55 protein-coding genes and 2 tRNA genes (2 of these 57 only partly in view) are annotated in these 55,969 nt (G+C 72.4%); 21 read left to right on the top strand and 36 right to left on the bottom strand.

Translation table 11 applies throughout. The annotated features are described in order from the left end of the window. The 6 genes from pheT to infC form a co-directional block, all read right to left on the bottom strand. Positions 1–1,920, bottom strand: the 5' portion of a protein-coding gene (gene pheT / locus JOD95_RS13740; protein ID WP_209685488.1) for a phenylalanine--tRNA ligase subunit beta. Its footprint begins 573 nt before the window's first position; only the first 1,920 of its 2,493 coding nucleotides appear in the window; its start codon is at positions 1,918–1,920; its stop codon lies beyond the left edge, outside the window. Continuing rightward, a complete protein-coding gene (gene pheS, locus JOD95_RS13735) occupies positions 1,920–2,960 on the bottom strand; it encodes a phenylalanine--tRNA ligase subunit alpha (protein ID WP_066658706.1) in 1,041 nt (346 codons plus the stop codon). Before pheS ends, pheT begins: the two co-directional genes overlap by 1 nt. Positions 2,961–3,031: 71 nt before the next feature. Beyond that, positions 3,032–3,895 carry an RNA methyltransferase gene (locus JOD95_RS13730; protein ID WP_209685486.1) on the bottom strand — a complete coding sequence of 288 codons (864 nt, stop codon included), beginning with the start codon at positions 3,893–3,895 and terminating at the stop codon, positions 3,032–3,034. 71 nt (positions 3,896–3,966) lie between these two features. Further along, positions 3,967–4,350, bottom strand: coding sequence for a 50S ribosomal protein L20 (rplT, locus tag JOD95_RS13725; protein WP_066656427.1), 384 nt, complete (start codon positions 4,348–4,350; stop codon positions 3,967–3,969). A 27-nt stretch (positions 4,351–4,377) separates the two neighbouring features. Then, positions 4,378–4,572 carry a 50S ribosomal protein L35 gene (gene rpmI, locus JOD95_RS13720; protein WP_022903519.1) on the bottom strand — a complete coding sequence of 65 codons (195 nt, stop codon included), beginning with the start codon at positions 4,570–4,572 and terminating at the stop codon, positions 4,378–4,380. Positions 4,573–4,634: 62 nt separating this feature from the next. Further along, positions 4,635–5,294, bottom strand: a complete 660-nt coding sequence (gene infC / locus JOD95_RS13715) for a translation initiation factor IF-3 (RefSeq protein ID WP_081985092.1) — start codon at positions 5,292–5,294, stop codon at positions 4,635–4,637. Between the two features lie 387 nt (positions 5,295–5,681). On the opposite strand from infC, the gene JOD95_RS13710 reads away from it, so the two are divergent. Next, positions 5,682–5,984 (top strand): DUF1844 domain-containing protein, encoded by a 303-nt coding sequence (locus JOD95_RS13710; protein ID WP_066658711.1) that lies wholly within the window; start codon positions 5,682–5,684, stop codon positions 5,982–5,984. A 98-nt stretch (positions 5,985–6,082) separates the two neighbouring features. Here the strand turns inward: JOD95_RS13710 and JOD95_RS13705 are convergent, their stop codons facing one another. Then, on the bottom strand, positions 6,083–7,351 hold the full coding sequence (locus JOD95_RS13705) for a phosphotransferase (RefSeq protein ID WP_209685484.1): 1,269 nt from the start codon (positions 7,349–7,351) through the stop codon (positions 6,083–6,085). A 117-nt stretch (positions 7,352–7,468) separates the two neighbouring features. Between JOD95_RS13705 and JOD95_RS13700 the strand changes: the two genes are divergently transcribed. Further along, positions 7,469–9,319, top strand: a complete 1,851-nt coding sequence (locus tag JOD95_RS13700; RefSeq protein ID WP_209685482.1) for a glycoside hydrolase family 2 protein — start codon at positions 7,469–7,471, stop codon at positions 9,317–9,319. Between the two features lie 115 nt (positions 9,320–9,434). Here JOD95_RS13700 and JOD95_RS13695 read toward each other — a convergent pair whose 3' ends face one another. Continuing rightward, positions 9,435–10,286, bottom strand: a complete 852-nt coding sequence (locus JOD95_RS13695) for an alpha/beta fold hydrolase (RefSeq protein ID WP_209685480.1) — start codon at positions 10,284–10,286, stop codon at positions 9,435–9,437. 121 nt (positions 10,287–10,407) lie between these two features. On the opposite strand from JOD95_RS13695, the gene JOD95_RS13690 reads away from it, so the two are divergent. Beyond that, positions 10,408–11,643 (top strand): glycosyltransferase family 39 protein, encoded by a 1,236-nt coding sequence (locus JOD95_RS13690; protein WP_209685478.1) that lies wholly within the window; start codon positions 10,408–10,410, stop codon positions 11,641–11,643. Between the two features lie 365 nt (positions 11,644–12,008). Here JOD95_RS13690 and JOD95_RS13685 read toward each other — a convergent pair whose 3' ends face one another. Then, positions 12,009–13,070, bottom strand: coding sequence for an amidase domain-containing protein (locus JOD95_RS13685; RefSeq protein ID WP_209685476.1), 1,062 nt, complete (start codon positions 13,068–13,070; stop codon positions 12,009–12,011). 74 nt (positions 13,071–13,144) lie between these two features. Here JOD95_RS13685 and JOD95_RS13680 point away from each other — a divergent pair, with 74 nt between their 5' ends. Continuing rightward, the gene (locus tag JOD95_RS13680; RefSeq protein ID WP_209685475.1) at positions 13,145–13,528 is read left to right on the top strand and encodes a hypothetical protein; all 384 of its coding nucleotides are present in this window, start codon (positions 13,145–13,147) and stop codon (positions 13,526–13,528) included. 57 nt (positions 13,529–13,585) lie between these two features. On the opposite strand, the gene JOD95_RS13675 is transcribed toward JOD95_RS13680, so the two are convergent. The 4 genes from JOD95_RS13675 to galU all read right to left on the bottom strand — a co-directional run bounded on the left by JOD95_RS13675 (position 13,586) and on the right by galU (position 16,660). After that, a tRNA-Ala gene (locus JOD95_RS13675) sits at positions 13,586–13,661 on the bottom strand. Between the two features lie 82 nt (positions 13,662–13,743). After that, a complete protein-coding gene (locus JOD95_RS13670) occupies positions 13,744–14,892 on the bottom strand; it encodes a hypothetical protein (protein ID WP_209685473.1) in 1,149 nt (382 codons plus the stop codon). Positions 14,893–15,020: 128 nt separating this feature from the next. Then, a complete protein-coding gene (locus JOD95_RS13665; RefSeq protein WP_066656446.1) occupies positions 15,021–15,680 on the bottom strand; it encodes a GNAT family N-acetyltransferase in 660 nt (219 codons plus the stop codon). Positions 15,681–15,769: 89 nt separating this feature from the next. Beyond that, positions 15,770–16,660, bottom strand: coding sequence for a UTP--glucose-1-phosphate uridylyltransferase GalU (gene galU / locus JOD95_RS13660; protein WP_066656448.1), 891 nt, complete (start codon positions 16,658–16,660; stop codon positions 15,770–15,772). A 113-nt stretch (positions 16,661–16,773) separates the two neighbouring features. Here galU and JOD95_RS13655 point away from each other — a divergent pair, with 113 nt between their 5' ends. The 3 genes from JOD95_RS13655 to mscL are packed head-to-tail and all read left to right on the top strand — an operon-like array spanning position 16,774 to position 18,204. Next, on the top strand, positions 16,774–17,358 hold the full coding sequence (locus JOD95_RS13655) for a 5-formyltetrahydrofolate cyclo-ligase (protein WP_066656450.1): 585 nt from the start codon (positions 16,774–16,776) through the stop codon (positions 17,356–17,358). 1 nt (position 17,359) lies between these two features. Continuing rightward, the gene (locus JOD95_RS13650) at positions 17,360–17,647 is read left to right on the top strand and encodes an FmdB family zinc ribbon protein (RefSeq protein ID WP_066656452.1); all 288 of its coding nucleotides are present in this window, start codon (positions 17,360–17,362) and stop codon (positions 17,645–17,647) included. Positions 17,648–17,703: 56 nt separating this feature from the next. After that, positions 17,704–18,204, top strand: a complete 501-nt coding sequence (gene mscL / locus JOD95_RS13645; protein ID WP_066656454.1) for a large conductance mechanosensitive channel protein MscL — start codon at positions 17,704–17,706, stop codon at positions 18,202–18,204. Positions 18,205–18,327: 123 nt separating this feature from the next. Here mscL and JOD95_RS13640 read toward each other — a convergent pair whose 3' ends face one another. Both JOD95_RS13640 and JOD95_RS13635 read right to left on the bottom strand, forming a co-directional pair. Then, positions 18,328–18,912, bottom strand: a complete 585-nt coding sequence (locus tag JOD95_RS13640) for a CDP-alcohol phosphatidyltransferase family protein (protein ID WP_066656458.1) — start codon at positions 18,910–18,912, stop codon at positions 18,328–18,330. A gap of 372 nt (positions 18,913–19,284) precedes the next feature. After that, positions 19,285–23,112 (bottom strand): AAA family ATPase, encoded by a 3,828-nt coding sequence (locus JOD95_RS13635; RefSeq protein ID WP_251160893.1) that lies wholly within the window; start codon positions 23,110–23,112, stop codon positions 19,285–19,287. 112 nt (positions 23,113–23,224) lie between these two features. Between JOD95_RS13635 and JOD95_RS13630 the strand changes: the two genes are divergently transcribed. The 3 genes from JOD95_RS13630 to JOD95_RS13620 all read left to right on the top strand — a co-directional run bounded on the left by JOD95_RS13630 (position 23,225) and on the right by JOD95_RS13620 (position 25,615). Further along, on the top strand, positions 23,225–24,112 hold the full coding sequence (locus JOD95_RS13630; RefSeq protein WP_200884115.1) for a CoA ester lyase: 888 nt from the start codon (positions 23,225–23,227) through the stop codon (positions 24,110–24,112). Positions 24,113–24,121: 9 nt separating this feature from the next. Then, positions 24,122–24,613: a DUF6264 family protein gene (locus JOD95_RS13625; protein ID WP_209685471.1), complete on the top strand. Its 492-nt coding sequence runs from the start codon at positions 24,122–24,124 to the stop codon at positions 24,611–24,613. A gap of 126 nt (positions 24,614–24,739) precedes the next feature. Then, complete coding sequence (locus JOD95_RS13620) at positions 24,740–25,615, top strand: aldo/keto reductase (RefSeq protein ID WP_066656468.1); 876 nt, start codon at positions 24,740–24,742, stop codon at positions 25,613–25,615. 71 nt (positions 25,616–25,686) lie between these two features. Here JOD95_RS13620 and JOD95_RS13615 read toward each other — a convergent pair whose 3' ends face one another. Further along, positions 25,687–26,175 carry a hypothetical protein gene (locus tag JOD95_RS13615; protein WP_209685469.1) on the bottom strand — a complete coding sequence of 163 codons (489 nt, stop codon included), beginning with the start codon at positions 26,173–26,175 and terminating at the stop codon, positions 25,687–25,689. Positions 26,176–26,306: 131 nt separating this feature from the next. Here JOD95_RS13615 and JOD95_RS13610 point away from each other — a divergent pair, with 131 nt between their 5' ends. Further along, positions 26,307–27,272: an NAD(P)H-quinone oxidoreductase gene (locus tag JOD95_RS13610; RefSeq protein WP_209685467.1), complete on the top strand. Its 966-nt coding sequence runs from the start codon at positions 26,307–26,309 to the stop codon at positions 27,270–27,272. Between the two features lie 6 nt (positions 27,273–27,278). Here JOD95_RS13610 and JOD95_RS13605 read toward each other — a convergent pair whose 3' ends face one another. The 6 genes from JOD95_RS13605 to JOD95_RS13580 form a co-directional block, all read right to left on the bottom strand. Further along, positions 27,279–28,019 (bottom strand): amino acid ABC transporter ATP-binding protein, encoded by a 741-nt coding sequence (locus tag JOD95_RS13605; protein WP_066656477.1) that lies wholly within the window; start codon positions 28,017–28,019, stop codon positions 27,279–27,281. Beyond that, entirely contained in the window at positions 28,016–28,894 is an 879-nt protein-coding gene (locus JOD95_RS13600; protein WP_209685465.1) for an amino acid ABC transporter permease, read from the bottom strand. The genes JOD95_RS13605 and JOD95_RS13600 overlap by 4 nt, the downstream gene beginning before the upstream one ends. Before the next feature lie 4 nt (positions 28,895–28,898). Then, positions 28,899–29,723, bottom strand: a complete 825-nt coding sequence (locus JOD95_RS13595; protein ID WP_209685464.1) for an ABC transporter substrate-binding protein — start codon at positions 29,721–29,723, stop codon at positions 28,899–28,901. A gap of 95 nt (positions 29,724–29,818) precedes the next feature. Beyond that, positions 29,819–30,343 carry a cupin domain-containing protein gene (locus JOD95_RS13590; protein WP_245172346.1) on the bottom strand — a complete coding sequence of 175 codons (525 nt, stop codon included), beginning with the start codon at positions 30,341–30,343 and terminating at the stop codon, positions 29,819–29,821. Further along, positions 30,340–31,761 (bottom strand): amidohydrolase family protein, encoded by a 1,422-nt coding sequence (locus tag JOD95_RS13585; protein ID WP_307810453.1) that lies wholly within the window; start codon positions 31,759–31,761, stop codon positions 30,340–30,342. The genes JOD95_RS13590 and JOD95_RS13585 overlap by 4 nt, the downstream gene beginning before the upstream one ends. Beyond that, positions 31,758–33,473: an adenosylhomocysteinase gene (locus JOD95_RS13580; protein ID WP_209685462.1), complete on the bottom strand. Its 1,716-nt coding sequence runs from the start codon at positions 33,471–33,473 to the stop codon at positions 31,758–31,760. The genes JOD95_RS13585 and JOD95_RS13580 overlap by 4 nt, the downstream gene beginning before the upstream one ends. 142 nt (positions 33,474–33,615) lie before the next feature. On the opposite strand from JOD95_RS13580, the gene JOD95_RS13575 reads away from it, so the two are divergent. From JOD95_RS13575 to JOD95_RS13565, 3 genes are all read left to right on the top strand, one after another. Further along, positions 33,616–33,879, top strand: coding sequence for a glutaredoxin family protein (locus JOD95_RS13575; RefSeq protein ID WP_066656489.1), 264 nt, complete (start codon positions 33,616–33,618; stop codon positions 33,877–33,879). 125 nt (positions 33,880–34,004) lie between these two features. Next, positions 34,005–34,280, top strand: coding sequence for a GlsB/YeaQ/YmgE family stress response membrane protein (locus tag JOD95_RS13570; protein WP_066656492.1), 276 nt, complete (start codon positions 34,005–34,007; stop codon positions 34,278–34,280). A 169-nt stretch (positions 34,281–34,449) separates the two neighbouring features. After that, on the top strand, positions 34,450–34,950 hold the full coding sequence (locus JOD95_RS13565; protein WP_066656496.1) for a hypothetical protein: 501 nt from the start codon (positions 34,450–34,452) through the stop codon (positions 34,948–34,950). A gap of 32 nt (positions 34,951–34,982) precedes the next feature. Here the strand turns inward: JOD95_RS13565 and JOD95_RS13560 are convergent, their stop codons facing one another. From JOD95_RS13560 to JOD95_RS16745, 4 genes are all read right to left on the bottom strand, one after another. Then, positions 34,983–36,431 carry a flotillin family protein gene (locus JOD95_RS13560; RefSeq protein ID WP_209685460.1) on the bottom strand — a complete coding sequence of 483 codons (1,449 nt, stop codon included), beginning with the start codon at positions 36,429–36,431 and terminating at the stop codon, positions 34,983–34,985. 235 nt (positions 36,432–36,666) lie between these two features. After that, the gene (nadE, locus tag JOD95_RS13555; protein ID WP_209685458.1) at positions 36,667–37,494 is read right to left on the bottom strand and encodes an ammonia-dependent NAD(+) synthetase; all 828 of its coding nucleotides are present in this window, start codon (positions 37,492–37,494) and stop codon (positions 36,667–36,669) included. A gap of 76 nt (positions 37,495–37,570) precedes the next feature. Further along, positions 37,571–37,738: a hypothetical protein gene (locus JOD95_RS13550; protein ID WP_209685457.1), complete on the bottom strand. Its 168-nt coding sequence runs from the start codon at positions 37,736–37,738 to the stop codon at positions 37,571–37,573. A gap of 114 nt (positions 37,739–37,852) precedes the next feature. Next, the gene (locus JOD95_RS16745) at positions 37,853–37,981 is read right to left on the bottom strand and encodes a hypothetical protein (protein WP_268746754.1); all 129 of its coding nucleotides are present in this window, start codon (positions 37,979–37,981) and stop codon (positions 37,853–37,855) included. A 454-nt stretch (positions 37,982–38,435) separates the two neighbouring features. Between JOD95_RS16745 and JOD95_RS13545 the strand changes: the two genes are divergently transcribed. Continuing rightward, the gene (locus JOD95_RS13545; RefSeq protein ID WP_209685455.1) at positions 38,436–39,572 is read left to right on the top strand and encodes an AI-2E family transporter; all 1,137 of its coding nucleotides are present in this window, start codon (positions 38,436–38,438) and stop codon (positions 39,570–39,572) included. A 480-nt stretch (positions 39,573–40,052) separates the two neighbouring features. Here JOD95_RS13545 and argG read toward each other — a convergent pair whose 3' ends face one another. The 7 genes from argG to JOD95_RS13510 all read right to left on the bottom strand — a co-directional run bounded on the left by argG (position 40,053) and on the right by JOD95_RS13510 (position 46,683). Then, complete coding sequence (argG, locus tag JOD95_RS13540) at positions 40,053–41,492, bottom strand: argininosuccinate synthase (protein WP_209685453.1); 1,440 nt, start codon at positions 41,490–41,492, stop codon at positions 40,053–40,055. Between the two features lie 130 nt (positions 41,493–41,622). Beyond that, a tRNA-Arg gene (locus tag JOD95_RS13535) sits at positions 41,623–41,697 on the bottom strand. Between the two features lie 13 nt (positions 41,698–41,710). Continuing rightward, positions 41,711–42,814, bottom strand: coding sequence for an epoxide hydrolase family protein (locus JOD95_RS13530; RefSeq protein ID WP_209685452.1), 1,104 nt, complete (start codon positions 42,812–42,814; stop codon positions 41,711–41,713). A 10-nt stretch (positions 42,815–42,824) separates the two neighbouring features. After that, positions 42,825–43,661: a pentapeptide repeat-containing protein gene (locus JOD95_RS13525; RefSeq protein WP_209685450.1), complete on the bottom strand. Its 837-nt coding sequence runs from the start codon at positions 43,659–43,661 to the stop codon at positions 42,825–42,827. Positions 43,662–43,877: 216 nt separating this feature from the next. Next, the gene (locus JOD95_RS13520; protein ID WP_066656516.1) at positions 43,878–44,372 is read right to left on the bottom strand and encodes an HNH endonuclease; all 495 of its coding nucleotides are present in this window, start codon (positions 44,370–44,372) and stop codon (positions 43,878–43,880) included. A gap of 377 nt (positions 44,373–44,749) precedes the next feature. Beyond that, positions 44,750–45,697, bottom strand: coding sequence for a C40 family peptidase (locus JOD95_RS13515; protein ID WP_066656519.1), 948 nt, complete (start codon positions 45,695–45,697; stop codon positions 44,750–44,752). A 290-nt stretch (positions 45,698–45,987) separates the two neighbouring features. Next, entirely contained in the window at positions 45,988–46,683 is a 696-nt protein-coding gene (locus tag JOD95_RS13510) for a metal-dependent transcriptional regulator (RefSeq protein WP_066656523.1), read from the bottom strand. Positions 46,684–46,848: 165 nt separating this feature from the next. Here JOD95_RS13510 and serC point away from each other — a divergent pair, with 165 nt between their 5' ends. Next, positions 46,849–47,967: a phosphoserine transaminase gene (gene serC / locus JOD95_RS13505; RefSeq protein WP_209685448.1), complete on the top strand. Its 1,119-nt coding sequence runs from the start codon at positions 46,849–46,851 to the stop codon at positions 47,965–47,967. A 69-nt stretch (positions 47,968–48,036) separates the two neighbouring features. Here the strand turns inward: serC and JOD95_RS13500 are convergent, their stop codons facing one another. Further along, positions 48,037–48,726, bottom strand: coding sequence for a DUF3027 domain-containing protein (locus JOD95_RS13500; protein WP_209685447.1), 690 nt, complete (start codon positions 48,724–48,726; stop codon positions 48,037–48,039). Then, positions 48,726–49,103: a cold-shock protein gene (locus JOD95_RS13495; RefSeq protein ID WP_066656529.1), complete on the bottom strand. Its 378-nt coding sequence runs from the start codon at positions 49,101–49,103 to the stop codon at positions 48,726–48,728. The genes JOD95_RS13500 and JOD95_RS13495 overlap by 1 nt, the downstream gene beginning before the upstream one ends. 55 nt (positions 49,104–49,158) lie before the next feature. Between JOD95_RS13495 and JOD95_RS13490 the strand changes: the two genes are divergently transcribed. The 5 genes from JOD95_RS13490 (at position 49,159) to JOD95_RS13470 (ending at position 55,559) form a co-directional block, all read left to right on the top strand. Next, a complete protein-coding gene (locus tag JOD95_RS13490; protein ID WP_066656531.1) occupies positions 49,159–49,458 on the top strand; it encodes a hypothetical protein in 300 nt (99 codons plus the stop codon). Between the two features lie 28 nt (positions 49,459–49,486). Further along, positions 49,487–51,253, top strand: a complete 1,767-nt coding sequence (locus JOD95_RS13485) for a helicase-associated domain-containing protein (RefSeq protein ID WP_209685445.1) — start codon at positions 49,487–49,489, stop codon at positions 51,251–51,253. A 98-nt stretch (positions 51,254–51,351) separates the two neighbouring features. After that, on the top strand, positions 51,352–53,046 hold the full coding sequence (locus tag JOD95_RS13480; RefSeq protein WP_066656535.1) for a DNA repair helicase XPB: 1,695 nt from the start codon (positions 51,352–51,354) through the stop codon (positions 53,044–53,046). 55 nt (positions 53,047–53,101) lie between these two features. After that, positions 53,102–53,797, top strand: a complete 696-nt coding sequence (locus JOD95_RS13475; protein ID WP_056120555.1) for a response regulator transcription factor — start codon at positions 53,102–53,104, stop codon at positions 53,795–53,797. Positions 53,798–53,858: 61 nt separating this feature from the next. After that, complete coding sequence (locus JOD95_RS13470) at positions 53,859–55,559, top strand: cell wall metabolism sensor histidine kinase WalK (RefSeq protein WP_209685443.1); 1,701 nt, start codon at positions 53,859–53,861, stop codon at positions 55,557–55,559. Between the two features lie 188 nt (positions 55,560–55,747). Here the strand turns inward: JOD95_RS13470 and JOD95_RS13465 are convergent, their stop codons facing one another. Beyond that, positions 55,748–55,969, bottom strand: the 3' end of a protein-coding gene (locus JOD95_RS13465; RefSeq protein WP_209685441.1) for a hypothetical protein. Its footprint extends 654 nt past the window's final position; 222 of the gene's 876 nt are visible here — the last part of the coding sequence; its start codon lies beyond the right edge, outside the window; it ends in the stop codon at positions 55,748–55,750.

Raw genomic sequence — 55,969 nt, 5'->3', positions numbered from 1 at the left:
GGGCTGCTTCACGACGCGGTTGCCGGTCAGCAACGCCGAGACGTGGAACGGCTGCGGCGGGAGCGACGCGTCGAGCACACCGAGGGTGTCGGGGTCGGGCCGCTCGGCGCCGGCGGGCACGGCGTCGGTGCCGAGCTGCACGTCCGTCGTCGGCAGGAACACGCGCGAGGTCTCGTACAGGGCGACGTCGACGAGGCCGCGGGACACGTTGCGGCGGGCGGCGTCGACGAGCGCGGGGAGCCCGCTGCGACGGAGCAGCGACTGCTCGCTGTCCAGCGCGTTCGCGAGCACGACGCTCGGACCACCGTCGCCGTCGATGCCCGGGTAGGCGTCCTGCGTGGTCTGCGAGACGAACGGCGCGGTGACGACCTCGACGAGGCCGTCCGCTGCGAGGGCGGCGGACACGCGCCGACGGGCCTGCTGGTGCCGGGTCAGACCGCGTCCGGGCGGGGCGATCGGCAGCACGCTCGGGATGCGGTCGTAGCCGACGATGCGGGCCACTTCCTCGACCAGGGTGGTGTCGTCGGTCAGGTCCGGTCGCCAGGACGGCGGCGTGACGACGAGCACCTCGCCGTCGACGTCCACCGTCGCACCGATGGCGCGCAGCGTGTCGATGACCTCGGCGTCGGTGTACTCGACACCGACGAGGTCGGCCGGCCGCGACGCCCGCATCGTGATCGTCGGGCGGGGCTCGGCGTCGACGAGCGTGGAGCCGAGGGTGTCCGCCGTGCCGCCCGCGAGCTCGACGAGGAGCTCGACGGCACGGTTCGCAGCGGCCTCGGCCACGAGCGGGTCGACCCCGCGTTCGAAGCGCTTCGAGGCCTCGCTCGGCAGCTTGTGCCGGCGGGCCGTCCGGGCGATCGAGACCTGGTCGAAGCCGGCGGCCTCGATCAGCACGTCGGTCGTCGTGTCCGAGATCTCGGTGCGTGCACCGCCCATCACACCGGCGAGGCCGACGGGGCCGTCGTCGTCGGTGATGACGAGGTCCTCGGGGTCGAGCGCGCGGGTCGTGTCGTCGAGGGTGACGAGGGTCTCCCCCACCGCCGCGCGACGCACGCCGAGGCCACCGCGGACCTTCGCCAGGTCGTAGCCGTGCAGGGGCTGGCCGAGCTCGAACATGACGTAGTTCGTGATGTCGACGGGCAGCGAGATCGAGCGGACGCCGGTCAGCGCCAGGCGGGAGACCATCCACGCCGGGGTCGTCCGGGTCGGGTCGATGCCACGGACGACGCGGGTGACGAAGGTGTGCGCACCGACACGACCGCGGACCGGGGCCTGGTCGTCGATCGTGACGCGGAACCCCTCGCCCGAGCGGGGCGTCACGCGCGCCGCCGGGTCGCGGAAGCCGGCACCGGTGGCGTGCGCGTACTCGCGGGCGACGCCGCGCATGCTCATCACGTACCCGCGGTCCGGCGTCACGTTGATCTCGACCGCGGCGTCGTCGAGGCCGAGCAGCGCGATCGCGTCGGCCCCGACCTCGGGGTCCATGCCGAGGTCGGCGAAGCGCAGGATGCCGTCGTGCTCGTCGCCGAGGCCGAGCTCACGGGCCGAGGCGATCATGCCGTCGGACACGTGGCCGTACGTCTTGCGCGCGGCGATCGGGAACGGCCCGGGCAGCACGGCGCCGGGCAGCGTCACGACGACGAGGTCGCCCACGTCGAAGTTGTGCGCACCGCAGACGATGCCGCGGGGCTCGGACTCGCCCACGTCGACCTGGCACCAGTTGATCGTCTTGCCGTTCTTCTGCGGCTCGGGCTCGCGCTCGAGCACGCGGCCGACGACGATCGGGCCGGTGAGGTCGTAGGTGTGGACGTCCTCTTCCTCGAAGCCCACCGACACGAGGGCCGCATGGACGTGCTCGAGGGAGACGTCGTCGGGCAGGTCGACGGACTCGCCGAGCCAACGGAGTGGGACGCGCATCAGACCACCGTTCCGAACTGCTGCGAGAAGCGGATGTCGCCCTCGAGGAAGTCACGCATGTCGTTCAGGCCGTTGCGGAACTGCAGGGTCCGCTCGATGCCCATCCCGAACGCGAAGCCCTGGTACTCGTCCGGGTCGATGCCGGCCGCACGCAGGACGTTGGGGTTCACCATGCCGCAGCCGCCCCACTCGACCCACCGCGCGCCGCCCTTGGCGTTCGGCTGCCAGACGTCCATCTCGGCGCTGGGCTCGGTGAACGGGAAGTAGTTCGGACGCAGGCGGATCTGCGCCCCGGCGCCGAAGACCTGGCGCGCGAAGTGCTCGAGCGTGCCGCGGAGGTGCGCCATCGTCAGGCCCTTGTCGATCGCGATGCCCTCGACCTGGGTGAAGACCGGCAGGTGCGTGGCGTCGAGCTCGTCCGCGCGGTACACGCGCCCCGGGGCGATCACGTAGAGCGGCAGCTCCCGGGACAGCAGCGAGCGGACCTGCACCGGGGAGGTGTGCGTGCGCATGACCAGGTGCCGGTCGACCGGCTCGACGAAGATCGTGTCGGCCATCGCCCGTGCGGGGTGGTCCGGGTCGAAGTTCAGCGCGTCGAAGTTGAACCACTCGTGCTCGAGCTCGGGGCCCTCCGCCACCTCCCACCCCATGCCGACGAAGATGTCGGCGACGGTCTCGTTGAGGACCGAGAGCGGGTGGCGGGAGCCCGGCGCCCGACGGACCGGCAGTGCGGTGACGTCGACGCGCTCGGCCTCGAGCCGGGCGCGTTCCTCGGCCTCGGCGAGGACGGACTCCTGCTCGGCGACCGCCGCGTTGACCCGGCCGCGTGCCTGGCCGACGAGCTTGCCGGCCTCGGCCTTCTGCTCCTTCGGCACGCTGCGCATCGACGCGTTCATCCGCGCGAGCGTCGACTGCTCGCCGGTGTGCTCCGCCCTGGCCTGCTTCAGCTCGGCCACGGTCGTCGTCGCGCGGACCGCGGCGAGGGCCCGGTCGACCGCGTCGGCGACGGCCGCTTCGCTGATCTCGAGGTGTTCTGACACGAGGCCCAAGCCTACCGGCCCCCGGGATACCGCCGTCCTGCACTGGACGGACGGTGGAAGAGCAGGACGGGTCAGCGCGCTGTGGAGGAGGACGCCACCCGCTGCGCGAACGCCGACTCGTACAGGCAGACGGACGCGGCCGTCGCCAGGTTCATCGACTCGGCCCGACCGTAGATCGGGACCTTCACGGCCCGGTCGACGAGCGCCAGGTCCTCCGCCGTGAGCCCCCGGGCCTCGTTGCCGAAGACCCACGCGGTCGGCCCGTCGAGCATGCCGTCGGCGCGGACGTCCGGCAGGTCGTCGCCGGAGACGTCGGCCGCGAGGACCGTGTACCCGAGGGCCTTCGCGCGTGCGACGGCGTCGGCGAGCGTCACGCCCACCGAGACCGGCACGTGGAACAGCGAGCCCGTGGTGGACCGCACCACCTTCGGGTTGTAGGGGTCGACCGAACGACCGGTCAGCACGACCGCGTCGGCGCCCGCCGCGTCGGCGGCGCGGATGATCGTGCCGGCGTTCCCCGGGTCCCGGACCTGCTCGAGGATCGCGACCAGCCCGGGCAGCGTGCCGTCCGTGGCGGACGCGCCCTGCGCCTCCAGGCCGGGTCCGGCGTCCGGGAAGACGTCCTTCACCGACGTCGGGAACTGCTGGCACACCGCGACGACCCCCTGCGGCGTGACGGTGTCCGCCATCGTGTCGAGCACCTGCTCGGTGACGAACCACGTGTCGACCGGTGCGTCGTCGAGCCCGTACCGTGCGGCGGCGGTCGGCGTCACGTAGAGCTCGCGGAGCAGCTCCGGGCGGTACTCGATCGCCTCGCGCACGGCCTGCGGGCCCTCGAGCAGGAAGAGTCCGGTGTCGGCACGGACGTCCTTCTTGGCGAGTGCCGCGACGGCCTTGACGCGTCCGGACTTCGGGTTCTCGAGGAGATCGCTCACGCGTCAAGTGTCGCAGCATGCACGAAGCCCCCGCTCCGTGGACGGAACGGGGGCTTCGGGAGCTGGCGTGACTACGCGGCCTTGGGGGCCGAGGTGTCGGCCGGCAGGGCCTTCTTGGCGGTCTCGACGAGCGCCGCGAACGTCTCGGGGTTGTTCACCGCGAGGTCCGCGAGGATGCGACGGTCGACCTCGACGCCGGCCAGGGAGAGGCCCTGGATGAGGCGGTTGTAGGTCAGGCCGTTCGCACGCGACGCGGCGTTGATGCGCTGGATCCACAGGCGACGGAACTCGCCCTTCTTCGCGTGACGGTCACGGTACGCGTAGACGAGGGAGTGGGTGACCTGCTCCTTCGCCTTGCGGTACAGGCGCGAACGCTGGCCGCGGTAGCCCTCGGCGCGCTCGAGGATGACGCGACGCTTCTTGGCGGCGTTGACCGCTCTCTTGACACGTGCCATTGATCTGTTCCTTTACGTTCCGCCGGCTCAGTGGCCGAGAAGCTTCTTGACGTTCTTGGCGTCGGCCTTCGCGAGGACCTGGTCCTCGTTGAGGCGGGCCTTGCGCTTGGCGCTCTTGACCTCGAGGTTGTGACGCATACCGGCCTGCTGCTTCATGATCTTGCCGCTGCCGGTGACCTTGAAGCGCTTCTTCGACCCGGAGTGGGTCTTCTGCTTGGGCATCGTGGTGCCTTTCCGTGGGGTGGGTGGGGAGCCGCGTCGTCGCGGGGTGGTCCGGGGAGGACCTATTCGGCGGGAGCCTCGGCCGGCGCGGACTCGGTGGCCTCGTCGGCCTCCTTGCCCTTCGCCGCGTGCTCCGACGCACGACGCTCGGCCTTCTGCGCAGCACGCTTCGCGTTCTGCTCGCCCTTGACGTCGGACTTGTTCTTGAGGGGGGCGATGATCATCGTCATGTTGCGGCCGTCCTGGGTCGGACGCGACTCGACGACGCCGAACTCGGCGATCTCCTCGGCGAACTTCTGGAGGAGACGGACACCCTGCTCCGGACGCGACTGCTCGCGCCCACGGAAGAGGATCATCGCCTTCACCTTGTCGCCGCCGAGGAGGAAGCCCTCGGCGCGCTTGCGCTTGGTCTCGTAGTCGTGCACGTCGATCTTCAGGCGGAACCGGACCTCCTTGAGGTCGGTGTTCACCTGGTTGCGGCGCGCTTCCTTGGCCTTCTGCGCTGCCTCGTACTTGAACTTGCCGTAGTCCATGATCTTGGCCACGGGCGGCTTCGAGTTCGGGGCGACCTCGACCAGATCCAGTTCGGCTTCCTGCGCGAGACGCAGAGCCATGGCGATCGGGACAACGCCGACCTGCTCACCCTGGGGGCCGACGAGTCGGACCTCGGGAACGCGGATTCGGTCGTTGGTGCGGGGATCGGTGATGCGGAGCTCCTTCAATCAAGTGGTGGCCGTCCGGCGCTGCTGCGCTGGACGACGGCACGAGAGAGGAGATCTGACGCACGGATCGGAACCCGTTCGGCAGCCGCCCGACACCGGCCCCGCGGGGCTGGCCTGCCGGGACGCGGTGCGGTCTGACGATCGCACTGCTGACCCGACGGAGCGGTTGGGACCCGGTAGCCTGTGGTGCACGGCCGCGGGTGGGAGAGACTCCTCTTCTACGACGCCGTCCGGGGCTCGGTCCGACTCCTGTGGAGACGATCTGGGCACACGGGCAGCATCTGCCGCCGATGAGTCTAGCAGAGGAGCACCGTGCCCGACACCCCCGAGAACGACACCCCGCAGGTCACGCAGGACGAGACCGCAGCCGGCGGCGAGGCCCGCGACATCGCCGAGGTGCCCGCGGTCGAGCTCATCAACACCGTCGCCGTGCACCTGCTCAGCGCAGCCGCCGTGAAGGTGGGGCTCGCCGACGACCCGCAGGAGCAGACCGACCTCGACGAGGCGCGGAAGCTCATCACGGCCCTCGCCGGGCTCGTGACGGCAGCGGCCACCGAGATCGGCGACCACCACGCCCGTCCGCTCCGCGACGGACTGCGCTCGGTCCAGCTCGCGTTCCGCGAGGCGTCGAGCATCCCGGACGCGCCGGGCAAGGGGCCGGGCGAGAAGTACACGGGCCCCGTCAACTGACGACGACGGTCGTCGTCACCACGTGACGGACGGGAGGCGCGGTGTCGGCCGGCACCGCGCCTCCCGTCCGTCAGCGGGTCACGCCGGGGGTCGGAGGATCAGGCCGCGCCGTCCGCCGCCAGCCGCGCGACCGCAGCCAGCGGGATGCCGGCCCAGTCGGGCCGGTTCCGCGTCTCGTAGACCACCTCGTACACGGCCTTGTCGAGCTCGAACGCGTCGAGCAGTGCGCGGTGGTCGGTCAGGTCGTCACCGGTCCCCCGGCGGTACCCGTCGAGGAACGCCTGCCGTGCCGCCTGCGCCCAGGCACCCGCGTCGACGAACTCGGCGTCGTGCGCGAGCGCGCCGGCGACGTAGTCGAAGGACCGGAGCATCCCGGCGACGTCGCGGAGCGTCGAGTCGGGCAGCGACCGCTCGGCGAGCGGGCGGAGCGGCTCGCCCTCGAAGTCGAGGAACACCCACCCTCGGGGCTCGGGCGCGGCGAGCACCTGCCCGAGGTGCAGGTCACCGTGGATGCGCTGCAGGTCCGGCCAGTGCGACGCGGCGGCACGGTCGTACACGGCACGGATCGCGTCGACGTGCGGCTCGACGGTCGGGGCCTCGCGCACGGCGGCGTCGAGCCGGCCGCGCATCGTCGCGATCGCAGCGTCCCGTCGTGCATCGTCGGCGGGCTCGGTCGGCAGGGCGGTGGCGAGCGTGCGGTGCACCTCGGCGAGCGCCTCGCCGAGCGCGGCGGCCTGCTCGTCCCACGGGGTGCCGGTCCTGGCGTCGCGGAGGGCCACGCGCCAGGCGTCCTCGAGGCCGGGCAGGAACTCCTGGGCGAACGCGAGGTGTCCGGTGGCCGTGCCGTCGGGACGGCCGGGGTCGGGCCAGCTCGCCTGCTGGGCGCCGTACACGGTCGGCACGCGGGAGCTGCCCGCGGCGGAGAGTGCGAGCTGCGTGGTGACGTCGGGGTTGTCACCGTGGTGGAGCACCCGGAAGACCTTGGTGATGACCCGGTCACCGGACGCGGTGTCGCAGATGACCGAGGTGTTCGACTGCTCGCCGGACAGCACCCGGGACGCGGTGACCTCGCCGATCGGCCGGAGGCTCGAGGGGTCGGCGTCGATGCGCGCCGCGAGCTGCTGCACCCAGTCGCTGTCGGTGGTGGCGTCGACCGGGTCGACGGCTCCTCCGCCGGGGCCCGCGACGACCGGCACCTGGTAGAGGACGGGCCCGGTCGCGGCGTCGTCGAGGACCAACCGCGTGCCGTCGGTCTCGGCGATGGTGTGCAGCGCCGGGGTCCCACCCTTCGCGGCGTACCAGCGCTGGCGTGCGATCCAGCCCTCCAGCGTGCGGTCGTCGACGTGCTCGGGTGCCTCGGCGCTCATGCAGCGAACGGTACGCGCCGGTCCCGGGGCGCGCCCCGAGTCGTGGCGCACCGGTTGGCCCGCACCGGTTGGCCCGCACCGCTTTACAACGATGTACGGAGCGGCGAGCATGGACGCATGACCTCGCTCGACGGCACCGTCGCCGCCCTCCTGCCCCCGCTCCCTCGCGCCTCCGACCAGGACGGCTCGTACCCCCGACCGCAGATGCTGCGCGGCGCGTGGGCCGACCTCGACGGGACGTGGTCGTTCCGGAACACGGGCGACGACCCGACCTGGCGCTCCGGGTTCCCGGACGCCCGGGACATCACGGTGCCGTTCCCACCCGAGTCGCCGGCGTCGGGCATCGACGAGCCCGGGTTCCACCCCGTCGTCTGGTACGCCCGGACGATCACGCGCGCCGAGCTCGACGCCGCCGGGTACGGCGACGCGGCACCCCGGCTCCTGCTGCACTTCGGCGCCGTCGACCACCGCGCGCGGGTCTGGGTCGACGGGCAGTTCATCGGTGAGCACGAGGGCGGACACACCCCCTTCACGCTCGACGTGACCGAGGCGCTCGGCACCGAGCCGGACGCGACGCACACCCTGGTCGTCCGCGCCGAGGACGACCCCCACGACGTCACCCAGCCGCGCGGCAAGCAGGACTGGCACGAGCACCCGCACGCCATCTGGTACCGCCGCACGACCGGGATCTGGCAGACCGTCTGGCTCGAGGCCGTGCCGACCGCGTCGATCGGGGCCCTGCGCTGGACGAACGTCGACCACGCGACGGTGCGGCTGACCGTCCGGCTCGCCGGGGAGCGCCCCGCCGGCGCGCGGGTCCGCGTCGCGGCGCACTGGTCCGAGGGCGACGAGGACCTGGCGACCGTCGAGACGGTCGTGCCCGTGACCGCGCACGAGGTCGAGGTCGTCGTGCCCGTCGCCCGGCAGCAGAACGGTCAGGCCGAGGACGAGCTGGTGTGGTCCCCCGAGACCCCGCGCCTGGTCGACGCGGTCGTCACGCTGCTGCCGGCCGAGGGCAGCGTGCCCCTGGACGCCGTGTCGTCGTACTTCGGCGTCCGCACCGTGGGGATCGACGGCGGCGCCTTCCTGCTGAACGGCCGCGCCTACGACGTCCGCAGTGTCCTCAACCAGGGCTACTGGCCGGAGTCGCACCTCGCAGCACCGTCACGGCAGGCCCTGCGCCGCGAGGTCGAGCTCATCAAGGAGCTCGGCTTCACCGCCGCGCGGAACCACCAGAAGATCGAGGACCCGCGGTTCCTGTACTGGGCGGACCGGCTGGGGCTGCTCGTCTGGGGTGAGGCACCCGGCGCGTACGCGTTCTCCCCGCTCGCCGTGCAGCGGCTCGTGCGGGAGTGGATGGACGCCGTCGAACGCGACGCCTCGCACCCGTCGATCGTCACCTGGGTGCCGGCGAACGAGAGCTGGGGCGTGCAGCACATCGCGACGGACCCGGCGCAGCAGGCCTACGCCCGATCACTCGCCGACGTCACCCGGGCGCTCGACCCCACCCGGCCGGTGGTCTCGAACGACGGCTGGGAGCACACGAACTCCGACATCGTCACCGTGCACGACTACGAGGGCGACGGCCCCCGGCTCGCCGCGACCTACACCGACGACGCCGCACGGACGGCACTGCTCGGTGGGCGCGGGCCCGCTGATCGTCGGATCCTGGTGGGCGGCGCGACGGACCAGGGGCAGCCGGTCATGCTGACGGAGTTCGGCGGCGTGGACTTCCAGCCCGGGGCGAAGCGCGAGGACGGGTGGGGCTACACCTCGGCCGTCGACGGCGACGACTGGGTGGCGCGGATCACGGCGCTCTACGACGGCGTCCGGGCGAGTTCGTTCCTGGCCGGGTCGTGCTGGACGCAGCTGACGGACACGATGCAGGAGACGAACGGCCTGCTGAACGCCGACCGCACCCCGAAGGTCCCGATCGAGCGCATCCGCGCCGCGGTCACCGGGCGCTGAGGCCGCGCCCGGCGACCCGCGACCCGCGACCCCGCGAAACGCAACGTGGGCGGTCCTGCGCAGCGGTACACCGCTGCGAGGAACCGCCCACGTTGCGTCTTGCGGAGCGGGGAGGTCAGGACGCCAGGAAGCGCAGGACCGTCTCGTTCCACTCGTCCTTGTGCGAGGCCAGCACGCCGTGCGGGCCACCCTCGATGACGTGGGTCTGCGCGTTCGGGATGGCCGCCGCGGTGCGCTGACCGGATGCCTCGAACGGCACGATCCCGTCCGAGTCGCCGTGGATGACGAGCGTCGGGACGTCGACCTTCGTCAGGTCGTCGCGGAAGTCCGTCGTCGCGAACGCCGCGGTGCAGTCGAGCGTGCCCTTCGGCGAGGCGAGCTCGGCGATCGCCAGGTCGTAGGCGCGCTGGTCCTCGCTGACGAGCGGCTTCTTGAGCAGGCCCGGCTCGCCGCCCGGCGTGTAGAACATGTCGACGAACTGGTGCAGGAACGCCGGCCGGTCGCCGGTGATGCCGTTCGCGAACCAGTCGGCGAGGTCCTGGTCGACCGCGCCGTCCGGGTTGTCGTCCGACTTCCACAGGTACGGCGGCACCGCGCTGGCGAAGACGAGCTTCTTGATCTTCGCGGTGCCGTAGGTCGAGACGTAGCGCGCGAGCTCGCCGCCGCCCATGGAGAACCCGATGAGGGTGACGTTCGTCAGGTCGAGCTCGGTGATGAGCTTGTCGAGGTCCGCGGCGAACGTGTCGTAGTCGTAGCCGCCCCACGGCTGCGACGACTGCCCGAACCCGCGGCGGTCGTAGGCGATGACGCGGTGGCCGGCCTCGACGAGTGCCGGGACCTGGCCCTCCCACGAGCGGCCGGACAGCGGCCAGCCGTGGATCAGGACGACCGGGTCGCCCGCGCCGAGGTCGTCGTAGTGGAGCTCGATGTCGTGGCCGTTCTCGGCGCCGACGGTGACGAAGGGCATGCTTCCTCCTGTTGGTGGTTTCCAGGGAACGTGCCCGATACAACGCCCGTCGCCCGGACGGATCCTGGAGGTGCGGTGACCGGACAACGGGCGGCGGCTGCGGAGATGGGAGACTCGGGCGGTGACCGACCTGGCGGAGACGACCCGTGCCTCCCGGCCGGGGCTGCCGTCCCGCGTCCGTCGTCTGCTCACGGTCGGCCTGGAGGGACGGCACGGCGGGTGGACCGCTCCGCTCGTCGTGTGGCTGGCTTCCCGCGTGGTCAGCACCGTCCTGCTGCTCACGGTCTGGCTGCTCGCCACCGCGCACGGGTGGCGGTTCGCGTCGGTCCGACGCGAGGGGACGTTCACGGCGTTCCTCGGGTCGTGGGATGCGTCGTTCTACCGGACCATCGCCGAGCACGGCTACCCGACGACGCTGCCCACCGACGCGGCGGGTCACGTGCGGCCGAACCCGTGGGCCTTCCTGCCGGTGTTCCCGGCGCTCGCACGGTTCGTCCAGCCGCTCGTCGGCGGGTCCTTCTGGGCCGCAGGCGTGCTCGTCGCCACGCTCGCGGGCGCCGGCACGTGCATCGTGCTCTGGCGTCTCGTACGCGCGGTGACCGACGACCGGCGGGCGACCCGGGCGACGGTGCTCTTCGCGTTCGCACCGACGGGGTTCCTGCTGCAGGTGGCGTACGCCGAGAGCACCTTCCTGCTCCTGCTCTTCAGCGCACTGCTCGCCCTGGTGCGCCGGCGGTACTGGCTCGTGCTGCCGCTCGGGCTCGTCGCGGCGTTCACGAAGCCGGGGGTGCTCGCGCTCGCGGTGGCCCTCGCGGTGCACCTGGTCGTGCGGGTCGTCCGGGAGCGCCGGGCGCTGCCGGTGCGGGATGCCGTGGCGATCGTCCTCGCGGGGCTCGGGGTCGCGGCGGCGGGGCTGGCGTGGCCCGTCGTGGCGACGGCGGCGACCGGACGGCCGGACGCGTACCTCGCGACCGAGCTGTCGTGGTGGGTCGGGTTCGTCGGCCGGCAGCACTTCGCGCCGCTCACGCCGTGGTTCACGATGGCCTCCACGTGGCTCGGCCCGCTCGGCGTCGTGCTCGTGGTCGTGGTCCTCGCCGGGGCGGTGTGGTCCTGGACCCGACCGGGCGTGCGGGCGCTCGGCGTCGACGTCGTGTCGTTCACCGCGGCGTACGCGCTGTACCTGGTGGCCGTGTTCCTGCCGCAGCAGAGCCTGCCGCGCCTGCTGATGCCGACGGCACCGCTGCTCGGGGCCGACGTGTTCACGGGAACGCGGCGACGGACGACCGCGTGGCTGGTCGTCGGGGTGTGCCTGCAGCCCGTCGCGATCGTGCTGCTCTGGTTCCTCGGGTACCCCTGAGCGTCGGCGCGGCGGCCGGGGCGCGGCGGCAGCGGCCAGGGCGCCGCGTCACGTCGCGTCGCGGCCGCCGGGCAGCCGGGGCGCGGCGTCGCGTCGCGTCGCGGCGGCCGGGGCCGCCGGGGCGCGGCGTCGCGTCGCGTCGCGGCGGCCTGTCGGAACGCGGTGTCGGGTGCCGCCGCACAACGGCGAGCACCTCGCGCCACGTGATCACGTGGCGCGAGGTGCTCCCGGTTGTGCGCAGGACCGGCGCCGGCGCGACGCGATCGGCCGGCAGGACCGGCGCCGGCGCAACGCGATCGGCCCGCGGGACCGGCGCCGACCGGCGCCGACGGGGCGGCAGGGCGGGTGACCGCGCCGCGTCGCCGCTACGCGTCGAACGTGTGGAACCAGGCCGTGCCGCCGGGGTGCTGCACGGTGATCATCTCGTCCAGGTCGCGGTAGGGCCCGTCCTGGTTGTGGCTCGCCGACTTGATGCGGATCGTGCCGTCGGGCTCCGTGAACACCTCGGACACGATCGTCACGTGGTCGGGCGATCGGTTGTCGTTCCAGTCGTAGAACACGATGTCGCCGACCTTGACCTTGCTGCGCTCGTCGAGGGAGCGTCGCGTCAACCCGAAGGTCGCCGCGTTCGCCGTCATCCACGGGTCCATCGCCGGGCAGTACGTCCACGTGGCGCTGTGCTGCGCGCCGCCGGACCGGCTGTACCAGTCGTCGCGCTGTTCCCACCCACGGGCGATCAGCGTCTGGCTGACGTAGTTCGCGCAGTCCCCGCCGATCGGGTTCATCGTGCCGTACTCGGCGAGGTTGTAGTCCGCCCAGTACCGCATCGCGTACTCGAGCTGCCGGTCGACGTCCGTCAGTGCCGCGTAGGCCACCGAGGTCGTCGCGACCGCGGTCGAGGCGTCCGGGACCGGCGCGGCCGTCGGGGTCGGCGTCGCGGTGGCCTGGTCCTGCGTGGCGCCGGCCTGCCCGTCGTTGGCGGCACTGCCGTTGCCGTCCGACGACCGGTTCGCCGACGGGCTCGGCTCGATCGCCGACGTGAAGAGCGCGACGTCAGCCGACCCCGCCGTGTACATCGCCTGGTGCGGCGCCGTGAAGGTCACGGTCGTCGCCGAGGCCTGCACGTCCCGCGCCGCGACCCCGCCGACCGTGACCCCCTGCACCGCGGCGAGGCCGGTCCCCGTGACCGTCACCGTGACACCACCGGCGAGCGGCACCTGCGCCGGCTCGACCGCGGTCGCCGCGGGGCGGGCGCTCGACGAGCCGGAGGGCGACGACCCGGGCGACGCGCCGCTCGGCCCGTCGCCGGCGCGGGTGGTCGCGCCCGACGACGCGTCGTCGGCGCGGGAGCAGGCCGCGACGGCGACCCCGATGCCGGCGACGCCGGCGAGCGACAGCAGGGAACGGCGCGTGAACGAGGCAGTCATGACCGGACCAGGGTAGGCGACGGTACGGCAGGATCGCTGGCAGCACACCATCCACCGGAAGGATCGACCCGCACATGCCCGAGAGCCACGACTTCTTCGTCGCCGCCGACCCCGAGTCCACCCGCACGATCGTCCGTGACGCCCTCGTCCGCGAGGGCTACACGATCACCGACGGCGACCAGGGCACGCTGCTGGGCACCCGCGGCAGCCTGGGCCTCACCCTGCTCGTCGGCGGTCTCCTGAACGACCGGACGTTCCACACCCGGCTCGACGTGCAGCTGATGGTCGCGCCCGACGGCCGGACCGTCGCACGACTGCTCCGCGGCTCGGGCCGGTCCGCGGTCAAGGGCGGCGCGCTCGGCGTGGCCCGCGGCAACCGGGCGTTCGAGCAGGCCGCGAACGCGATCCACGCGTCGCTCGCGCAGGCCGGCGTCCTGACGGACAGCGTGCCGAGCTGACGCGCTCGCGGAGGAACGACGAAGGGCCACCCGATCGGGTGGCCCTTCGCTGCTGCTTGGTGGAGCTAAGGGGATTCGAACCCCTGACCTTCTCATTGCGAACGAGACGCGCTACCAACTGCGCCATAGCCCCAAGTGCTCGACCACACTAGCACCACCGGGAGCGCGAACCGAAATCGGCCCGCCACGTCCGGGCGTGCCGCGCGTGGACGGTGTCAGACCGCGCGGCGTCGACGCATGACCGCGTCGAGGTCGGTCTGCCGGTACGCCTCGTCGTCGATGACCCCCATGCCGGCCCAGCGGCTCGGCGTCGCCGGCTGCTCGGGCTCGGCGGCGACGGGCCCGGCGGCGACGGCGGGCTCGGCGGCAGGCGATCCGGCGGCAGGCGATCCGGCGGGGCGGGACGGCGCCGCCTCCCCGGCCGGGGCACGGAGCCCGAGTCGCTCCGCCAGACGGCCCTGGTCGTGGGCGGAGAGCGAGGCGGCGGCCTCCTCGACGTCGGACCGCATCCGGGACACCCGCGCGAGCGTCGGGTCGGTCTCCCCCGCCCGGATGGCAGCCGCCTCGGCCTCGGCCTCGGCCTTCGCCTCGGCCACGCGCTCGCGCAGCCGGGCAGCGAGCTCGGCGGACGACTCCGGCGACGGCGCGGGCGCCGCGGGGCGCTCGACGTACAGGGGCTTCGGCACGCTGGCCGGCGTCCAGCTCCGGTCGCGCGTCGGCTCGGCGGGCTGCTCGGTGGACAGCGGCGGTGCCGGGTCCGTCCACGCGGTCGACGGCCGGGAGGCACGGGTCACCGCCGCAGCGCCCGCCGCGGCACGCGCCTTCCGCGCCTGGGCGACCTGGTGCAGCTGCGCCAGGACCGCCGCGGACCCACCGGCGGCGACGAGCCCGGCGACACCGACGAGCCAGGCGCCCGGGGCCGCGACGAAGACGACCGCCGCGACGAGGACACCGAGCGCGCCGAAGAGGGTCGCACCGAGCCGGGAGCGGCGCATCCGCATGGCCGTGAGTGCGGGGACGGACGACACCCGCTCGAGCTGGGGCTGCTGCTCCGCGAGGCGCCGGGTGATCTCACGCTGCCGCGCGGCCTCGTGCGCTCGGACGATGGCGGCCCGCTTCGCCTCCTCCGACCGGGCGACGCGCTGCGCCTCGGCCAGGGACTTCGCGTTCATCTCGACCCGGACCTCGTCGGGGAGCTCGGCGGTCTGCGCGAGGATGCGCAGCGTCTGCTGCAGCCGGATCGCGTTCCGCTCGGTCGCGAGGTACTGCCGACGAGCCGCCCACGACGGCATGAGGTAGACGACCCAGAGCACGGCCGCGATGAGCAGGACGATGCCGCCGCCCCAGGAGCCGATACCTGCCATGTGGACACGGTAGGGGTGCGCGTTCCCCGGACCGCCCATTGCCGGACGCGTGTTGCGCGAGTCGCGACCGAATCCGTGGGACGCGGGTCGCGCCTCCAGGCCGACGTGACAGGACGACGGGACGACCGTCAGATGCGCGGTCGGGTGTCGAGCGGGGTCGCCGCCTCCTCACGGGCGGAGGCCGGGACGCTGCCCGCCCCGTGCGGGACGCGACCGGCGACCCAGCGGTCGAGGACGCCCTCGCGCACCTCTTCCGCGACGAGGGCGAAGCAGAAGTGGTCGCGCCAGTCGCCGTTGATGTGGATGTACCGGCGGCGCAGGCCCTCGAACCGGAAGCCGAGCTTCTCGACGACCCGCAGGCTCGGCGCGTTCTCCGGACGGATGCAGATCTCGATGCGGTGGATGCCGACGACCCGGAAGCAGTGGTCGACCGCCATCGCGACCGCGATCGGCGTGACGTTGTGCCCGGCCGCCCCCTCGACGACCCAGTAGCCGATGGACGCACTGGCGAGCGAGCCGTAGGTGATGCCGGACACGTTGAGCTGGCCGACGAAGCGACCGTCGAGCTCCATCGCGAACGGCAGACCGAGCCCGGCGCGGGCGTTGGCCTGCAGTGCCCGGATGCTGCCGCGGACGTCGGTGGAGACGTGTCCGGAGGGGTTGGTGGCCTCCCACGTCCGCAGCCACGAGCGGTTCGTGGCGAGGGCGACGTCGAGGTCACGGGTGTCGCGGAGCCGGAGGGGCCGGATCGTGACCCGCCCGTGGGACAGGGTCGGGATCGTCGTCATCGCTGTGGTTCCTCCGGTGCCCGGCGCTCGACCGGGTGGACGCACGAACGGGCCCGGGGCGGACCCCGGACCCGTTCGTGACGGGGTGGCTACTCTCCCGCGTTGAAGTCCTTCAGCCAGGCCTTGAGGTCGGGGCCGAGGTCGTCGCGGTCCGAGGCGAGCTGCACGATCGCCTTGATGTAGTCCAGCTTGTCACCGGTGTCGTACCGGCGTCCACGGAACACGACGCCGTACACGCCGCCGGTCCACTCCTCGGCGCCCGCCATCTTCATGAGCGCGTCGGTGAGCTGGATCTCGCCACCCTTGCCCGGCTCCTGCTTCTCGAGGACGTCGAAGACCTCGGGGCGGATGACGTAGCGACCGATGATGGCCAGGTTCGACGGGGCTTCGCCCTGCGGGGGCTTCTCGACCAGGCCGGTGATCTTCACGACGTCGTCGGTGTCGGTCTCCTCGACCGTGGCGATGCCGTACATGTGGGTCTGCGACTCGGGGACCTCGAGCAGGGCGACGACCGTGGCGTTCTTCTCGCCCTGGACCTCGATCATGCGCTTGAGCAGCGGGTCGCGGGCGTCGATGATGTCGTCGCCGAGCAGCACGGCGAACGGCTCACGGCCGACGTGCATCTTCGCGCGGAGCACGGCGTGGCCGAGGCCGAGCGGGTCGCCCTGGCGGACGTAGTGCATGTCGGCGAGGTCGGTCGACTGGTTGACCTTCTGCAGCTTCTCGTGGTCGCCCTTCTTCTTGAGGGTCTCCTCGAGCTCGGCCACGTGGTCGAAGTGGTTCTCGAGCGCGTTCTTGTTGCGCCCGGTGATCATGAGCACGTCGGTCAGCCCGGCGCCCACGGCCTCCTCGACCACGTACTGGATCGCCGGCTTGTCGACGACCGGGAGCATCTCCTTCGGCATCGCCTTGGTCGCGGGGAGGAAGCGCGTGCCCAGGCCTGCGGCCGGGATCACCGCCTTCGAAATCTGGAAGCCCATGTCAGCGAACGTACCGGACGCCCACTGGGTCCGGGCATGGGCACTTCGGGGGACACGGCATCCCGCGCCCCACGGCGGGAAGCCGCAAACCCGCGCTCGGTAGACTCCCCGCCATGACCGCCGACCTCGGGAACGAGAAGCGCGCCCTGCGAGCCGAGCTCCGGCAGCGGCGGCGCACCCGGACCACGACGGAGCGCGACACCGACACGACCGCCCTGACGTCGACGCTGCAGCGCTTCGTGGAAGAACGGCAGCTGCGCTCGCTCGCGCTCTACCTGTCGGCGCCCGACGAGCCGGACGTCCGACCCTTCCTGCGCTGGGCGCAGGAGCACGGCGTCCGGGTGCTGCTCCCGATCACCCGCGAGGACGGCCTGCTCGACTGGGCGGTCGACGACGGGGTCTCCGAACACGAGGGCCTGCACGGCATGCCCGAGGTCGTCGGCGAGGTGCTCTCCCCGCTCGCGCTCGGGGACGTCGACGCGATCCTCACCCCGGCGGCGGCGGTCGGGCACGACGGCTGCCGGATGGGCTGGGGCCGCGGCTACTACGACAAGACGCTCGGGTCGATGGCGAACCGGCCGCCCGTCTATGCTGTGATCTTCGACGCGGAGTACCTCGACGAGGTCCCGCGCGAGGCCCACGACGAACCCGTCGACGGCATCATCACGCCGTCGCGCATCATCACCTTCCGGAGCTAGGGTGCCCACCTACTCGTACCGCTGCACCGAGTGCGACAACGCCTTCGACGTCAAGCAGTCGTTCTCCGACGCCACCCTGACCGAGTGCCCCGTCTGCGGCGGTGCGCTGCGCAAGGTGTTCTCGCCGGTCGGCGTCACCTTCAACGGCGGCGGCTTCTACCGCACCGACTCGCGGTCGACGCCGAAGGCCGAAGGGTCGTCGGGGTCCTCCTCGTCGTCGTCGAGCACGCCGGCGAAGGCGGAGCCGAAGAAGACCGAGTCGAAGCCGGCCGCGCCCAGCGCCTCCTGACGAGGGCTCGTCTCCGTCGGTACGGTGGGGTCTCCTCGACACGGAAGGAGGCTCACGTGAAGGGCTTCAAGGAGTTCCTGCTCCGCGGGAACGTCATCGACCTGGCCGTCGCGGTCGTCATCGGTGCGGCGTTCACCGCGATCGTCACCGCGATCGTGAACTCGCTCATCAACCCCCTGATCGGCGCGGTCTTCAACGCGTCGAGCCTGGACAAGGCACTCGTCGTGTCGATCCCCACCGTCTCCGGGGACTCGGCGGACATCCTGTTCGGCGCGATCATCGGCGCGGTCCTGAACTTCGTCATCGTCGCGGCGGTGGTGTACTTCGCCCTGGTCGTCCCGGTCAACCGGCTCAAGAAGCTCGCCTTCGAGCGGGTGAAGAACGACGAGCAGCAGACGCCGCAGGACGTCCCGCCGACCGACGTCGAGGTGCTGCTCGAGATCCGCGACCTGCTCCGCACGCAGAACGGCGACGCGGTGGCGTCGGGCGGCGGTGCGCACGTCGCCCCGTCGACCGCTCCCGAGGGACCGGGGATCAGCGGCTCGACGAAGCTCTAGCCGCGGGCGTCCCGAACCACGGAACCGACGTCGAACCAGCCTCCGGGGTCGGTTCGACGTCGGTTTCCTGGTTCGAGGGGCCAGGAGGGCGCGGGGCGCACGCCCGCGCCGCACGCGTCCGCGTCAGGCGGTGCGGGCCGTCGCGCGGTGCTTCGCGGCGAGGGCCCGGGCGTACTGCACACCGGCGACGACGTGACCGATCGTGCCCGCCCAGACGAAGACGAGCGCGAGCACCCGGATCCAGTCGTGCTGCGATGCCCACGACGTCGACGAGAACAGCAGCAGCGGCAGACCGACGAAGAGCAGCGCGGATCGGATCTTGCCGGTCCACGTGACGTCGAGGTCCGGGTCGCCGCGGAACCACAGGCCGGACAGCAGCGCGAGCACCGCGTCCACGAGGACGATGATCGCGACGCTCGGCCACGGCAGCAGGCCGACGAGCACGAGCGACAGCACGATGGCGATGATCGCCAGGCGGTCGGCGATCGGGTCGAGCGCCTTGCCGAGCTTCGAGCCCTGGTCGAACCGACGCGCGATGAAGCCGTCCGCCCAGTCGCTGACACCGAGGACGACGAGCGTGACGAGCGCCCAGCCGGGGTGGCCGGCCACGACGAAGCCGATGAACACCGGGATGAGCAGGAAGCGCACCAGCGTGATCAGGTTCGGCCACGTCTGCCAGTCGGGTCGCCGTCGCGCGGTGTCAGTCATCGACCCCAGGCTACCCGTCACCAGTGTGGGGGCACGTCGCGCAGCAGCTGGGCGTCGTTCTCCCCGTCGCGGTGGCGGGCCGGTTCCGGCGGCGCGGCCGGGTCGTAGCCCGGGACCGGCGCGGTGGTGACGCGCCTGGTGCGGCGGGGCGCGCCTCCCGGCCGGTCGGTCGTGTCGGTGCCGGTTCCGCCACCGTCATCTGCGGAACGGACGGGAGGCTCGGCATCCGTCACGTCGTCGGCCCGCGTCCACGAGCCCACCAGCTGGTCCGTCCCCGCCGTCACCGGACCGGCCGCGCGGGACGCGCGCCGGGACCCGCTCACCGGCGAGCGGGGCCCGGAGCGGGCACGCGGGGATGCGTCTCCGACCGGGTCATCGGCGTGCGGGGATCGGAGGGATCGAGATCTCCTGGGTCGCTCCGCGGTCGACGCCGAGCACCGACGCCACGGTGTCCGCGACGCGGTCCGGGTCGGAGAACAGCTGGAACGCGTGCACCCGCACGTAGTGCCACCCGAGTCGGCGGAGCACCTCGGGACGGAGCCGCAGCGACTCGCGGAGCGAACCCCGGACGAGCGACGCGTCGGTCTCGATCGTGACGCAGACGCCGCCGTGCGCCGCGACCAGGCCGAGCTTGCCCCGGTGGCCGAGCGCGACGGGGATGCCGCGCATCTCGAGTCGTCGGGCGAGGTCGACGAGCAGCGGGTCGGAGTCGTCGGGCACGTACTCGGCGGCGGTGCGCGCGCGGACCTCGGCGAGGATCTCGGCCAGCGCGACGGTGCCGTGGCCCATCCGCTCGGCCTCGATGTCCGACGGCTGGAAGCACGTGACGATGACCATCGACCGGCGCGCGCGGGTCATCGCGACGGCGAGCAGACGCTCCCCGCCGGGCTTGCCGAGCGGACCGAAGTCGCGCAGCACGCGGCCGTGCGGGGTCCGGCCGTACCCGATCGAGAACACGACACGGTCGCGGCTCTGCGCCACGGACTGCTCGAGCGTCGCGACGATGAACGGCTCGGCGCGGTCGCCGATGACGAACTCGGTGAGGTCCTTGTGGCCCTGCGCCGCGGTCAGGACGGCCTGCTCGACGCGCACCGCGTGCTTCGCCGACGCCGTGATCACCATGAGCGACTCGGTCGGGCGGGTGCGGGCGTGCTCGGTGACGAGCCGGACCACGCGGTCCACCTCGGCGTCGACGCTCTCGACCGCCCCGGACTCGGGGTCCGGCACGGCCTTGCCGTCGCTGACGTAGTCGATCGCGATCGAGCCGTGGCCGAGGAACGAACCGGCCCACGGCAGCGACTCGATGCGGCCGCCGTAGAAGCGGCGGTTGACGAGCTCGGCGAGGTCCTCGCCGCCGGCGCGGTACGACCGCGTGAGCGACAGGGTCGGCAGGAGCGTCGACAGCTTCGCGAGCGCGGAGTCGGCGTGCAGGGCGTCGAGCGTGCCCTCGTCCACCTGCAGTGCCCGGTGGTCGGGGTCGACCGCGATCCGGAACGGCGACGGGGTCTGCGTCACCGGGTCGCCGAACACGACGGTCTGGCGGGCGCGACGGACGGCGCCGACGGTCTCGGCGATGGTGACGGCACCGGCGTCGACGAGGATCACCGTGTCGAACGGCATCGTGTCGGCGATCTCGGGGACCTCGTACGGCGAGGCGAGCCAGACCGGCGCGATCGACCGGGACAGGTGCGGCGCGGAGTCCTGCAGCAGGCGCGAGGTGATCGCGCCCTCCTTGAGCTGCGTCTTCAGCGACGTCGCCTCGTCCGGCCAGTCGACCAGTCCGACCTTCCAGTTCTCGGCGAGCTGCCACGCCAGGCCCTGGGAGACCCCGGCCGCGTGGGCGTCGTCGACGAGCCGGAAGTCGGCCTCGACCCGGTCGAGCATGTCGGTGTTGCCGCCGAGCAGCGCCCGGTCGGACTCGAGCATCGTCTCGAGCGCGGACTGCCACCAGGCGAGCTCGAGCTCGGCCGGCACCTGGGTGTCCGGCACGTGGCGGTGTGCCAGGTCGGTGATGAGCGGCTCGAGCTGCAGGTCGCGCAGGGTCTGCATGAGCTCGGTGCGCTCCTGCAGGTTGTGCAGGACGTCGGACTCCTCGGCCAGGCGGGCGACCGTCGGGACGAGCTCGTCGATCGGCAGGTTCGCGAGCTGGCGGTCCCGCTCGGTCCGGCCGAGGGGCTCGTCGAGTCGGGCGAGGTCCTGCACGACGTTCGAGAAGAGCACCTGCACGTCCCCGATGCCCGTGGGCACCTCGGGGTTCACGCCGGCCGCGACGTAGCGCTGCCAGAGCACGCGCTGCTGCTGCACGCGGGTCAGCGCCTCGTGCAGGTCGGACACGTGCACGCCCGGTCGGACGTACTCACGCGCGAGCTTCTTCAGCCGACGACGGTTCGTCGACGACATCGGGGCGCCCTCGCCACGAGGGGCCGTCGCGGCGACGAGCTCCGAGACCGACCGGTCGAAGACGACGGGCAGGAAGCGGTCGAGGGTGTCCCGGATCTCGGTGAGCAGGCGGAGGTAGATGCCGAGCTCGTTGATCGTCGTGAACTGCCGCATGTGGGTCGACGCCACGAGGTCGTGCGCACGGCGCAGCAGCGTCGGCAGGCCGTCGGCGTCGAGGTCCTTCGCGGTCTTGTGCGCCCGCTGCGCGCCGTCGCTCGAACCGAACTTGGCGCCGTACCAGGGCGAGTCGTCCGGGCCGTAGCGGAACTCGCCGAGGTTGGCCGCGCTGACCATGGTCTCGGCGACGCGCGAACGGCCCTCGACCATGCTCGTCACGGACCGCTTCGACAGTCGGGCGGTCGTCGACGGCGGCACCGGCAGGAGCGACAGCCGGGACAGCTCGACCAGGCAGTCGAGCACCGAGACGCCGAAGTCCGGGTCCACGCGGGTCAGCGAGCCGCGGTAGTCGGTGAGGACCTTGCGGAGCCGGACCAGGGCGTCGTCGACCTCGCGGAGGTTCGGACGCGCGGCCTTCTCGTTGCGCGCGATGCCCCGGACGACGTCACGGCGCAGGGTGCCCGGCGTGACGGCGACGCCCGGCAGCTGGACCTCGGCGAAGCGTGCGGCGATGCCCCGCAGGGTCGCTCGCCTCGGGCTCACGACGAGGACGCGCTTGTTCGCCGCGACGAGGCCGCCGAGCGCGTTGACGATCGTCTGTGTCCCGCCGGTGCCCGGCAGGGTCTTCACGACGATCGAGTTGCCCGCCGTGATCTGCGCGATCACGTTCTCCTGCTCGTCGTCGGCGTCGAGCAGCAGCGTGTCGGTCTCCGGGCTGCGCTCGTCCGAGGGGGTCTGCTCGACCGGGTGGTAGGACTGCTCGACCTGCCACTTCGCGCTCGGGTTGCCGGCGAGCGCGTCGAGCACCGGGTGGGACAGGTCGCCGGTGTCCTCGACCATGCCGCTGGCGACCTCGGCGAAGGTCGAGACGACCAGACGCGCGTGCACCGAGAAGCCGGGGATGTGCGCGGTCAGGCCGCGGAGCCGGTCGATGACGGGGTTCGGGGTGAACGAACCGTCCTGCTGCGCGAGCGCGACGAAGGACTGCGCGTCGAGGATGACGCCGTACTGCTCGTGCAGCGCGTCGGCCAGCCCGGGGTTGAGCACCGGCTCGCCGAGCAAGCGCACCTCGAAGTCACGGCCGTGCCGACGGATCGCGAGCGGGCGGAGGAGCACCGGGCCGCGGAAGTGCTCGTCGCCGTGCTGCCAGTCGGCCATGCCGATGCCGAGCTTCACGGCGTCGATCCCGCGCACGGTCGCGAGCTCGGTGCCCTTCGCCTCGACCTGGGCGGCGGCGACACGCGCGGCGCGCAGGGCGACCTCGTCGCGGATCAGGCTCGAGAGCAGCGTCGTCTTGCCGGTGATGAACTGCGCGAGTCCGCCGGGGTGCGTGGTGGACAGCTCGATCCGGGCACGCGGGTGGTCGCTGAAGTGCGTGAGGGGGCTCGTCCCGCCGACACCGGTCAGCTGCGACCGCCAGGCGTCCCACGTGGGCTCGGCGGCGTTGCCGGCCTGGAGGCGCGGGTCGCCCAGGCTGATCGCCTGCGGGCTCGTGAGCTGCAGTTCCGGCCGCAGCGTGCGGTCCGGCTCGTCGCTCCGGTCGCCCTCCCGCTGCTCGCGCCCGTCCTCGGGCGCGTCGGCGCCCTGGACGGGGACGTCGTCATCCGCGTCGTCCGCGCCGTCGGTCACCCTGTCTCGCCACACATCCGACACTGTAGGCGGAAGCGGGCGGCCTCCCTGGCAATGACCCGACGTTTCCGGCTTTCCGTGCGGGCCCGGTACGGGGTCCGACGGGCCGGTGTGGTAGCAACGTGGCATGGCCATCGACGACCGCACCGCCCCGTCCGCCCCCGCACCCTCGTCGGCCCGGCCGGACCGGCGTCGGTCGGTCCCCGCCGAGATCTCCCGGTCGTGGCTCCTCGTGCCCGGCACCGCCGCCGACCGGTTCGAGCGGGCACAGCGGTCGCGCGCCGACCAGATCATCCTCGACGTCGAGGACGCCGTCGACCCCGCCGCGAAGCCGGGCGCCCGCACGACCGTGGCCTCGTGGCTCGCGGGCGGCGGTGAGGCCTGGGTCCGGATCAACGACGTCACGACGGACTTCTGGGCGGACGACGTCGAGGAGCTCCGCGGCCTCCCGGGCCTGCAGGGCGTGATGCTCGCGAAGACCGAGTCGCCCGCGCAGGTCACCGACACGTGGCACCGGCTCGGCGGCCACACCCCGGTGATCGCCCTGGTCGAGTCGGCGCTCGGCATCGAGGAGGCGACGTCGATCGCGAAGGCACAGGGCGCCTTCCGTCTGGCCTTCGGCTCGGGTGACTACCGCCGCGACACCGGCACCTCGGCCGACACGCTCGCCATGGCCTACCCGCGCTCCCGGCTCGTCGTCGCCTCGCGCGTGGGCGACCTGCCGGGTCCGATCGACGGCCCGACGGTCGGCTCGGCGCACGCGATCCTCCGCGAGCAGTCCCAGGTGGCGGTGTCGCTCGGCCTGACCGGCAAGCTCTGCCTGGACACCGAGCAGCTGCCGGTCATCAACGAGGTCATCTCCCCCACGCCGACCGACGTCGCCTGGGCGCAGGACTTCCTCGACGACTTCGACGCCCGCGGGCAGGTCATCCGCGACGGCTCCGACCTGCCGCGACTCGGCCGCGCGCAGAAGATCCAGCGGCTCGCCCGGGCGTTCGGCGTCGAGGCACGGTAGACCGGCCGCATGACCTGGTCGCACCCGTCCGGCGGTCCGCCGCAGTCCTCACCCTCGGGTCCGTCCCAGTCCGGCCCGGGCAGCACCGAACGCGCCGCGTGGGCGCGTGGCGGCACGACGCTGTTCCCCGCGGGCCGGGTCGCCGACCGGGTGTCGACCGTCCTCCTGCTCGCAGCCGGTGCCCTCCTGACGCTCCTCACCCTGGTGGTCGGGATCATCGCGGTCGTCTCGGCCACCGCGGGCTGCGACGCGGCCACGGGGTGCTCGCCGGGCCGCTTCCTCGGCGGCGCCGCGATCGCGGTCGGCGGGTCCTTCGTCATCGGGGTCGCGACGGTCGTGCTCGCGGTCGGCGCCTGGGTGCGTCGTCGCTCGTCGTGGTGGATCGCCGCGCTCGGGTTCGTCCTGGCGATCGTGGTCGTCACCTGGGGCGGGGTCGTGTTCGCGCAGGCAACCGACCCGGCGACGGGGGCCGGCCAGGTGACCGCACTGCAGCTCCCCTAGCGCGGCGTCCGCCGGACGGGAGGCGCGTGGCGGGGCCGCCACGGGCCTCCCGTCCGGCGGTCCCGTCGGCCTGTCCCGTCCGCGCACGCTGGGCGTCGCCCCGGTCGACCGGCGCAAGCTGGGCGCATGAAGCAACGAGTCATCGGAGACGTGTCGGTCAGCGCGATCGGACTGGGCGGGATGCCCATGTCGATCGAGGGGCGGCCCGACGAGCGACAGGCGATCGCGACCATCCACGCCGCCCTCGAGGCGGGCGTCACCCTCATCGACACCGCGGACGCCTACCACCAGGCGGCCAAGGACGAGGTCGGGCACAACGAGGAGCTCATCGCGAAGGCGATCCGCGAGTTCCACGGCGACACCGACGCGGTGCTCGTCGCCACGAAGGGCGGCCACCTGCGGCCGGAACCGGGCGCGTGGGCGCAGGACGGCCGACCGGAGTACCTCAAGGAGGCCGCGAAGGCCTCGGCGAAGCGCCTCGGTGTCGACGCCGTCGGCCTGTACCAGTTCCACCGGCCGGACCCGTCGGTGCCCTACGCGGACTCGATCGGGGCACTCGCGGAGCTCCTCGACGAGGGCGTCATCCGCATGGCGGGCATCTCGAACGCCGACCCCGACCAGATCCGTGAGGCGAACGAGGTCCTGGGCGGCCGCCTCGTCTCGGTGCAGAACCAGTTCTCACCGGCGTTCCGGTCGAGCGAGCCGGAGCTCGAGCTGTGCGACGAGCTCGGCATCGCGTTCCTGCCGTGGAGCCCCCTCGGCGGCATCGCGAAGGCCGCCGACCTGGGGACCGCGTACGAGGACTTCGCCGTCATCGCCCGCGAGCGCGACGTGTCGCCGCAGGTCGTGGCGCTGGCGTGGGAGCTGCAGAAGAGCGACGTGGTGATCCCGATCCCGGGTGCGTCGCGGCCGCAGTCGATCCTGGACTCGGTCGTCGCGGCGACGGTGAAGCTCCGCGACGAGGACGTCGCCCGGCTCGACGCTGCTCGACCGGCGGCCTGACGGGCCGGAGCACCCGCACGACGACGCCCCGTCCACCGATCGGTGGACGGGGCGTCGTCGTGCTGCGGCGGTCAGGACGTGCAGGCCTGCTGGAACTCGGTCCCCGCGTCCTGGACCTTCTGCGTGGTGTCCGAGAACGCCGACAGGTCCGCCGACTGCGGGTCCGCCGTGATCGCCTTGATCTGCGTCAGCATGTCGGTGTACGCCGACCGGAACGCCTCGGCCTTCGGCTTGACGTCGGCGTTCTGCACCGCGTCGACGCCGTCGGACAGCGACTGGTCGAACTCCTCGAGCTTCGCGACGGCTGCCTGCGGGTCCGACTGCAGCTCGGTGACCTGCGACTGCAGGCCCTTCGCGGCGTCCTCGACCTTCGACTGGAACGCGTTGCACGCCTCGGCCTTGCTCTGGGACGCGGCCTGCGGCGCCGCGGAGCTCGGGGCCGAGGAGGCCGCCGAGCCGGAGCCCTCGGCGCCGCCGTTCCCAGAGCCCCCGTTCGAGCAGCCGGCGAGCAGTGCGACGGCGAGTGCCGCGGTCGCGACGGCGATGGTCTTCCTGGACATGGACGTCCCCCCTGGTCGTGCCCGCGCGACGGAGCGGCGCGGATCGGCACCGACGGTACACGGCGGCCGTCGGGCCTGCCGTGCCACGAGCCGTGCCGGTCTGCCCTGCCGCGGGGCGTACGGTCGAGGGCATGCAGGCGATCACGGCACACGACGGCGGACTCCGACTCGACGAGCACCCGGACCCGGTCGCCGGGCCGGGCGAGCTCCTCGTCGAGGTGGCAGCGGCCGGGGTGAACAACGCCGACCTGCAGCAGGTCGCGGGCAACTACCCGCCGCCGCCCGGCGCGTCCGAGGTCCTGGGCCTCGAGGTCTCCGGGACGGTCCGCGCGCTCGGCGACGGCGTCGACGGGTTCGCGGTCGGTGACCGGGTGTGCGCGCTGCTGTCGGGCGGCGGCTACGCGACCCTCGTGGCCGTGCCCGCGGCCCAGGTGCTGCCGGTGCCCGACGGCGTGGACCTGGTCGAGGCCGCGGGACTGCCCGAGGCCTCGTGCACGGTGTACTCGAACGTGGGGATGCTCGCGGGGCTCCGGCGCGGGCAGACCCTGCTGGTGCACGGCGGCACGGGCGGCATGGGATCGCACGCGGTCGTCTGGGCGAAGGCGCTCGGTGCCCGGGTGATCGCGACGAGCGGCGGGGAGCGCAAGGTGCGTGCTTCGAGGGAGCTCGGCGCCGATCTCGTGGTGGACCACCGCACCGAGGACTTCGTCGAGCGCGCCCGCGACTTCACCGACGGCCGCGGGGTCGACGTCGTGCTGGACGTCGTCGGGGCGGACTACCTCGCGAAGCACCTCGACGTGCTCGCCCCGAACGGGCACATCGCCGTGATCGCGGCGGGCAGCGGGCAGAAGGGCGAGCTCGACTTCGGCGCGATGATGCGGAAGCGTGCGACCATCAGCGCGACGACGCTCCGAGCCCGGCCGCTCGACGAGAAGGCCGCCATCGTTGCCGCCGTCCGCGAGCACGTCTGGCCGCTCGTCGCCGACGGCAGCGTGCGACCGATCGTCGACTCGGTGGTCCCGCTCGCCGAGGCAGCGGAGGCACACCGCCGGGTCCGCGACGGCGAGGTCATCGGCAAGGTGCTGCTCGCCGTGTGACCCGGGTCAGGCGTGGACGCGGGACAGGAACTCGACGAGCGCCGGGTGCTGCGGTCGGTCGAGCACGTCCGCCGGTGCGCCCTGCTCGACCACCTCGCCCTGGTGCAGGAACACGATGCGGTCGGCGACGTTCCGGGCGAACGACATCTCGTGCGTGGTCATCAGGATCGTGGCGCCCTGCTCCTTGAGCTCGCGGACGAGGTCGAGCACCTCGCCGACGAGCTGCGGGTCGAGGGCACTCGTCACCTCGTCGAGCAGGAGCAGCTCCGGCGACGTCGCGATCGCCCGCACCACGGCGACACGCTGCTGCTGCCCGCCGGAGAGCCGGTCCGGGTACGCCCCGGCGAAGTCGCCCAGTCCGATCCGGTCGAGCAGTCGGCGGGCGGTGGCCTCGGCCTCGGCCCGGGCGATGCCGTGCACCCGACGGGACGCGAGCGTGACGTTGTCGAGCACCCGCATGTGCGGGAACAGGTTGAACTGCTGGAAGACCACGCCGATCCGGGCGCGGGTGGCGTCGACGTCGGTGCGGGGGTCGGCGATGTCCGTCCCCTGGAGCAGGATCTCGCCGTCGTCGATGCCCTCGAGCAGGTTCACCGTCTTCAGCAGTGTCGACTTGCCGGAGCCGGACGCCCCGATGACGCAGATGACCTCGTGGCGGTGCACGGTCAGGTCGATCCCCCGCAGGACCTCGTGCTCGCCGAAGGTCTTGCGCAGTCCGCGCAGTTCCAGGACCACCGACTCGCTCACACCGTCCCCCCGATCTGCTCGCGACGCTGCTGCCGTCGAGCGATGGCATCCGTCACCCGGATGAGCGGGAGGCTGATCACGACGAACAGCAGCCCCGCGACGAGGTACGGCGTGAAGTTGTAGGTCTCGGCCTGTGCGATCTGAGCGCTCCGCACCGCGTCGACGGCGCCGAGGATCGACACCAGGCCGACGTCCTTCTGCATCGAGACGAAGTCGTTCATGAGCGCCGGGGTGACCTTGCGGATCGCCTGGGGCAGCACGACCAGCCGCAGCGTCCCGGCGTGGGACAGGCCGAGCGACCGGGCGGCGAGGCGCTGGGACGGGTGCACGGCCTCCATGCCGGCGCGGAGCACCTCGGCGACGTAGGACGAGTACGTGAGCACGATCGCGATGGTGCCCCAGACCTCCGGGGGTTGCCGCGGGAAGATGCCGAGCCCCGGGATGCCGAAGCCGACCAGGTAGAGCACGATGATGAGCGGCAGACCCCGGAACAGGTCGGTGTAGGCGGTGGCGAGCATCCGCAGCGGGAAGAACACCGGGTTCCGCAGCCCCCGCACGACGGCGAGCAGGGTGCCGAGCACGGCGACGCCGATCGCGCTGAAGAACAGGATCCGGATGTTCAGCCACAGCCCGAGCAGGACGGCCGGGAAGGTGTCGATCGCCGTCTGCGGGTCGAAGAACGACTGCTGCACCGCGGCCCAGCCGGGCGTGTTCACGACGCCGAGCCAGACGACCGCGATCACGACGAGCGTCGAGACGACCGAGACGACGACCGAGCGGTGGCCGCGCTGCCGACGGTAGAGCCGTCGTTCGAGCTCGACCTGGCTCGGCGCTGGAGCGGTCACCGGGGCGCCGGCACCTGCTGGGGCGGTCACCGGGCTACTTCAGGACGGGGGTGTTCGTCTCCGAGGAGAGCCACTTCGTCTGCAGGTCGGCGAGCGTGCCGTCGCTCTCCAGGGCCTCGAGGGCCTTGTCGACCTTGCTCGTCAGCGCGGAGCCCTTCGGCAGCACGAAGCCGAACTGGTCACCCGAGCCGTCCTCGGGGAACTGCGCCGACACCGTGCCGTCGTCGAGCTGCGCGGCGGCCATGTAGAACGCCGTCGGCAGGTCGGTCACGATCGCGTCGATCTGCCCCGACTGCAGCGCCAGCACGGCGTCGTCGTTCGAGTTGAACACCTGCGGGGTGACGCCGAGCACGTCCTTCACGGAGCTGATGCTCGTGGAGCCCGAGGCGACACCGATCGTGTCGCCCTTCAGTGCGGCGACGGTGGTGTCCTTCGCGGCCTTCGACCCCGACGTCGTCACGACGGCCTGCGTGGTCGTGTAGTACGGCGTGGACATGTCGACGGCCTTCTTGCGCTTCGCGTCGATCGAGAACTGCTGGACGTTGAGGTCCCAGTCCTTCGGGCCGGGGGCGATGGCGCTGTCGAAGGTGCTGCGCTTCCAGACGACGTCGCCCTTCGCGTAGCCCATCTCCTTCGCGACCGCGTAGGCCACGGCGGACTCGAAGCCCTTGCCGGACTGCGGGTCGTCGTCCTCCACCCAGGGCGAGTAGGCCGGCTGGCCGGTCGCGATCGTGAGCTTGCCGTCCGTGACGGTGCCGTCGCTCCCGGCGCTGCTCCCACCGGCGGAGCAGGCGGCGAGCGCGAGGGCGGCGACCGTGGCGGTGGCGACGGCGAGGGACAGACGGCGGGTGCGGGTCACGGGAGGGCCTTCGTCAGCGGGACAGAGCGGGGTGGAGCGGGCAGGAGGCAGTGTACCGGCGCGTGGGATACCACCGCGACGCGGATGACCGTCGACTACGCGGTCGCGGCGTCGCCGTCGGTGTCGCCCGCCATCGTGAAGTCGTCGAACGAGAACCCGGGCGACACCATGCAGCTGAGGAGCACCTCGCCGTCGCCGGGCAGGGTGCGCTGCCAGACCCCACCGCGCACGAAGGCCTGGGCGTCGTGCAGCCGGTGCCGGCCGGCGTCCGGGCCGAGGGTGATCCGGTCCCCGGGCTCGGGCCGGTCGCCGGAGCCGCCGAGCTCGAGCACGACGGTGTCCGGCCCGTGCCACATCCAGATCTCGTCGCTCGCGACACGGTGCCAGGCGGAGGTCTCGCCCGGGGGCAGCAGGAAGTGGATGAGGGTCGCTGCGGGGCGCTCGCCGGCGGGGGTCTCGACGGTCGAGGGCGAGGTCCACGTGCGGACGTACCAACCGCCCTCCGGGTGCGGCTCCATGCCGAGGGCGGCCGCGCGCTGCGGGACGTCGAGCCACTCGATCAGCTCGCCGCCGACGGTGCGGCGGGCAACCATGCCGGGGCGGGGTGCGGTGTCGGTCATCGTTCCTCCTGGGGACGGACGTGGTGGGGGACGGGGTCCCGGGTGTCCCCGGAACCGGGGCCCCGGGTGGGGGCTGTCTCGGGGTCGAGCGGGTGCACGGTGCCGTCGGTGGCCCGCACGACGCCGCGGACGATCGTCGCGACGGCGCGGCCGGCACCGTCCTCGACGAGTTCGGCGAGCGCGTCGGGCACGGTCCGGGCGTCGACGTCGAACACGGCCAGGTCGGCTCGTGCCCCGACGGCGAGGTGTCCGACGCGGTCCGGCCCGACCGCCGTCCCCATCGCGTGCGCGCCACCGAGGGTCGCCGCCGCCAGCAGCCGCTCGTGCAGGTCGCGGTGCGCGTACCCCTGGGCGCGGGCGATGCGGTGCAGTGCGGTGACGTCGGCCATCGGGTCGAGGGACGGCGACGACGACAGGGAGTCGGTGCCGATCGCGATCGGGCTGCCCTCGCGCAGGTAGTCCGCGACGGGCGGCGGGTCGAGGCCGATGACGGCGTTCGACCGGGGGCAGAGCGCGACCGTGGTCCCGCGTGCCCGCAGGAGGGCTCGGTCGGACGCGGTCACGTACACGCCGTGCGCGATGTGGCAGTCGGGGCCCAGCACGCCCAGCCGGTCGACGAACGCGGTGGCACTGGCGCCGAAGCCGAGCGCCCGCATGGCCCGGAAGGACGGCACGTTCGCCAGGTGCCAGTCCGCGGTGTGCCCGACGCCGTCGACGCCCTCGAGCCCCGGGACCGGCCCGAGCGAGACCCGCTCCCCCTCGAACGCCGCCTCGCCCAGGTGCAGGTGCAGCCGGAGCCCCCGCTGGCGCACGATGTCCGGCAGTTCGAGCAGCGGTGCCACGTCGAGGGAGTACGGCGCGTGCGGCGACAGCCCCGCCCCGGGCGTGGTCGGGATCCGTGCGAGCTCGTCGAGCACCTGGTCGCGCCCGTGGGACTCCCACGCCGCGTTCTCCCAGTCCATGACCTCCCAGTAGGCGATCCCGCCGAGGCGGTGCTGCTCCAGGACGTCGGCCGCCTCGATGTCGGTCACCACGTCCGCGATGCTCGTGACGCCCGCCGCGATCGATGCGACGGCGCCCGCGGACGCCTCCGCCCGCCAGTCGTGCGGGAGCGCGTAGTTCACGTTGAACGCAGCCGCCCAGTCCTCGAAACCCGCGTACTGCCGTTGACCGACACCGGACATGCCGGTGTACTGCAGGTGCGTGTGCGCGTTGACGAGACCCGGCAGGAGCGCGCCCCGCCAGCGCCGCTCCGTGCACGTGCGCCCGGCGGCGTCGAGCTGGTCGACCACCCACGACCGGTCGCCGACGTGCAGGATCCGTCCGTCCTGCACCGCGACCGCCCCGTCGGCGATCGGCGGTGCCGTCATCGGCACGACGACGCGCGCCGAGTGCACCACGACCGGCGACGCGGTCACCGGGGTGTCCCGAACCGGTGCGTCCGCACGTCCGGCTCGCGGTCGGCGGGCTGCTCGGCGATCCGGACGGGAGGAGCGACCCGGCTCCCCCACGCGGCGAGCGCGACGCGGGCGGTCGCCTCGTCCACCGCGGGGTCGACCGGCACGACGGCGCGCGGGAGTTCGTCGCCGCGCTCGAGCAGCATCCGCAGGGCGCCGAGCTGCACCGCGAAGGACAGGTCCATGATCTCGACGGGGTTGCCCTCGGCGGCGCTCGTGTTCACCCCGTTGCCCCCGGCGAGGACGAGCACCTGGTGGCCGTCCGGCCAGGTCAGGCGCTCCACGTGCTGCGCCACGGCCGTCCGGACCGCACCGGCGGCGGCCGCCGCGGACAGGGCGACCTCGTCGTCGACGCCCCCCGCGACGGACACGACCGCACCGACCGCGCACGCGCGCAGGACCGTGTGGTCCACGGTGTCCGCCACCCCGGAGGCACTCACCACGAGGTCGGCGTCGCGCACCGCGTCGACGAACGGTGCGACCGCGTGCCCGGCGAAGCGCGCCTGCAGGGCGCGGACCGGGTCGACCTCGGCGACCGTGACCCGGAAGCCGAGCGCGACGAGGACCTGGGCGACCCCCTCGCCGACGGGACCGAAGCCGGCGACGACCGCCGTGCCTCCCGGCCGGACCCGGTGCACGGCGGACGGGAGCGGGTCGACCAGGTCGAGCGTCGCGAACACCGTGGACTGGCCGGTGCCGAAGCGGTTGTCGAAGCAGGTCTTGGCGCGGGCGTCGTTGACGGCGACCACGGGGATGCCGAGCTCGCCGCGCTCGGCCATGACGCGGAGGGGTCGGAGGCCGCTCGTCGTCTCCTCCGCGGCGCCGAGCATGGTCGGCAGCAGCTCGGGCCGCTCCTGGTGCGCGAGGCGGATCAGGTGCGAACCGTCGTCGAGGAGCACGTGCGGACGCGTGTCGAGCATCGCCAGGGCGAGACGGTGCTGCTCGGCGAGCGACGCGGTGCTGTCCGCGTGGACCGGCATCCCGGCGCGGCGGAGCACGTCCGCGACCGCGTCGTCCGTCTCGTCGGCGTGCGCGTACACGACGACCTCGGCGCCCGCGTCGCGCAGGAGCAGGCTGAGCACGGCGGTCTTCGGCTCGAGCACCATCGCGACGCCGACCCGGGTACCGCGGAGCAGCCCGCCGTCACGGAGCTCCGCGGCGACCGCACGGGCGACCGGCATCGACCTGCGCGCCCAGCGGATGCGGTCCTCGGCGGCAGGGTCGTCCTCGGGCTCCCGACCGGTGGAGACGAGGAACACGTCGTCGGAGAGCGTCGGGACGGCGAGCACCCCGGGGCGGGCCGGGGCGACCGGGCCGAAGGCGTCCTCGTCCACAGCGGGGGCGTACCGGCCGGCGTCCACCACCACGAGGGTCGCACCGCGGGGCCGGTCGGTCTCGCGCTCGACGGCAGCGGTCGACTCGTCCGGGTCACCGAGGCACCAGAGCTGGTCGATCGGCTCGTCGTCAACCGGCTCGTGGTCCGCAGGGGCGGTGTCCACCGCGGTGCGTGCACCGAGCCCGGTGAGCAGTGCGACGAGCGCCGCGGCGTCACGCGGGTCGCCGCCGAGCACACGGACGGTGCGGCCGGCGACGAGGAGGTTGGTCGCCGCGGCGAAGCGTCGGACGGCTGCCGCGGCCCATGCGGCCCGCTCGGGGTCGGGTCGCTGCGGCATGGGGCCATCGTAGGGCGTGCGGGTCGGCGCGGAGTCGCGCGGGCTGACGGTCATGCGGTCACGCGGTCACGCGGTCACACGTCGTCGGGGCGTGGGCGGCGACGCGGGAATGTCCCGCGGCCGTCGGACGTACTGTGAGGACATGACTGATGCGACGTTCGACAAGGTGACGATGTTCGGCGCGGACTGGTGCCGCGACTGCCGACGCTCGAAGGCGCTCCTCGACCGCCTCGGGGTCGACTACGACTACGTGGACGTCGAGGCGGACCTGTCCGCCGCCGACCGGGCCGAGGCCATCAGCGGCCGCAAGAACATCCCCGTCGTGGTGCTGCCGAACGGCAAGCACTTCGTGGAGCCCTCGGACACCGAGCTGCAGGCGGAGCTGGAGTCGTCCGGAGCGGTGTGACCCTCGCCTGTACCTGCGCCTCCATGCAGGCTGTGAACATGCTGGGGAAGAGCGGTGTTCAATCGGGGCCGACCCAGATCGCGGACACCCCCGGACCGCGACAGGTCTGACCCAAGGAGGACACCGTGCTCGGTCTCATCATCAGCCTCATCATCATCGGCCTCATCGCCGGCGCCCTCGCCCGGCTGATCATCCCCGGCAAGCAGCACATGTCGATCCTCATGACGATCGTGCTCGGCATCATCGGCTCGTTCGTCGGCGGCTTCCTCGGGTTCCTCATCTTCCAGCACGACCCGATGGACGGCTTCTTCCAGCCGGCCGGCATCATCGGCTCGATCATCGGTGCCGTCATCGTGCTGTTCCTCTACACGCGCTTCGCGGGTCGCGGCGCGCGCCGCTGACCACCAGCAGGCGCCACTGACCGACGTGGGGGTGTCGGAGCGGCACCACGAAGGACCCCGGACCGTGACGGTCCGGGGTCCTTCGTCGTCCCGTGCGACCGATCGGCCCCGAGCAGGGGGGGACAGGGTGCTGACGGCCGTACATCGGCCGGGGCGTAGCGTCCCCGCCATGACCGACGAGAACGAACGCCCCCGTCCCGAGGACGACGCCGCACGGCTCGGACTCGTCGTCGTCGGCGAGGCCGCCGCACTGCACGCCGGGGACGACGCCTCGCTCGACGCCAGCGAGGCGAACATCCGCGAGACCGTGGACAGCATGGTCGACGAACCCCTCACGCCCCGGCAGGAGGAGGTCATGGAACGCCTCGCTGCCGCTGGCGGCACCCTCACCGCGGGCCTGAGCGGCGCACTCGCAGCGAAGACCGGCGGGCAGGTCGAGGACGTGCTCGAGGGCGCCGCTCGCAGCGTCGTCTGGCAGCAGCGTCTGGCCGCCGAGCGGGACGCGCTGCAGGGACGGCCGCAGGAGTCGACCGACGGCGACCCGGTCACCGACGGCGACCCGGTCACCGACGGCGACCCGGCCACCGACAGCGACCCGGTTGAGGACCAGCGCGAGGACGCCGGCGGCCAGCAGCGACACCGGGACGACGACGGGCGCGACCGGGGCTGACCCGACCGCGCCCGTGCGCACGACCGTGCCCGTCAGTCGACCGGCGCGGCGCCCTGCTCACGCGCGACCGCCCGGGCAGCGGCCTGGCCGGTCGTCGTGCTCTTCACGATGTCGCTCAGCGTGAAGCCGGCCGTGGTGCCGAGCAGCGCGTCGACCTCGCTGAACTGGCTCACGACGCTCTTCGACAGGGCGCCTGCGCCGTCCGAGGACACGACCGTCAGCTTGTCGATGTTGCCCATCGGCGCCGCGAGCTCGCGGGCGATGCTCGGCAGCGTCTCGAGCGCCTTCACCCGGAGCACGGCCTCGGAGTGCTGTGCGAGCGCGTCGGCCTGGGCCTTCGTCGCGTCGGCCTCGGCCTGACCCTTCGCACGGATGGCGTCGGCCGCGGCCTCACCCTCCGCACGTGAGGCGTCGGCGGCGAGCTTGCGGGCGGCAGCCTCGGCCTGGGCCTCGGCGGCGACCGCCTCGGCCGAGATGCGTCGGGCCTCGGCCTGCGCACGGGCCGTCTCGACCTGGGCAGCCGCAGCAGCCTCGGCCTCCACCCGGGTCTTGCGCGCGTTCGCCTCGGCGACCGCGCTCACCTCGGACTCGAGCTCGGCACGACGGAGCTCGGCGCGCTTCTGCGCCGTGATCTGCTCCTGTTCGACGACGCCCTGCGACGCGCGAGCCTGCGCGAGCGGACCGGCCGCTGCGGCCTCGGCCGAAGCCCGGTCGGCGTCGAGCTGCAGCGCCGCACGACGGATGGCGAGGGTGTTCTCGGCCTCGGCGATCGCCTGGTCGGCGGTGGCCCGGGCCTCGCGTGCCTCGCGGTCGGCCTGGGCCTCGGCGTTCTCCGCCTCGAGCCGGACGCGGGCGCGCTCGGCACGACCGAGGTCGCTGATGTAGTCGTTGCGGTCCGAGATGCCCTTGATCTCGAACGAGTCGACGTCGAGACCCTGGCTGTGCAGGGCGTCCTTGGCGACGTCGAGGACCGCCACCGTGAGCTGGTCGCGGTTGCGGATGATCGTCGACACGTCGGTCGCGCCGATCGACGCGCGGAGCGAACCGGACAGGACCTCGCGCGCGAAGTCGTCGATCTTCTTCTCCTGGCCGAGGAAGCGCTGCGCAGCAGCACGGATCGATGCATCGGCCTCGCCCACCTTGACGAGCGCCACGGCCTCGACGTCGATCGTGACGCCGCGGGAGTCCTGCGCGTTCACGTTGATGTCGATGGCACGCGAGGACAGCGAGATCTTCGCCACCCGCTCGAAGAACGGTCGGACGAGCACACCCGCACCGAGGACGACCTTGATGCCGGACTCGACGGTCTCGGTGCCGTCGGGGTTCTTGACCTTCCGCGACCGCTTCCCGGTGATGATGATCGCCTCGTCCGCACCGGCGTTGCGGTAGACGAGCTTGGCGTACACGAGCGCGATCACGGCGAGGACGATGATCCCCACGATGACGAGCGGGACGGCGCCGAGTGCGAGCAGGACTTCCATGATTCCCCCCAGCGGCTCCGGCACGGTCGGTCGTGACCGGGATTCCGCATCTGTTGTTCCGTTGCGCCCATCCTAGGAGCGCGGGGACCGCAGCGGCAGGACGGAGACCTGAGCTGTGGAGAACCGGACGGTCATCAGGTCCGACCGGCCACGCGACACGGTCGCACGCACGACGGGAGGCGCGGTGCAGGTCGGGACCTGCACCGCGCCTCCCGTCCGGTCCAGCGCTGTGGCGCTACGCGCCCTGCTGCCACCAGCTGTCGAAGGGCGTCGCGGGCACGCGACGCTTGTGCTCGGTCGCTCGGTAGCGCGACTCGATCGCCTCGGCGACCTCGTCGGGGACGTCGTGCCCCTGCAGGTACGCGTCGATCTCGACGTAGGTCAGGCCGAGGTTGGCCTCGTCGGTCTGCCCGGGCAGGTCGTCGAGCAGGTCCGCGGTCGGCGCCTTCTCGTACAGGCGAGCCGGCGCCCCCAGGTGCTCGAGGAGCTGCCGCCCCTGGCTCTTCGTCAGCCCGGTCAGCGGGGTGAGGTCGACGCCGCCGTCGCCGTACTTCGTGAAGAAGCCCGTCACGGCCTCGGCCGCGTGGTCCGTGCCGACGACCAGCAGTCCGCGCTGCCCGGCCACGGCGTACTGGGCGACCATGCGCATGCGCGCCTTGACGTTGCCCTTCACGAAGTCGCTGAGCGCGACGCCGGACGCCGCGGTGTCCTGCACCACGCCGTCGACGCCGTGCTCGATGTTCACCACGATGCCGGGGTCGGCGTCGATGAACTGCAGCGCGAGCTGCGCGTCGTCCTCGTCGGCCTGCACCCGGTACGGCATGCGGACGGTGACGAACTCGGCCTCGCGTCCCTCGGCGCGGAGGGACTCGACGGCGAGCTGGGTGAGCCGCCCCGCGAGCGTGGAGTCCTGCCCGCCGCTGACGGCGAGGACGAATCCCTTCGCGCCGGTCGTGGTCAGGTAGTCACGCAGGAACGCGACACGGCGGGCGACCTCCTGCTCGGGGTCGATGGTCGGCTGGACGTCGAGGTCCGCAGCGATGGTGGCTTGGAGTTCACGCACCCGACCAGTATCCCGCCGCACCGTCGCGCACGACCGGATTCACCGGAGCCACGCGGCTGGTGTTCACCCGTTCGACTCAGGCGACCGTCGGGGCGCCGGGGTGCCGGATGGTGTTGTCGTGGTCGGCACCGATCGCGCACGTGCAGACCACACGGAGCATCTCGTCGGTCCGGGTGAGCCGGAAGCGTTCCACGTGCGGCGGGCCGACGTGACGGTCGAACGGATGGGTGTCGTGGTCGTGCACGTCGGGTCCTCCCTGATCCGGGTCCCGCTGGTGAGACGGGACGGGCCACACGGCCCCTGCCGAGGATCATCCGCGCGCAGGCAGGACGGCGCGAGCCCCCGTCCGGGGGCCGCGTCAGACCTGCTCGCCGAGGAAGTCCGCGTACGAGGGTTCGTCGTGCTCGGGACCGGCGGGCACGGAGGCGTCCGAGGTGCCGCCGACGCGGTCGGCGATCAGCTCGGCGACCTCCTCGGGTGAGCGCATGCCGTGACGGTGCCAGTCCTCGACGGGACGGGGCGTCACGAGAGCACCTGCAGGGTCGTGGCGGCGAAGGTGGAGACGGGGGTGCGGGTGTGCCCCGCCGGGAAGTCGAGGTGCGTGCAGCACGGGTACGTGGCGGTCATGAGGACCAGCCCTTCATCGAGGTGTTGCTCACCCCGGATCCGACCGGGCCGTCCCGCTGTGCCAGACCCCGCGGACCGCGAGGGCATCGTGACGACGGGACCCTGTGAGTGAACCCGGTGACCCCAGCGTAGAAGCGGGACAGGAGCGCGTCCAGGTCGATGCGCTTAGCGGCGTCCCCGGACGTCCCCGGCCGCGGGTCGGCTGCGTCGGGACCGCGGGTCGGCTGCGTCGGGACCGCGGGTCGGCTGCGTCGGGACCGCGGGTCGGCTGCGTCGGTAGCGTGGGAGGCTCCGCACCACCACCGAGGAGCCTCATGCCCCTGTTCGGCAACCACCCCACCACGTCCGACGCGACACCGGGACCACTCGCCCGCAAGTGGACCGACGGGTTCGGCAGTCTCGCGACCCGGTGCCTGCAGGTGATCGTCGTGCTCGTGATCGCGATCGGCATCGTGTACGCCGCCGCGACCCTGAGCGTCGTGACGATCCCGGTGCTCCTCGCCCTGATCATCGCGTCCGCCATGCACCCGGTCGTGTCCTGGCTCCGACGGCACAAGGTGCCCTCGGTGCTCGCGACCCTCGCGGTCCTGCTCGGCGTCCTCGTCGTGCTCGGCCTCGTCGGTTGGCTGATCGTCGTCGCGGTCATCTCGCAGTGGCCCGACCTGCAGAAGTCGGCGATCAGCGGTTTCCAGCAGCTGCAGGACACCGTCGCGCACCTGCCGTTCTCGATCTCCGACCAGCAGGTCGACCAGGTGGTGAACGGCGTCCAGGACTTCCTGACCAGCTCGCAGTTCGGGTCGGGCGCCCTGGCCGGGGCGTCGGCCACCGCGAACTTCCTGACCGGCCTGGTGCTGATGATCGTCGTGCTGTTCTTCTTCCTCAAGGACGGGCCGGCGATCTGGGAGTTCCTGCTCCGTCCGTTCACCGGCGCCCGGTACGAGCGTGCACGCCGCGTCGGTGACCGCGTCGTGCAGACCCTCGGCGGCTACGTCCGCGGCACGGCGAGCGTCGCGGCGGTCGACGCGATCGGCATCGGCGTCGGGCTGGCGATCGTCGGGGTGCCGCTCGCGCTCCCCCTCGCCGTCGTCGTGTTCATCACCGCGTTCATCCCGATCGTCGGCGCCACCGCCGCGGGCATCCTCGCCGCGCTCGTCGCCCTCGTCGCGAACGGCCCCGTGGCCGCGCTGATCGTCGTGGGCATCGTGGTGCTCGTCAACCAGCTCGAGGGCAACCTGCTGCAGCCGGTGCTGATGGGCAAGACGCTCAAGCTGCACGGCCTGGTGATCCTGATCGGCCTGACCGCGGGCACCGTGCTCGCGGGCATCACCGGCGCGATCATCTCGGTGCCGCTCCTCGCGGCGGCCTGGGGCGCCGTGCAGGTGTGGGGCGGTCCGGACCGGCCGGCGGAGCCGTGGCGCCAGAAGCGGCCGGAGACCGCCGAGCGGCGGTAGCGGGCCCCACGGGACGGACGGGAGGCGCGGTGCCGGTCGGTACCGCGCCTCCCGTCCGTCGTGTGGGCGCGTCGGCGGCTGGTCGCGGCAGCGCGGCGCTGTCGTACGACGCGGCCGCTGTCGCACGACGACGGTGATGTCGCACGAACCGACCTCGCTCGTGCCGGATCGGCCGAAACGACACCGCCGCTGTCGCACGACGACGGTGATGTCGCACGGCCCGACCCCCACTCCCGACGCGAGGGACGTCCCGCGCCGAAGCACCTGTCGATCGACCCGCGCGATGTCGGCCGATGCACCCGCGACCGATGCAGGCGCACAGGACGACACCGCGCACGTCGTTCGACGCGCGCAACGTCGAAGTGCGCGTGTGCACGCCGCTCGGAAGAGCCACACGCCCTCTCCCGACGCACGCCACGGACGACGAACGGGAGCCCCTGCGCGCGGCAGGGGCTCCCGTTCGTGTCGGTGCGGTGTGTGTCAGTCGGTACCGGAGTCGAAGGCGGCGCCCTCGGACGCGGCGTCCGTCGCGCGACCGAGTGCCTCGTCCTCGCTGGACACGACGGCTCCGCCGAGGATCTCCTCGGCCTCGCCCGACTGCAGCTCGCCGACGAGTTCGCCCGTCGCGCCGCCGATCAGCCCGGCCGCCGCGTACTGCTCGAGGCGCGAGCGCGAGTCCGCGATGTCGAGGTTGCGCATCGTGAGCTGCCCGATGCGGTCGTCCGGACCGAACGCTGCGTCGCCGACACGCTCCATCGAGAGCTTGTCCGGGTGGTACGACAGCGCCGGACCCGTGGTGTCGAGGATCGTGTAGTCGTCACCACGCCGCAGGCGCAGCGTGACCTCACCGGTGACGGCGGAGGCGACCCAGCGCTGCAGCGACTCGCGCAGCATGAGGGACTGCGGGTCGAGCCACCGGCCCTCGTACATCAGACGTCCGAGACGACGACCCTCGTTGTGGTATGCCGCGACCGTGTCCTCGTTGTGGATCGCGTTGAGCAGACGCTCGTAGGCGATGTGCAGCAGGGCCATGCCCGGCGCCTCGTAGATGCCGCGGCTCTTGGCCTCGATGATGCGGTTCTCGATCTGATCGCTCGCGCCGAGGCCGTGGCGACCACCGATGGCGTTCGCCTCGTACACGAGCGCGACGGCGTCGGCGTACTCGACGCCGTTGATGGCGACCGGGCGGCCGGCCTCGAAGCGGACCGAGACCTCTTCGGTGGCGACCTCGACGTCGTCACGCCAGGCAGCGACGCCCATGATCGGCTCGACGATGTCCAGACCGCTCGAGAGCTCCTCGAGGCTCTTCGCCTCGTGCGTTGCTCCCCAGATGTTCGCGTCGGTCGAGTAGGCCTTCTCGGTGGAGTCGCGGTACGGGAACCCACGGGCGACGAGCCACTCGCTCATCTCCTTGCGACCGCCGAGCTCCTCGACGAACTCGGTGTCGAGCCACGGCTTGTAGACGCGCAGCCGCGGGTTGGCCATCAGGCCGTAGCGGTAGAACCGCTCGATGTCGTTGCCCTTGTAGGTGGAGCCGTCGCCCCAGATGTCGACGCCGTCCTCCTTCATGGCGCGGACGAGCATCGTGCCCGTCACCGCGCGGCCGAGCGGCGTCGTGTTGAAGTAGGTCTTGCCGCCGGAGCGGATGTGGAAGGCACCGGTCTGCAGGGCGACGAGGCCCTCTTCGACCAGGGCGCTCTTCGCGTCGACGATGCGGGCGATCTCGGCGCCGTACTCCTTCGCGCGACCCGGGACGGCGTCGATGTCCGGCTCGTCGTACTGGCCGATGTCGGCCGTGTACGTGCAGGGCACCGCTCCCTTCTCGCGCATCCAGGCGACCGCGCAGGAGGTGTCGAGACCTCCGGAGAACGCGATGCCGACTCGTTCGCCGACGGGGAGACTGCTCAGGACCTTGGACACGGGGTCAATCGTACGGGGCGCTGGGCCCGGGCTACCGTCCAGGGCGACGGTTGTGGAGAACCCGTTCCGGCCCAGACGACGGCTGGTGCCCCTGGACGAGCACTGCAGGGACACGAACCCCGACTCGACGTGGTGCCCCTGGAGGGACTCGAACCCCCAACCGTTTCCTTAGGACGGAACTGCTCTTCCATTGAGCTACAGAGGCTGGCCCGTCCACTCTAGCGGCGGTACGGCTCCAGGAACGCGCAGACCTCGTCCACGAACAGCTCCGGCTGCTCGAACGGCGCGAAGTGCCCGCCCCGGTCGAGTTCGTGGTGGTGCACGAGGTTCGTCGTGCGCTCGAGCCACTCCCGCGGAGCCCGCACGATGTCGCCCGGGAACACCGAGAACCCCGACGGCACCTCCACCCGTCGACGCAGTTGCGTAGCGGGGATCGCCGCGTTCGCGTGGTACATCCGCATGGAGGACCCGATCGTCGCCGTCGCCCAGTACTCGGTCAGCAGCGCCAGGACCTCGTCCCGCGTGTACACCGACCACAGGTCGCCGCCGCAGTCGCTCCACGACCGGAGCTTCTCGACGATCCACGCAGCGAGACCCGCGGGTGAGTCGGTCAGCCCGACGGCGGCGGTCTGCGGCTTCGTGCGGTGCATCATCGCGTAGGCGCCCTCGGCGGTCCGCCACCGCTCGGTCGCCTGCACGAAGGCCCGCTCCGCCGGGGACAGCTCCGTGGTGTCGATCCCGGGCCACGCCAGCCCGCCGTCGATCCGGTGCACGGCGACCACACGGTCGGGGTGGTCGAGTGCGAGGTACCGGACGACGTGCGTCCCGATGTCCCCGCCGGACGCAGCGAACCGGTCGTACCCGAGGTCCGTCATCAGTGTCGCCCACATGCCCGCCACCTCTCGGGCATCGAGCACGCGCGGTGGCGCGTCCGAGAACCCGTACCCGGGCATGTCCGGCACGACGACGTCGAACCCGGCCTCGACGAGCATCGGCAGGACCTTGCGGTACCGCCACCCGGAGTCCGGCCACCCGTGGGCGAGCAGCAGCGGGAAGGCGTCGGGACGGCCGGATCGCGCGTGGAGCACGTTCACCCGGACGCCGTCGACGACGTGCCGCTCGGACGGCAGCGCGGCGAGCTGCTCCCGGTGCCCGTCGAAGTCGAACCCGTCGGCCCAGTACTCGACCAGCGACCGGAGCTCGTCCACGTCGACGCCCAGCGACCACCCGGTGCCGGCGGGCGCGTCCGGCCAGCGGGTGGCGCGGAGTCGGACACGGAGGTCCCCGATCGTGGCGTCGTCGATCACGGGCGTCTCGCTCATGGCTCGCACGCTACGCGCCGCCGCTGCCCCAGTGCGACGGGCGGACGACGTCAACTGGGAGCCGCGTGCGCTCGTCGCCCTGCGCCGCGTTGACCTGCATCTGGGTCAGGAAGAGGGAGCCCGAGAGGTCCGCCCCGTGCACGCGCGCACCACGCAGGTCCGCGCCGAGCAGGTCGACTCCGTCGAGGTCGGCCCCCGAGAGGTCAGCGCCGATCAGGTACGCGCCGCGGAGGTCCGCCCCGCACAGGCTGACGCCGTGGAAGCGCCGACCCATCAGGTCGGCCCCGGGCGACAGGACCGCGGGCAGGACCGTCGCGTACCCGCCCCGCACCTCGGCGCTCACCTCGACCAGGACCGCGCGGACCTCCTCGTGCAGCCCGACCAGGTCGAGCCCGAGGACCACGGTCGGCCCCTGCCCGATCGCGTCCTCGATCCGCTCCACCAACGCTGCCGACGCCTCGGGCTGGAGCCTGCGGACCGCGCCCTCGGCCAGGTACCAGAGGAGGTCGTGGAGCTGTCGGACGACACGGAAGACGGCGAACATCTCGACCCGCACGTCCTGGCGCTGGTGCCGGTCCACGCCACCGTAGAGCTGTCCGGTGACGCGCTGTCCGGCACCGGCGCAGTCGAAGACGGTGCAGCCGCGGTACCCGCGTGGCCGGAGTGACTCGTGGACGGTGCACGAGAAGTCGTCGGCGAGGTTCCGGCACGGGTCGCCCGGCGCCTTGTCGACGGGGAAGTCAGCGGACCGCGTGAAGCCGAACGCGGCGCAGCAGAGGGCCGCGCAGGACCCGCAGTCGGCGCGCAGGTCGGCGCGGTCGGGTCCGGGGAACGAGGAAGAGGTCATCGGTGGTCGTCCAGTGTGTCGAGGTGGAGGTGGCGACGGCGGGGACTCCCGAGGAGTCCACCCGCAGGGCACACGCGACCACCGCCTCCTGGACGAGGCGACGAAGCAGCTGGGTCACAGCGATGAGCGGATCACTGCGGCCAGACTACGCGACGGACGGGAGGCACGGGGCGGCCCCGCCACGCGCCTCCCGTCCGTCGCGACGCCGGGCCGGCGCTACGCGGCCACCAGGTACTCGTCCCACTCCGACTGCGGACGCTCGATCCCCCGCACCACCCAGGACGCACCGTGCGGCGCCTTCGGCCGGAAGCGCAGCCGCCACCCCATCTCCTGCGGGGTGCGGTCGCCCTTCGTGTTGTTGCAGGCCAGGCAGCAGGCGACGAGGTTCTCCCACGAGTCCTGGCCGCCGCGCGACCGGGGCTGCACGTGATCGATCGTGGTGGCGTGCCGGTCGCAGTAGGCACAGCGGTTGGCGTCACGCCGCAGCACCCCGCGGCGCGAGACCGGCACGAGTCTCGCGTGCGGGATCCGCACGTAGCGGGTCAGGATGATGACGGACGGACGATCGAAGCTCGCGGAGGACCCCGAGACCGGGTGGTCGAGGTCGGCGGCGATGACGGCGGCCTTCTGGTTCATGACCAGCACGAGGGCCCGTCGGTCCGAGATCACCGCGAGGGGCTCGTAACCGGCGTTGAGGACGAGAGTGCGCATGGGTTCCCTTCCGACGGTGCCTGGACGGCTTCCAGGCGCTGCGGGTGCGTCGGGTCGATCGACGTCGACAGGGGACCGCGACCTGTGACCACGCCCTGAACCACGAAGAGCACCACCCGGATGGGCAGTGCTCTCGTCAGACAGGGGCGTGATGGTGCACGCAGGGGGCGGTCGACCGTATGTCCACGAGCGCGCGCCGACCCGTGGTGCGGGTCGTGCGGAACGCTGACATGAGGTCTCCCGTGTTCGGGCCGGATCGGACCGGTGCAGCACCAGGGTACGTCGGAAACCGGCCCGACACGAGGGTGTGCGGACCGGTTTCCGGGAGTGTTCACGGGAACGACACCAGGGTCGTCACCGTCGTGCGGGTGCTCGGGTCAGATGCCGAAGCGCACGATGTGGTAGCTGCTCGTCCAGATCGGGCGGATCGAGACGGAGCCACCGGGCTTCGGCGCGTCCATGATCATGCCGTTGCCCATGTAGAAGCCGTCGTGCGAACCGTCGTTGAAGATGACGACGTCGCCCGGCTGCGCCTGGGACTCGGGGATCGTGGTGCCCGCGGCGTCCTGCAGCGGGACCGAGTGCGGCAGGCTGATGCCGTACTGCGCGTAGACGTACATGATGTAGCCCGAGCAGTCGAAGCCGGACGGGTCCGCGCCGCCGAAGACGTACGGGGTGCCGATGTACTGCTTCGCGGTGGCGACGACGGCCGGCAGCGAGAACGGAGTGTTCGCGGCGGCCGCCGTGGTGGCGATCTCGTTCGCGGACGGGCCGCTGTACGACGAGTACTGCTTCGCGGTCTGCGCGCGCGCCGCCTGGGTCGCTGCGGCCTGGGCCTGCGCAGCCGCGGCCTGCTCGGCGGCGGCCTTCTGCGCGGCCTCGGCGTCGAGGGTGGACTGCGCGGTCGCGCCGTAGCCGTCACGCGACGTCCCGGCGAGGGCCACGGCGTCGGACACCGAGAACTGCTGTGCCTGGGTCGTGCGGACCTGGCGCTGCGCGTCGGCGGCGGTCGAACCGGTCTGCTGCGTCGCGGCGAAGGCCGGGGCGACGGCCACGGTGCCGAACATGCCGGCGGCGACCGTCAGCACGACGGGGGCGAGGAACCGGCGCTTGCGGGCCGAGCTGCTCGCCTTGGCGGTCTCGGCGGCGCGGGCGGCCTGCGCAGCGCGACGGCCGCCGGGGAGCGGGGCGTCGCGGACGGGGGTGATGCGACGGGCGGGGGCTTCGGTCTGGCGCGCGGCCCGCCGGGTGAGCGGGGCGTCGTTCGCGGTGTTCGTCGGGTTGGCGGGCGTCTGGTCGTCCGCGGCGGAACCGGTCTGCGTCAAGGGTGGTGTCTCCGGCGTCTCGTCACCGTCTCCGCCTGGGTCAGGGCGGAGGGGCGGACCCCATCCGTTCGTCATCGTTTCCGATCGAGGCAGGAGACGGGTTCGAGACGTCCTGCCACGGGTCCTGGGCCTCGTGGGCGGCCCGGGGACTCGACGAGTGTACGTGGGGGCCGTTACCTTGTCGAGATGAAACGACGGTTCGGTAACGGAACGATCACGAACCCCTGATCAGCGGCGATCGACCCTCGTGACCTTGTGCCGATTCTCAGGCTCGGACGGCGCCCCGACGGTCAGTCCCGCTCGATGTAGACGTGCTGCGCGACCTCGGTCGGCAGCTCGATGCCGGCGTCCTCGCCGTCCACCCGGACCGCGACGTACGCACCGGCGCGCTGCACCCGGGCGACACGGCCGGGCATGACGCCGGCGGTGCGCAGCTGGTGCAGCAGCTCGGGCTCGAACTGCACCGGTTCGCCCAGGCGACGCACGACGCCGACCGCGACGGCGTCCGTGCCGTCGGTCGCCGCGACGATGTTCTGCACACCGTCGAGGAACTGTCCCGCCGTCGGTCCACCGATCTCGGCGAGCCCGGGGATCGGGTTGCCGTAGGGCGACTCCGTGGGGTTGCCGAGCATCTCGAGGAGTCGGACCTCGACCTGCTCGCTCATCACGTGCTCCCAGCGGCAGGCCTCGTCGTGCACGAAGGCCCAGTCGAGTCCGATCACGTCGGCGAGGAGCCGCTCGGCCAGCCGGTGCTTGCGCATCACGTGCGTCGCCCGCGAGCGCCCCTCACCCGTGAGCTCGAGGTGGCGGTCACCGGAGACGACGACCAGACCGTCGCGCTCCATCCGCGCGATCGTCTGGGAGACGGTGGGACCGGAGTGTCCGAGACGCTCGGAGATGCGCGCGCGCAGCGGCACGATCCCCTCTTCCTCGAGGTCGAGGATCGTCCGCAGGTACATCTCCGTGGTGTCGACGAGATCGGTCACGGTCCGCCTCTCATGTCTGGGCCCAGCCCGATCCACCCTACTTGAGCAGTGCGACAAGACCGCACCGACGGGCGCGCTCCACGGCCTGGAGGCGCGGGTCGGGTCCGCCCCGTCCGGCCGGTCCAGGGTCGGTGACGGTGGGATACCGCTCGCTAGGATCGGCGCATGGCAGACATCGTCATCCCCGCCGAACTCCTCCCGACCGACGGACGCTTCGGCTGCGGCCCGTCCAAGATCCGCGGCGCGCAGCTCGAGTCACTCGTGACCCGCGGGGCGACGATCCTCGGGACGTCCCACCGCCAGAAGCCCGTGAAGGACCTCGTCGGCAGCGTCCGCCGCGGCCTCGCCGACCTCTTCCAGCTCCCGGACGGCTACGAGGTCGTCCTCGGCAACGGCGGCTCGACCGCGTTCTGGGACGCCGCCGCCTTCGGGCTGGTCGAACGTCGTGCCGAGAACCTGTCCTTCGGCGAGTTCGGCTCGAAGTTCGCCAAGGCCACGGACACCCCGTGGCTCGAGACCCCGCACGTCGTCGAGGCACCCGGCGGCTCGCTCGCCGCGCTCGAGCCCGTCGAGGGCGTCGACGTCTACGCCTACCCGCACAACGAGACCTCGACCGGCGTCATGGCGCCCGTCGTCCGCGCTGCGGGTGACGACGGCGCGCTGACCGTCGTCGACGCCACGAGCGCCGCCGGTGGTGCCGCGTTCGACGTCACCGCGACCGACGTCTACTACTTCGCACCGCAGAAGAACTTCGCCTCGGACGGAGGGCTGTGGCTCGCCCTGTTCTCCCCCGCCGCGATCGAGCGCGTCGAGCGCATCGCCGCCTCGGACCGCTACATCCCGGAGTTCCTCTCCCTGCAGAACGCCGTCGACAACTCGCGGCTCGACCAGACACTGAACACCCCGGCGCTCGCGACCCTGCTGCTGCTCGACGACCAGGTCGACTGGATCAACCAGTCCGGTGGTCTGGCGTGGGCCGACACCCGCACGAAGACGTCGTCGTCGACGATCTACGACTGGGCCGAGGCCTCCGACCACGCCACCCCGTTCGTCACCGACCCCGCCCACCGGTCGCAGGTCGTGGCGACGATCGACCTCGACGAGTCGATCGACGCGAAGGCCGTCGCCGCGACGCTCCGCGCGAACGGCATCGTCGACACCGAGCCGTACCGGAAGCTCGGCCGCAACCAGCTCCGTGTCGCCACGTTCACCGCGATCGACCCGGACGACGTGGCGAAGCTCGTGCGGGCGATCGACTTCGTCATCGGCGAGCTGCGCGGCTGAGGCGCCAGCACGGACGGACGGGAGGCGCGGTGCCAGCTGGCACCGCGCCTCCCGTCCGTCCGTGGCGCGTCAGGCGCCGTGGCGCTCCGGGTCCGTCTCGGACGGGTCGAGCCGGTCGAGCTCGAGGTCCTGGTCGGGGTCGGTCGGCCGGACGCGGGAAGCCCGACGACGCGAGCCGCGGGAGCGCACCGGAGCGGGGTCCTCGGCGACGTCGTCCGCCGCGTCGTCATCGGAGTCGTCGTCCGCCGCGTCGACGTCGACGCCGTCGAGCTCGTCGTCGTCCGACTCCGCGAGGTCGTCCTCGTCGTCCTCGAACTCGTCGTCGTCGTCGTCGTCGTCCGAGGCGTCGTCGTCTGCCTCGTCGTCGTCCGGGTCGTCGTAGTCGGACTCCTCGGCGTCGTCGAGGTCGTCGTCCTCGTCCGACTCGTCGTCGTCCTCGTCGTCCGACTCGTCGTCGTCGTCCTCGTCCGCCTGGCCGGCGCGGTACTCCGCCATCCGGTCCGCCCACGGCACCCAGTCCGGAGCGACCAGCGAGCCGTCGCCCGGCATCAGCTCGACCTCGAGCACGGTGGGCTCGTCGCCCTCGACCTGCGCGATCGAGACCGTCCAGCGCCACCCGGGGTAGCCGGGCATCCGGTTCGAGAACAGGACCGAGACGACGCCGTCGCCCTCGTCCACGGTGCCGACCGGCTGGCCGACCGTCGACTCCGGCGTGACCTCGAGCAGCGCCTTCCGCGCGAGCTCCGTGTGGTCGACCATCAGGCGTCCAACTGGTCTGCGACGTGGCGCAGGATCGCGGCGAGGCGTTCGCCGTTCTTCGGGTAGCGCCCGTGGCGCAGGTCGCCGCTGACCCGGTCGAGCTCCTTCACCAGGTCCTCGACGATCACCGCCATGTCGTCGGCGGAGCGGCGGGACATCTTCGCGAGCGAGGGCGCCGGCTCGAGCAGCCGCACGGACAGCGCCTGCGAGCCCTTCTTGCCCTGCACGACGCCGTACTCGAGGCGGGTGCCGGCCTTGACCGAGGTGACGCCGTCCGGCAGCGAGGACGCGTGCAGGAAGACCGGCTCACCGTCGTCGCCGGTGATGAACCCGAACCCCTTCTGGTCGTCGTAGAACTTGACCTTGCCGGTGGGCATGCGTGGACTCCTCGTGGTCGTGGAACGGCCGTGGTGCGTCGGATATCCTGGGCCGATGGCCAAGCCGACCCGATCCACCGGGAACACGCGCGAACCCGCGGACACCCCGGTGACGTTCAATCGTACCGAACGCGTCCTCGGGTTCATGATCGGCGGCATCTTCATCGCCGGTCTCCTCTGCATCATCGCGATGGTCGTGATGTGGCTGACCGTCCCGAGCGCCAACGGATCGATGCCCTGGCCGGTGATCATGGCGGTCCCGCTCATCGGTCTGCCCATCGGCATGGTGCTGGTCCTCGTCCTGCTCGGACTGACCTGGACCAAGCGCGCCCGCGAGAACCGGTCGGACCGCTGAGGACCCGCGCGGACCGGAGCGGCGGACGATGACGACCACCGCCGACCTCGCCGCTCGGCTGCGGGGGATGTCCGACGACGAGCTGGAACGGCTCGTGGTCGCCCGCCGTCTGCCCGCGGCCGTCCTCGCCGAGTCCGGCCCGCAGCACGCGGCCGACTTCTTCGACCTCGCCGAGGCGCTGCGCACCGACGACGCCGTCGACGCCGCGCTCGAGCACCTGCCCCGGGCGACCCTCCTCGCCCTCCGCGACGGGTCGGCCGACGCCGACGCGCTCGCCCCGGCGGTCGCGCTGGGCCTCGCCGACGACGCGGGCGCGGTGGACGACGCCGTCGCCGGACGACTGGCCGCCCACGCCGAGGTCGCCGACCTCCGGCCGGGAGGCACGGCACCGGTCCGCCCCGCCGCGCCCGACGAGCAGGTGGCCGACCAGGAGCGCGCCCGCGCGACCGGCGCGGAGCGTGCGTTCACGACGATGACGGTGCTCGCCGAGCTGCTCCGCGCGGTCGACGCCGGCGAGGTCCGCGAACTCGTCAAGGGCGGCATCGGCACGCCGCTCGCCCGGACCCTCGGCGAGCGCGTCGGCACCGACCCGGACGTCGTGCCGGACCGGCTCACGCTGCTGGACCGCACCGGCCTCGCGCACCCCGGCGAGGGGCGCTGGGCCGTGTCGTCCGAGGGGCGCACCTGGCTCGTCGCGGCCTGGCCGGACCGCTGGGTGGACCTGGCCGGGCGGTGGTGGCGCTCGCTCGACCCGGCCGTGCACGACGTGCTCCGGGCGGCCGACGACGACCTGCACGACCTGGTCGCCGTCGGACGCTGGGCCTTCCCGGCGGGCGCCCGGTGGCTCGACGCCGTCCTGCTCGACGTCGCCGGCACCGCCGAGGTCCTCGGGCTCGCGGTCGACGGCACGGTGACGGCGACGGGCCGAGCGGTCCTCGACGGCGATGCCGACGCCGCAGCCGACGACCTGCCGCCGACCGTCGACGGCGTCTACCTGCAGCACGACCTGACGGTCATCGCCCCGGGGCCGCTCACTCCCGCCGACGACGACGCACTCCGGAGCGTCGCCGACCTCGAGGCGCCGGGGTTGGCCGCCCGGTACCGCGTCTCCGAGGACTCCGTGCGGCGGGCGTTCCGGGCCGGCAGCACGCGGGAGGACCTGCTCGCGCTGCTGGACCGGCTCTCGGCGACCGACGTGCCGCAGCCCCTCACCTACCTCGTCGACCAGGTGGCGTCGCGGGACGGCGGCCTCGTGGTCGACGTCGCGCCGGACGGTCGCGGGGCGGTCGTGCACGGGACGCCGGACCAGCTCGACCTGGTCGGGGTCGACGCCGAGCTGCGCCAGCTCACCTGGGAACGCGCCGACCTGACGACGCTCACCGCCCCGCACCCGCCGCACGTGGTCCACGCGGCGCTCGAGGAGCAGCGGTACCCGGCCGTGCTGACGGCCGCTGCCCGCCCCATGACCTCGGACGCGCCTCCCGGCCGTCGGCGTGGTGGCGCCGGTCGGACGCCGGAACAGGCCGCCCACGCGCTCGTGGAACGCCTGCGCCTGACGACGGAGCGCGGCGACGCGGAGCCGGAGCAGGAGTGGCTCGGGCGGCAGATCGACCTGGCGGTGCGCGGGAAGACGCCGATCCGGCTGACCGTCCGCATGCCGGACGGGTCGGAGCGACCGATCTCGATCGTGCCGACGTCGGTCGCCGCCGGGCGGGTCCGCGGCCGTGACACCGCGGTCGACGTGGAGCGGACGCTGCCGCTGTCGCTCGTCGTCGCGGTCGAGAGCGAGGCCTGAGCCGCGCGTCCCTGCACAGCCGCGCCCCGCGAGCCGTTTCTCCACCGTTGCGCACCGGGGGCGGCGGCTCGCAGCCGCGCCGCCTAGGCTGATCCGTCATGAACGGACCGCTGATCGTGCAGAGTGACCGCACCGTGCTCCTCGAGGTCGCCCACCCCCAGGCCGAGGACGCCCGGCACGAGCTCGCGGCCTTCGCCGAGCTCGAACGCGCCCCGGAGCACGTGCACACCTACCGGATCACGCGCCTCGGGCTCTGGAACGCCCGCGCGGCCGGGCACGACGCCGAGTCGATGATCGGCACGCTCGAGCGGTTCGCGAAGTTCCCGGTCCCGCAGAGCGTCACGGTCGACATCCGCGACACCGTCTCGCGGTACGGGCGGCTCGTCATCCGGCGCGAGGAGCGCGAGGACGCCCCGGCGATCGCGAACTCCCCGAGCGAGGAGCTCGAGCGCCAGCCGCTCCTGCTCCTCACCGCCGAGGACCCGTCGGTCCTGGCCGAGGTCACCCGGTCGAAGCGCATCAAGCCCCTGCTCGGCGACCAGCGCTCCCCCTCGGAGATCGAGCTGCAGCCCTGGGCACGCGGGCAGGTCAAGCAGGAGCTCGTCAAGCTCGGGTGGCCGGCGGAGGACCTCGCGGGCTACACGCCGGGACAGCCGCACCCGATCGACCTCGACACGGCGTCCTGGCACATGCGGCCGTACCAGGAGCAGGCCGTCGACACCTTCTTCGCGCAGGGCTCCGGCGTGGTCGTGCTGCCGTGTGGTGCCGGCAAGACGCTCGTCGGCGCCGGGGCGATGGCGACCGTCAAGGCGACGACGCTCATCCTCGTGACGAACACCGTGTCCGCTCGGCAGTGGCGTGACGAACTCCTGCGCCGGACGACCCTGTCCCCCGAGGACATCGGCGAGTACTCCGGCACCACGAAGGAGATCCGTCCCGTCACGATCGCGACGTACCAGATCCTGACCGCTCGGCGGAAGGGCGAGTACACGCACCTGTCGCTCCTCGACGCCCTCGACTGGGGCCTGATCGTCTACGACGAGGTCCACCTGCTCCCCGCGCCGGTGTTCAAGCTCACCGCCGACCTGCAGGCACGGCGGCGGCTCGGGCTCACGGCCACCCTGGTGCGTGAGGACGGCCGCGAGAGCGACGTGTTCTCGCTCATCGGGCCGAAGCGCTACGACGCCCCGTGGAAGGAGATCGAGGCGCAGGGCTACATCTCCCCGGCGGCCTGCTACGAGGTGCGGATCGACCTCCCCCACCAGGACCGCCTGGAGTACGCGGCGTCGGGTGACGACGAGCGCTACCGCATGGCGGCGACCTCGCCGGCGAAGACCCCGGTGGTGCGCGAGCTCATCGAGAAGCACCACGGCGAGCAGATCCTGGTGATCGGGCAGTACATCGACCAGCTCGACGACCTCGCCGCGTCACTCGATGCCGCCGAGATCACCGGGTCGACACCGGTCGACGAGCGCGAGCGGCTGTTCCAGGCGTTCCGCGAGGGCTCGATCGACGTGCTCGTGGTGTCGAAGGTCGCGAACTTCTCGGTGGACCTCCCCGACGCCACCGTGGCGATCCAGGTGTCCGGGTCGTTCGGCTCCCGACAGGAGGAAGCGCAGCGTCTCGGCCGGTTGCTCCGCCCGAACAAGGACGGCCTGCCGGCGTCGTTCTACACGCTCGTGACGCGGGACACGGTCGACCAGGACTTCGCGCAGAACCGGCAGCGCTTCCTCGCCGAGCAGGGGTACGCGTACACGATCCTCGACGCCGACCAGGTGCTGGCGGCCGCGTAGCCACCACACGACCCGCTCCCAGGAAACCTCTAGGGAACGGTCAGAGGATGGGACCATGACCGATGGCCCCAAGATCCTGATCGTCGACGACGAGCCGAACATCCGCGACCTCCTCACGACCTCGTTGCGCTTCGCCGGGTTCGCCGTCCGTGCGGTCGGCAACGGGGCCCAGGCGATCTCCGCCGTGCTCGAGGAGGAGCCCGACCTGATCATCCTGGACGTGATGCTCCCGGACATGAACGGCTTCGGCGTCACCAAGCGCCTCCGCTCGTCCGGGTACACGTCGCCGATCCTCTTCCTCACCGCGAAGGACGACACCGAGGACAAGATCACCGGGCTCACCGTCGGGGGCGACGACTACGTCACCAAGCCGTTCTCGCTCGACGAGATCGTCGCGCGCATCAAGGCGATCCTCCGTCGCACCATGAACGACGAAGAGGACGCGATCATCCGCGCCGGCGAGCTCACGATGGACCAGGACACGCACGAGGTCACGATCGGCGACGCGCAGATCGAGCTGTCCCCGACCGAGTTCAAGCTCCTGCGCTACCTGATGCTCAACCCGAACCGCGTGCTGTCGAAGGCGCAGATCCTCGACCACGTGTGGGAGTACGACTTCAACGGCGACGCGGGCATCGTCGAGTCGTACATCTCGTACCTCCGCCGCAAGCTCGACCAGTACTCGACCGAGCCGATCATCCAGACGAAGCGCGGGTTCGGCTACATGCTGAAGGCGTCCAAGGCGTCCTGACGCCGGGCACACGGCGACCGTCCGGTTTCACCGGGCGGTCGCCGCTTATCGTTGGGGCAGCATGCACACGCGAATGAGCCACTGGTGGGACGGGATCTCCCTCCGCACCAAGATCACCGGCATCACGGTGCTGCTCGTCGCGCTCGGGCTGCTCGTCGCGGGGCTCGGCACCATGACGGTGCTCTCGACGTACCTCATGCAGCAGCTCGACAACACGGTCAAGCAGACGTCCGAGCAGCTCGAGGGCCAGAACATCAGCGACGGCCAGCAGTACTGCACGCTGTCGATCGTCCTGTCGCAGAGCGCCTACGTCGCGGCCTACGACTCCCGCGGGGACAAGATCTGCCAGACCCGTGCCTCCAGCCGGCCGGACATCCGCTCGCTCGACTTCTCCGCCGCGGCGCAGAGCTCGCAGCGGTTCTCGCTGTACGACAGCCAGCACGACCACGAGTGGCGCGCGCAGATCATCCCGGCGTCGCTGCAGAACCAGTCGAGCGGCACCTCGGAGACCGGGTACGTGCTCGTCGCCGTGTCGAGCGCCGACACCGACAAGACCATCGGCCGCTTCACGATCATCTTCCTGGGCTTCGGCATCTCGGTGATCCTGCTCGGCGCGATGCTGACACGGCTCCTCGTGACGGCCACGTTCGACCCGCTGCGCGACGTGGAGGACACGGCCGCCCGGTTCGCCGCCGGTGACTTCAACCAGCGGCTCGAGGCCGACACCCCGAACACCGAGGTCGGTCGTCTCAACCGCTCGCTCAACGCGATGCTCGAGCGGATCGACTCCGCGTTCGAGGACCGCGAGCGGACGATCGACCAGATGCGCCGCTTCGTCGGTGACGCCTCCCACGAGCTCCGCACGCCGCTGGTGTCGCTCCGCGGCTACGCCGAGCTCTACCGGATGGGGGCGCTCCGCAAGGAGGAGGACGTCGCCCAGGCGATGGACCGCATCGAGAAGGAAGCGCAGCGGATGGGCCTGCTCGTGCAGGACCTGCTCCAGCTCGCCCGCATCGACGAGTCGAAGCCGCTCGAGCTCGGCCCGGTCGACCTCGTCGCCATCGCGCGCGACTCGGCGCTCGACACCATGGCATCGAACCCCGACCGCGAGATCCAGGTCCTCGTCGAGGACGCCGTGACGGGCGTCAGCGTGCCGCAGGCCGTCCGTCCGGGTGCGTTCGGCCAGATCGACACCGGCGAGACGCCCGTCTCCCCGCCGTCGGCGAACTCGACCGGCCCGATCGCGTTCTCGCGGCAGACGATCGCGCGCCTCCGTGCCCGCCGCAACCGCGCCATGGGCGTCGAGGGCGGCGTACCGACCGACGAGACCACGCCCCTGCCGACCGTCGTGCTGCCGGCCCGCCCGCCGATCGTCCTGGCCGAGGAGAACAAGATCCGCCAGGTCGTGACCAACCTGATGGGGAACGCCATGCGCTTCACCGCGCACGACGACCCGATCGAGATCGGCATCGGCGTGGACGACGACCTCGGCATGGCCCACATCGACGTCATCGACCACGGCGAGGGCATCCCGCCGCAGCTGCGCGAGAAGATCTTCCAGCGCTTCTGGCGGGCGGACACCTCGCGCGCGCGGGACACCGGCGGCTCGGGCCTCGGTCTCGCGATCGTGTCGGGCATCGTGCACGCGCACAACGGCTCCGTCGAGGTGTTCGACACCGAGGGCGGCGGCGCGACCTTCCGCGTCTGGCTCCCCCTGCTCCCCCGCGACTACACCCCCACCCCGAAGTCCCCCGCCGCCTGACGCGCCGGCCCCGGCCGTCGCCGTCCCGCCGTCCCGCCGTCCGTCCCCGTTCTGGTCGCACGGCTTGCCGCTCAACTCCGGCCGACGCGGCATGTCGTGCGACTCGAACGGTCGCAGGCGGCAGGTCGTGCGACCGGAGCACGGCGCGGACCTGTGGGAGCGAGCGACATCAGAGCTGCCGGACCGGCTCAGGAACGGGCGGCGAACGCTTGACGGAGTCGCTCGAACAGCACCGCAGGTCGAGCCGCGTCGGCAGCCGTCGCGTGCACCACGATCCACCCGTTGACAGCGAACCCGTTCCCTCGGCGTTGATCGTGTCGGAAGACGTCGCGCTCGCGGTGATGGTCGCCGTCGTACTCGAGCGCGATACGGAGCTGTGGCCAGCACATGTCCACCCGTCCGAGGAACGT

This window comes from Curtobacterium sp. 1310 (genome assembly GCF_017834105.1).
Taxonomy (GTDB): Bacteria; Actinomycetota; Actinomycetes; order Actinomycetales; family Microbacteriaceae; genus Curtobacterium.
This window is presented reverse-complemented; position numbering and strand designations above follow the sequence as displayed.

Excerpts from the sequence above, each read along its gene's own strand:
- JOD95_RS13525 (WP_209685450.1), bottom strand. The coding sequence starts at position 43,661 with ATGACCTCTTCCTCGTTCCCCGGACCCGACCGCGCCGACCTGCGCGCC.
- JOD95_RS13615 (WP_209685469.1), bottom strand. The coding sequence starts at position 26,175 with ATGTCCAGGAAGACCATCGCCGTCGCGACCGCGGCACTCGCCGTCGCA.
- JOD95_RS13700 (WP_209685482.1), top strand. The coding sequence starts at position 7,469 with ATGACCTCGCTCGACGGCACCGTCGCCGCCCTCCTGCCCCCGCTCCCT.
- JOD95_RS13685 (WP_209685476.1), bottom strand. The coding sequence starts at position 13,070 with ATGACTGCCTCGTTCACGCGCCGTTCCCTGCTGTCGCTCGCCGGCGTC.
- JOD95_RS13520 (WP_066656516.1), bottom strand. The coding sequence starts at position 44,372 with ATGCGCACTCTCGTCCTCAACGCCGGTTACGAGCCCCTCGCGGTGATC.
- JOD95_RS16745 (WP_268746754.1), bottom strand. The coding sequence starts at position 37,981 with ATGCGCTCACCCGAGGAGGTCGCCGAGCTGATCGCCGACCGCGTCGGC.
- JOD95_RS13655 (WP_066656450.1), top strand. The coding sequence starts at position 16,774 with ATGACCGCCGACCTCGGGAACGAGAAGCGCGCCCTGCGAGCCGAGCTC.
- JOD95_RS13695 (WP_209685480.1), bottom strand. The coding sequence starts at position 10,286 with ATGCCCTTCGTCACCGTCGGCGCCGAGAACGGCCACGACATCGAGCTC.
- JOD95_RS13495 (WP_066656529.1), bottom strand. The coding sequence starts at position 49,103 with ATGCCCACCGGCAAGGTCAAGTTCTACGACGACCAGAAGGGGTTCGGG.
- JOD95_RS13620 (WP_066656468.1), top strand. The coding sequence starts at position 24,740 with ATGAAGCAACGAGTCATCGGAGACGTGTCGGTCAGCGCGATCGGACTG.
- JOD95_RS13490 (WP_066656531.1), top strand. The coding sequence starts at position 49,159 with ATGGCCAAGCCGACCCGATCCACCGGGAACACGCGCGAACCCGCGGAC.
- JOD95_RS13470 (WP_209685443.1), top strand. The coding sequence starts at position 53,859 with ATGCACACGCGAATGAGCCACTGGTGGGACGGGATCTCCCTCCGCACC.
- JOD95_RS13575 (WP_066656489.1), top strand. The coding sequence starts at position 33,616 with ATGACTGATGCGACGTTCGACAAGGTGACGATGTTCGGCGCGGACTGG.
- JOD95_RS13680 (WP_209685475.1), top strand. The coding sequence starts at position 13,145 with ATGCCCGAGAGCCACGACTTCTTCGTCGCCGCCGACCCCGAGTCCACC.
- JOD95_RS13610 (WP_209685467.1), top strand. The coding sequence starts at position 26,307 with ATGCAGGCGATCACGGCACACGACGGCGGACTCCGACTCGACGAGCAC.
- JOD95_RS13580 (WP_209685462.1), bottom strand. The coding sequence starts at position 33,473 with ATGCCGCAGCGACCCGACCCCGAGCGGGCCGCATGGGCCGCGGCAGCC.
- rpmI (WP_022903519.1), bottom strand. The coding sequence starts at position 4,572 with ATGCCCAAGCAGAAGACCCACTCCGGGTCGAAGAAGCGCTTCAAGGTC.
- JOD95_RS13625 (WP_209685471.1), top strand. The coding sequence starts at position 24,122 with ATGACCTGGTCGCACCCGTCCGGCGGTCCGCCGCAGTCCTCACCCTCG.
- JOD95_RS13665 (WP_066656446.1), bottom strand. The coding sequence starts at position 15,680 with ATGACGACGATCCCGACCCTGTCCCACGGGCGGGTCACGATCCGGCCC.
- JOD95_RS13590 (WP_245172346.1), bottom strand. The coding sequence starts at position 30,343 with ATGACCGACACCGCACCCCGCCCCGGCATGGTTGCCCGCCGCACCGTC.
- JOD95_RS13475 (WP_056120555.1), top strand. The coding sequence starts at position 53,102 with ATGACCGATGGCCCCAAGATCCTGATCGTCGACGACGAGCCGAACATC.
- JOD95_RS13705 (WP_209685484.1), bottom strand. The coding sequence starts at position 7,351 with ATGAGCGCCGAGGCACCCGAGCACGTCGACGACCGCACGCTGGAGGGC.
- JOD95_RS13530 (WP_209685452.1), bottom strand. The coding sequence starts at position 42,814 with ATGAGCGAGACGCCCGTGATCGACGACGCCACGATCGGGGACCTCCGT.
- JOD95_RS13640 (WP_066656458.1), bottom strand. The coding sequence starts at position 18,912 with ATGACTGACACCGCGCGACGGCGACCCGACTGGCAGACGTGGCCGAAC.
- JOD95_RS13565 (WP_066656496.1), top strand. The coding sequence starts at position 34,450 with ATGACCGACGAGAACGAACGCCCCCGTCCCGAGGACGACGCCGCACGG.
- JOD95_RS13670 (WP_209685473.1), bottom strand. The coding sequence starts at position 14,892 with ATGGCAGGTATCGGCTCCTGGGGCGGCGGCATCGTCCTGCTCATCGCG.
- JOD95_RS13485 (WP_209685445.1), top strand. The coding sequence starts at position 49,487 with ATGACGACCACCGCCGACCTCGCCGCTCGGCTGCGGGGGATGTCCGAC.
- serC (WP_209685448.1), top strand. The coding sequence starts at position 46,849 with ATGGCAGACATCGTCATCCCCGCCGAACTCCTCCCGACCGACGGACGC.
- JOD95_RS13480 (WP_066656535.1), top strand. The coding sequence starts at position 51,352 with ATGAACGGACCGCTGATCGTGCAGAGTGACCGCACCGTGCTCCTCGAG.
- JOD95_RS13630 (WP_200884115.1), top strand. The coding sequence starts at position 23,225 with ATGGCCATCGACGACCGCACCGCCCCGTCCGCCCCCGCACCCTCGTCG.
- JOD95_RS13545 (WP_209685455.1), top strand. The coding sequence starts at position 38,436 with ATGCCCCTGTTCGGCAACCACCCCACCACGTCCGACGCGACACCGGGA.
- JOD95_RS13500 (WP_209685447.1), bottom strand. The coding sequence starts at position 48,726 with ATGGTCGACCACACGGAGCTCGCGCGGAAGGCGCTGCTCGAGGTCACG.
- rplT (WP_066656427.1), bottom strand. The coding sequence starts at position 4,350 with ATGGCACGTGTCAAGAGAGCGGTCAACGCCGCCAAGAAGCGTCGCGTC.
- JOD95_RS13560 (WP_209685460.1), bottom strand. The coding sequence starts at position 36,431 with ATGGAAGTCCTGCTCGCACTCGGCGCCGTCCCGCTCGTCATCGTGGGG.
- galU (WP_066656448.1), bottom strand. The coding sequence starts at position 16,660 with ATGGGCTTCCAGATTTCGAAGGCGGTGATCCCGGCCGCAGGCCTGGGC.